This is a genomic window from Kosakonia sp. SMBL-WEM22 (assembly GCF_014490785.1).
In the GTDB taxonomy this organism is placed as follows: Bacteria; Pseudomonadota; Gammaproteobacteria; order Enterobacterales; family Enterobacteriaceae; genus Kosakonia.
This window is the reverse complement of the sequence record NZ_CP051488.1, coordinates 922,597-980,267: the sequence shown is the minus strand read 5'-3', so window position 1 is coordinate 980,267 and position 57,671 is coordinate 922,597. Positions and strand designations below refer to the sequence as shown.

Below are 57,671 nucleotides of genomic sequence, written 5' to 3'. Positions count from 1 at the left end.
CCGCCGCGTGCAGGTAGTTCTCTTCGTCCTGGCGACCGGTGCGGATCAGCTCCAGATAGTAGCGATCCGGAAAATGGGTTTTATAAAAATCGAGGCACTGCTCCACCAGCGCGCTATTACCGCGCAGCAGGCTTTTCCCGACGTCGCCCATACGCGCGCCGGAGAGCAGGATCAGCCCTTCGTTAAGCTCGATTAGCCAGTCGCGATCAATATAGGGACCCGCCGCGCCATAGCCGCGCTGATAGGCGCGCGAAATCAGCAGCGTCAGGTTCTGATAGCCGGTATTGTTGGCGGCAAGGACGGTAAGCTGCGTCAGCTCGTCACCAATCAGATCGCACTGCACGTGGAAGTCAGCGCCGACGATGGGCTTGATCCCGGCGCCGTGCGCCGTTCCGTAGAACTTCACCAGACCGCAGAGGTTGGTAAAATCGGTGATCGCCAGCGCGGGCGAGCCGAGAGCGGCCGCCTTTTTCACCAGCGGCCCGGTTTTCGCCAGCCCGTCAATCATGGAGTAGTCGCTATGCACCCGCAGGTGTACGAAACGTGGTTCAGCCATTATTCAATTCCAGCCTGTAGTTTCACGTTCTTAAGAGTCAGGAGACGAGGCCCAACGCGCGCCTGACCGACGCGAAGCTGCGTCGGTGATGCTCGGTTGCGCCATGCTCCGTCAGCTTTTCCAGATGAAAAGCCGTGGGATAGCCTTTGTGTTGTGCAAAGCCATACTGCGGGAAAATCGCATCCAGCGCCGCCATTTCGGCATCGCGCGTGACTTTGGCGATAATTGACGCCGCGCTGATTTCAGCCACACGGCTGTCGCCTTTCACCACCGCCATGGAGGGCATGGCAAGCGCTGGGCAACGGTTGCCGTCAATCAGCACATACTCTGGCGTGATGGCAAGCCCGGCGACCGCGCGCTGCATCGCCAGCATCGTGGCGTGCAGAATATTAAGCTCATCGATCTCGTGCGGCTCTGCGCGCCCCAAGCTCCAGGCCAGCGCCTTCTCTTTAATCTCATCAAAGAGCGATAAACGACGTTTTTCGGAGAGCTTTTTTGAGTCGTTAAGACCGATAATCGGCCGTGCGGGATCGAGGATCACCGCCGCCGTGACGACCGCGCCCACCAGCGGACCGCGCCCTACTTCATCCACACCCGCAACAAGATGCGTGTGCGGATAAACAAACTCAATCATTTTGCTAACTCCAGTACCGCGTTCGCCGCCTGTTCATCGGCATTGCAGCGGATGCGCTGATGCAGCTCGCGAAAGAGGTCATGCATTTCATGGCGGGTTTCACTATTTGCCAGCAGCGGTTCCAGTGCGGCGGCCAACGCCTGCGGCTGGCACTCCTCCTGCAACAGCTCTTTAACCACTTCGCGCCCGGCAAGCAGATTCGGCAGGGAAACATAGGGGGTTTTTACTAGCCGTTTCGCAAGCCAAAAGGTGAAGGGCTTCATACGGTAGCCTACCACCATCGGGCACTTTGCCAGCATGCACTCCAGCGCCGCGGTACCGGATGCCAGCAGCGCGGCATCGGATGCGATCATCGCTTCCCGCGCCTGGCCATCGAGCAGATGCACCGTCAAATCCGGCGCGGCTTCCGCTTTAATCTGCTCAAACTGCTCGCGACGTTTCGCATTGACCAGCGGAACCACCACTTCCAGTTCCGGGTAGCGCTCACGCAGCAGCTGCGCGGTACGCAAGAAGTCGGCGCTGAGCATCTCGACTTCTGCACCGCGGCTGCCGGGCAGCAGCGCCAGGCAGCGCGCCTGCGGGCTAATCCCCAAGTGCACGCGCGCCGCATTTTTATCGGGATCGAGCGGCATGGCATCGGCCATGGTGTGCCCGATAAAGCGGCAGGGAACATTAAACCTGTCGTAAAACGCTTTTTCGAAAGGGAGAAACGCCAGTACCAGATTGGTCGCTTTACCAATTTTGAAAACGCGCTTTTGACGCCACGCCCAGACTGACGGGCTGACGTAGTGAATCGTTTTGATGCCGCGTTTTTTTAAATTTCCCTCAAGGGTAATGTTAAAGTCCGGCGCATCAATCCCGACAAAAACATCGGGTTGCAGCTCGCTGAATCGACGGGTCAAATCAGCGCGGATATACAGCAGGCGACGCAGACGGCCAAGCACTTCGACGATGCCCATCACCGCCAGCTCCTCCATCTCATACCAGGCTTCACACCCTTCAGCCTGCATACGCGGGCCGGCAACGCCGACAAAACGGGCGTTGGGCACGCGTGCTCTCAGTGCGCGGATAAGACCGGCACCAAGAATATCGCCGGAGGTTTCTCCGGCGACGAGGGCTATCGTAAGCGGACGCTTGTCGACCATTAACGGATCAGGCCACGCGTCGAGCGCTCAAAGAACTGCATAAACGCATCAACTTCCGGGTGCTTCGCGGCAAGCTCAGCGATCTCCGGTTTTGCTTCATCGAGCGTTTTACCACTGCGATAGAGCAATTTGTACGCGTTACGGATAGCCACAAGCGCTTCGCGGCTAAAGCCACGGCGTTTCAGGCCTTCGATATTCACGCCATACGGCGTTGCATGGTTGCCCTGAGCAATAACATAAGGCGGTACATCCTGCGCCACGCCGGAGCAGCCGCCAACCATCACGTGCTCGCCAATAATGCAGAACTGGTGAACCGCCGTCATACCACCGATGATCGCATAATCACCAATTGTGACGTGGCCGCCCAGCGTTGCATTATTCGCGAGGATGCAGCGGTTACCGATAATGCAGTCATGCGCAACGTGCGAGTTGATCATCAGTAAGTTATCGCTGCCCACCTTCGTCAGTCCAGCGTCCTGTACTGTGCCACGATGGATGGTGACGCTTTCGCGAATGCGGTTGCGATCGCCAATTTCCACACGGGTCGGCTCACCAGCATATTTCAGATCCTGGTTCACTTCACCGATGGAGGCGAACTGATAAATCTCGTTATCACGACCAATTTTGGTGTGGCCGTTAACAACAACGTGAGATTTCAGTACGGTCCCTTCGCCGATTTCGACGTGAGGTCCCACAATACAAAACGGGCCAATATGAACGTTGGCGCCAATGACGGCACCCTCTTCAACAATGGCAGTAGGATGAATAAAGGCGGTTTTATCAATCACGTATCAGGCCTCCCGGCTACGTGCACACATCATAGTAGCTTCACAAACAACTTTACCGTCAACCATAGCAACCCCTTTAAAGCGGGTCACGCCACGGCGCGTTTTCTCGAAAGTGACTTCCATGATCATTTGATCGCCAGGCACAACCGGGCGCTTAAAGCGCGCTTCGTCGATGCCGGCGAAGTAGTACAACTCACCCGGTTCCAGTTTACCAACGCTTTTAAACGCCAGAATACCGGTTGCCTGCGCCATTGCTTCGAGGATCAGCACGCCCGGGAAAATCGGTTTGCCAGGGAAGTGGCCCTGGAAAAACGGTTCGTTTACCGTAACATTTTTGACTGCGCGCAGAAAACGACCCTCTTCAAAATCCAGCACACGATCTACCAGTAAAAATGGGTAGCGGTGCGGCAGAAGCTCCAGGATCTCTTCAATGTGCAGAGTATGAGTGTCAGTAGTCAAAATACTCTTCCTGTCTAAATATACAAAAAAGCAATAATAACACGGCCCGCGGCATTCATGAGAATGCCAACAGGCCGGGGAGTATATACACTTTATGCGTCGAGTTGCAGAGGCGTTTTGTCGCTTTTTCTGTTAACCCAACCGCTTTCGTGTACAAGCGTCAGGTAAATGAATCACTCGTCTTGTTGAGTCAACTTGCGCTCGACGGCTTTCAAACGCTTACTCATCTCGTCGATATTCATTACCAGGGCTGCGGTTTTTCGCCACGTTTTATTGGGTTGTAACGGAATGCCGGAAGAGTAAATGCCTGGCTCAGTGATAGGACGCATCACCATACCCATCCCCGTTACCGTAACCTTGTCGCAAATTTCCATATGCCCGTTGATTACGCTGGCTCCGCCAATCATGCAGTAGCGGCCAATTTTCAGGCTGCCTGCCATGATGACGCCACCGGCAACGGCGGTATTGTCGCCAATCACAACGTTATGTGCAATCTGACACTGGTTATCGATAATCACGCCATTTCCGATACGGGTGTCATCAAGCGCGCCGCGGTCGATGGTGGTACATGCGCCAATCTCGACGTTATTGCCGATAATTACGCGACCAAGTTGTGGGATTTTCACCCAGTTTCCGCGATCGTTAGCATAACCAAAGCCGTCAGAACCTATTACCGTCCCCGATTGAACCAGGCAGTTTTCACCGATCTCAATCTCATGGTAAATAGATACGTTGGCCCAGAGACGCGATCCTGCGCCAATTTTCGTATTTTTCCCCACGAAGCAGCCGGGGCCGATCACCACGTTGTCGCCGAGGGTCACGCCAGATTCAATCACCGCGTTTGCGCCGATGGAGACATTGCTGCCCAGCGTCGCGGTCGGATCGATAACGGCTCCCGGCGCGATGTTCTGTGCAGGCTGCGGCGTGGTATCAAGAATTTGTGCCATACGCGCGTAGGTCAGATAGGGATTCTTCACGACCAGTGCGGCGCTGTGGGCAAAAGGAAGATCGTCCTGCGTCATTACAACGGCAGAGGCCTGGCATGCGGCCAGGTGTTCACGGTATTTAGGATTTACCATGAAAGTGATGTGACCTGCTTCGGCAGATTGCATGGACGCAACGCCGGTGATGACGATATCGCCATCACCGTGTAACTCTGCATCCAACTGCTGAGCTAAATCAGCCAGTCGAATTGAAGGCATTACTTATTTAACCTGTTTCAGTACATCAGCGGTGATGTCTTTCACATCGTTGCTGTTGTAAATAACGGCATTGGCAGGGATAACCAGATCCACACCCTGATCGGCAGCAACTTTCTTCACTGCGGACTGAATGCGGGTGACCAGCTTGCCGCGCTCTTCGTTAGAACGGCGAGCCTGATCCTGCTCAAAAGCCTGCGCTTTCTGAGCGAATGCCTGGCGACCGGAAGCGATATCTTTTTCCAGCTTGTTGCGCTCGCTCGCTTTCATGGTAGAACCGTCACGCTGCAAACGCTGTGCTTTTGCTTGCAGGTCGGATTCCATGCTCTGCAGTTCGTTGGCACGGCCGCCGAATTCGTTTTTCATGGTCTGAGAAACGCCGGAAGTCTGTGCGACCTGCTGTAACAGGTTACCCATATCAACAATCGCAATTTTGTCAGCGGCCTGAGCTGACGCAGCCATTGCCAGACTTAAACCTGCAGCTAATAACAACTTTTTCACAATTAACTCCTTACCATCCCGTTTGTACCCGGAGGTACAGCTCTTTGCGAGGCTGGGCTTCTTACCGAAGCCGCAGCCATCACTACACTGCTTGCGCATTCCGTTGCAGTGCGGCGTTACCAGGTTTTACCGATGTTAAACTGGAACTGCTCCGCTTTGTCTCCATCGTACTTTTTAAACGGCTGGGCGTAGGAGAAGACCAACGGCCCCAATGGGGACATCCATTGTAGTGCGATACCGGCAGACATGCGGATATTGCTCGGATCGCTATAATCCGGAATACCCAGCGCTTTCATCTCCGCGGTATTTTGCCAGTTCGTATCCCATACGCTGCCCGCATCCCAGAAGAAGGAGGTACGTACAGAGTTTGCGTACTTCTCGCTGATAAACGGCGTCGGGGTGATCAGCTCGGCGCTGACAACGCCCATTGCGTTACCGCCCACCGCATCATCAGACTTACAGAATTTCGACGTGGTAGTGTTACAGTTTTCCAGGCCGCTGCCGCCATAGTAGACCGCTTTCGGACCAATGTTATTGGACTGGAAGCCACGAACGGTGCTGGAACCACCTGCATAGAAGTTCTCATAGAACGGCATTTCTTTGCTACCGATACCGTCGCCATAGCCCCAACGTGTACGACCCAGCATCACCCATTTGTGATCTTCGTCAATCGGGAAGTAGGACGCGGTGTCGACAGTGACTTTATAGAACTCGTTATCCGAGCCCGGAATCGTCACTTTACCATTCAGGTTGACGCGAGAACCTTTCGTCGGGAAGTAACCGCGGTCAAGGTTGTTATACGTCCAGCCATAGTTGAAGGTGAAATCATCCGCCGAGTAACCGTTGCTGTCATCCCGGGTGCTGGCATTCTGCCCCACGGAGTCGAGATAACGCCACATGGCGATCTGCGGCTGCATCTTCGACAGGCTGTTGTGCACATAGCCTAAGCCGGTGCGCAGCGTGTTGTATTCGTTAATCGGGAACCCGAGCGTGCCATCCAGACCATAACTTTTGTTGGTATAAGATGAGAGATCCGCGTCGTCCGCTTTAAAGTCGTTGTAGAACAGACGACCGCCGAGGCTCACGCCATCAACCGTGAAGTACGGGTTGGTGACCGAGAGTTCCGAGTAGGTCTGGTAGTCGTTTTTGGTGCCGCTGATGCCGACAGAGTAACCGGTACCTAACCAGTTATCCTGCTGCACGCCGACCTGGAAGCTGACACCGCTCTCAGTGCCGTAACCGACACCAAAGTTGAAGCTACCGGTGTTACGCTCTTTGACTTTGTAGACCACATCAACCTGATCCGGGCTGCCCGGAACACGCTGCGTTTCGCTATCAACGGTTTCAAAGTAGCCGAGACGGTTCAGACGCTCTTTACCCTGATCGACCAGATCGCTGCCCAGCCATGCCCCTTCCATCTGGCGCATTTCGCGACGCAGAACGGTATCTTTCGAGGTGTCATTGCCTTCAAAGCGGATCTTACGCACGTAAAAACGGTTACCCGCATCGACGTTGATATGCAGTTTAACGGTCTTATCGGCGTCGTTAATCTCAGGCTGAGACTGTACGCGCGGATAGGCATAACCATAGCGACCCAGAAGCTTTTTAATATCGTCTTCCATTTTGGTCACTTTGGTGCCGTTGTAGAGCTCGCCTGGCTGAATTTTGGTCAGGCCTTCAATTTCCGCTGAGTGGCCCGCCAGATTGCCGGCGACCTGCACGCCAGAAAGCTTGTACTGATCGCCTTCGGTGACGTTAACGGTAATGTAGATGCCCTTTTTGTCCGGCGTCAGGCTAACCTGCGTCGAATCAATGTTGAAACGGGCATAACCGCGATCCAGATAGTAGCTGCGCAGGGTTTCGAGATCGCCCGCCAGCTTCTGCTTCTGATATTTACGATCGCCGACCACGTTCCACCATGGCACTTCGTCGCGCAGCTGGAAGTTAGAGATCAGCTGTTCGGTCGAGAACGCGTGGTTACCGACGATGTTGATCTGCTGGATCTGCGCGGAGACGCCCTCCTGGAAGACCAGCTTCAGATCGACGCGGTTACGCGGCAGCGGCGTGACGACAGCTTTTACGCTGGCGCTGTATTTACCGACGCTGTAGTAGAAATCTTCCAGCCCTTTTTCAATATCGGAGAGGGTGGTGCGATCCAGTGATTCGCCAACACGCACGCCAGAAGCCTCAAGGTTCTGTTTCAGCATGTCATCTTTAACCGACTTGTTGCCGGAGAAGGTGATGCTGGCGATTGTGGGGCGTTCTTTCACCTGAACGAGAAGGGTATCGCCATCACGCAGGACACGAACATCCTCAAAGTTGCCAGTGGCAAACAGTGCGCGAATGGTGTTACTGATGTCTTCATCATTCACCGTATCGCCTGGACGTACTGGCATACTGAGGAGGGCCGCACCAACGGCGACACGCTGTAGGCCTTCGAAATGAATATCCTTCACTACGAACCCCTCAGCACCGTATACGGTGGCGCTGCTAAACAGCAGCGACGCTATGAGCAACTTTTTCATCGCCATCGTTATTATGCGTTCTTCCTAACAAACTCTCTTACAAGCGAGAGAAATCATTGAAAAGTGCAAGCCCCATTAACAACACCAGCAAAATAGAGCCAATGCGATAACTAAAGTCTTGAACTCGCTCGGATACCGGTCCGCCTTTCAGCTTCTCAATCGCCAAAAACAGCAGATGTCCGCCGTCTAAAACGGGGAGCGGGAACAGGTTGATAATGCCTAAGTTCACACTTATCAAAGCGAGGAACATCAGGTAGTAAATCAACCCGAACTCTGCTGACATCCCAGCCCCCTGGGCGATAGAGATCGGCCCACTGAGGTTGTTCAGTTTTACATCACCGGTGATCAATTTCCCCAACATACTGACCGTCAGCTTCATCAACTGCCAGGTTTTACCCGTGGCTTCGGCGATGGCGCTGAAAGGCCCGTACTGGCGTACTGTCTCATATTCATCCGGCAGCGGGATAATCTTGGGCACGACGCCCGCAAAACCTTCTGCCTTGTTACCGGGTTTCGTATCCGGTGTCAGTGTTAAAGACAAGGAAGCCCCTTGCCTTTCCACCTCTAATGCTAACGCCTTACCGGGGTTGTCCCGCACCAGCGTGACAAAGGTCGACCACTGCGTTAACTGCTGACCCTCGACTTTAACGATCCTGTCGCCTGCTTGCAAACCCGCTTTGCTGGCGGCGGAACCGCTTTGCACTTCAGCGAGCACCGGTTCCAGCTGCGCAGTACGCGGTCGCATTCCCAGCGACATCATCGGGTCGTCCTTGTCAGGTGCAAACGCCCAGTGGCGCAAATCCAGCACTTTATCCTGTCGATTGTTACTGCCGAAAGGTGCCACGCTGACGGTCGTCTGACTGTCACCGATTTTAGACACCAGCTGTAAGCGCACTGCATCCCAATCAGGCGTTTCGATACCGTCGATGGCTTTAAGTTCCGTGCCGGGTGCAATTTGCGCGCTTGCAGCGATAGAGTTGGGCGTTATTTCACCAATTACCGGGCGAACGCCGGGGACGCCGATGATAAACACCAGCCAGTAGGCGAAGATGGCGAAGATAAAGTTGGCGATGGGACCCGCCGCGATCACCGCGGCGCGCTGGCCGACAGTTTTATTGTTAAACGCAAAGTGGCGCATCTCCGGAGCGACCGGTTCGACGCGCTCATCGAGCATTTTGACGTAGCCGCCCAGAGGGATAAGGGCGATAACAAATTCGGTGCCCTGCTTATCGAAGCGGCGCCAGAGCGCTTTACCAAAACCAATGGAGAAGCGCTCGACGCGGACGCCACAGCGGCGAGCAACCCAGAAATGGCCAAATTCATGCACCGTGATTAAAACACCAAGCGCAATAATGAACGCCGCCAGATTCCAGAGAATGCTCAGCATAAAACCTTCCGTCAAATCGTCCTGAAAACCAGCAGTAACAGACAGGCAAATACGGGAACCGCTGCCGTCAGGCTGTCAATGCGATCCAGTATACCGCCGTGGCCTGGAATAAGATGACCACTATCTTTAATGCCGGCTTCGCGCTTAAACATGCTCTCGGTTAAATCGCCCAGCACCGAGGCCAGCGCGGCCACCACAGAGCAGATCAGCAGCGTCGAGTGTGCCACTTCAAGATTCGCCCATGCGCCGTAGCCCCAGGAGATGATGCCTGCGGTCAGCAATCCGCCGAGGAAACCTTGCCAGGTTTTACCCGGCGACACCTTTGGCGCCAGCTTATGTTTGCCAAATAGTTTGCCAAACATATATGCGCCAGAGTCTGCTCCCCAGACAAGGATCATGACGTAGAGCAACCAGATTGCCCCGCTATAGGGGTTGGCCTCGTAGTGCCAAACCCGCAGCGCCAACATTCCCCAGAAGAAAGGAATGATGGTGAGAACGCCAAACAGCAGGCGCAGCGCTTTAGAGTTGCGCCACAGCGCCGCAGAGGCAGGGTAACCCAGCACCAGCCCCAATGCCGCCAGCCACCACACCAGAGAGGCCCAGAGCGAGCCCTCAATAAGCGGTTGATGGACGTTGTGATGATACTCCGGCAGCGTAAACAGCATCAGCGCTAGTAGCAGCCCACAGAGCACCGCCAGCCAGACGCGCTGCGTGCGCGAGGTTAAACCACTCAGTTGACCCCATTCCCATGCGGCAAGCATGCAAACGGCGAGAGTGATAATCGCAAAGCCCACCGGTGGCAGCAAAAAAAGTGCTGCAATAACAATGGGTATCAATACTAACGCAGAAATCAGGCGATACTTCAGCAAAAGCAACCCCCATCAGGCTTTGTCGCCACCAGGCTCGGTACCACCGAAACGACGCTCTCGATTAGCAAAGGCATTCAGCGCACCTTCAAAGTCTTGTTCATCAAAATCAGGCCAAAGAACATCAGTAAAGTAAAGTTCGGCATAGGCAATTTGCCAAAGTAAAAAATTACTTATGCGATGTTCGCCGCCCGTCCTAATCACTAAATCAACGGGAGCCAGCTCATGCATGCAGACTTGCTTGTTCAGCGTCTCTTCATCTATTTCGTCCGGGCGCAACAGCCCTTCCTGCACTTGCTCAGCTAAATGCCGAACTCCCTGAACGATATCCCAACGCCCACCATAGTTGGCGGCAATATTTAACGTTAGCCCGCTGTTCTGGGCGGTTAACGCTTCCGCTTTGCGGATTCGCTCCTGCAAACGCGCATTAAACCGGCTGGTATCGCCAATAATGCGTAAACGAACATTATGGCGGTGCAGGCTTTTCACTTCGCTATCCAGCGCCCACACAAACAGTTCCATCAGCGCACTCACTTCCTGCGCCGGACGGTTCCAGTTTTCGCTACTAAAAGCATACAGCGTCAGCGCGTCGATACCATTATTGGCGGCAAAAGAGACTGCGCGGCGAACGGATTTCGCTCCCGCTCGGTGTCCAAAGGCACGGAGTTTCCCCTGCCTTTTTGCCCAGCGACCATTGCCATCCATAATTATCGCTACATGGCGGCAGCCATGCGTTGGCAAATTTTCGCTTATCGGTTGGTTAGCAGACAACATAACGCGTTTTAGTCCCTGAAAAGGATTTAGCGGTACTCAGGAATACAAAAGCCTTCACACAAAAAAGCCGCGCAAACCACGGCTTACACAATTCGCCATAATAAAAAGCGGCAATTTTGTGGCGCAGACTATATCACTGAAGCCCTACGCTAACAAATAGCACCGTCACTCCGGACAGCATTATCACTAGCTTGCGAAGCGCATCACTTGTTTTTGCGCAATCTCTCGTGCCAGTACATCGACGGCCAGAACGTCATCAATACTCTGCGGTTCGCGTAAATCCATCTGTTCAAGCACAGAGAGATTGAGAGCGGCGATATCAGTGAAACGGATAGCTGATGCCAGGAAAGCCGAAACGGCCACCTCATTAGCTGCGTTTAGCGCGGTTGTCGCCGCCTGGCCTTCGCTGGAGGCATCAATTGCCAGCTTCAGACAGGGATAACGATCGTAATCGGGGGCGGCAAAACTTAATGCGCTCAGCTTGCAGAAATCAAGGGCGTTGACACCTGACGACACACGCTCAGGCCAGGCCATTGTGTGTGCGATGGGTGTTCGCATATCCGGCTCACCCAACTGCGCCAACACACTGCCATCCTGATAACGCACCATGGAGTGGATCACCGATTGCGGATGTATCAACACTTCCATCTGCTGGGCAGCGGCATTAAACAACCAGCGTGCTTCAATGTATTCCAGACCTTTATTCATCATGGTGGCGGAATCAACGGAGATTTTACGCCCCATCGACCAATTCGGATGGCGACAAGCCTGATCCGGCGTCATCAGCGCCAGATCCGCCACCGGCGTCTCCCGGAATGGGCCACCAGACCCGGTAAGCAGAATCGACGATACGCCATTCTGTTCGAGATCAGCGTACCCGAGGTTATGCTGGATTGGTTCCGGCAAACTCTGAAAAATCGCATTATGTTCGCTATCGACCGGCAGCAGCTGTGCCCTACTCTCTTTCACCGCCTCCATAAACAGGCGGCCGCAGGTGACAAGCGACTCTTTATTAGCAAGCAGTACACTTTTACCGGCACGAATAGCGGCAAGCGTAGGCAATAATCCCGCCGCGCCGACGATAGCAGCCATGACTTGATCGACCTCATCAAGCGCAGCCATCTCACAGGCGGCCTGCTGGCCACTCAGCACTTCCGTGCGGCTGCCATGCTCGCTTAGGGTGCGCTGTAACTGCTGCGCGCTGGCAGCGTCATCCATCACCGCATAGCGTGGAGAGAACTCGAGGCACTGCTCAACCATGCGCGCGACATTTTTTCCCGCGACTAGCGCGGTGACGGTAAAACGATCGGGATTATGACGAACCACAGCAAGCGTGCTGCAACCTATGGAACCCGTTGAGCCCAGAAGAGTTAAATGCTTCATGAAACGCTCGCAACGTTGCAAGGAGGGAAAGCAAAAACGCCGTCAGCAAGCCGCTTGCACGGCTCTCTGGACGGCGTTTTAGTCGTTTAGTATCGAATCAGAACTGCATCAGTTCCGCTTCTTTATCCGCCAGCGCCGCGTCAACTTTCTTGATCGCAGCGTCGGTCAGCTTCTGCACGTCATCCTGAGAACGGCGATCGTCATCTTCGCTGATCTCTTTGTCTTTCAGCAGCGCTTTCACTTTGTCGTTAGCGTCACGGCGCACGTTACGCACGGCAACACGGGCCTGCTCAGCTTCGCCACGCACCACCTTGATCAGGTCTTTACGACGCTCTTCGGTCAGGGCCGGCAGCGGAACGCGAATATCGCTGCCCGCAGAGCTTGGGTTCAGACCCAGATCGGAGGTGAGGATCGCTTTTTCAACGGCCGGGCTCATCGAGCGATCGAAGACGTTGATTTTCAGTGTGCGAGAGTCTTCTACCGTTACGCTGGCCAACTGACGCAGCGGCGTCGGCGTACCGTAATATTCCACAACGATGCCGTCCAGCAGGCTCGGAGAAGCACGGCCAGTACGCACTTTGCTGATTTGGGTTTTGAACGCTTCAACGCATTTGTCCATGCGCACTTCAGCATCTTTTCTGATATCGCTAATCACGTTACGGATCCTTGAAATCTTGTCGCAGACAGGCCATACGGCGGTTGTGCTAAGTATAGCCTTGTTCCCATGATGGCATCGTAAAGATACCGGAACGCTCTGCTGGATAAATTAAAGCGGAATCTTACCTTTATTTATTGCTTACGGGAATTATTCCGTAATCAATGTGCCCTCTTTTTCGCCCATTACCACGCGGCGCAGCGCGCCTGGTTTGTTCATATTGAACACACGAATCGGTAATTTATGGTCGCGGGCCAGGGTAAAGGCGGCCAGATCCATCACTTTCAGCTCTTTCTCAAGTACTTCAGTATAGGAGAGGCGCTCGCAGAGGGTGGCGGTCGGATCCAGCACCGGATCGGCGGTGAATACGCCGTCAACTTTGGTCGCTTTCAGCACCACATCGGCTTCGATCTCGATACCGCGCAGGCAGGCTGCGGAGTCGGTGGTAAAGAACGGGTTACCGGTACCGGCGCTGAAAATCACTACGCGGTTATTACGCAGCAGGCTAATTGCTTCAGCCCAGCTGTAGTTGTCACACACGCCGTTTAACGGGAATGCGGACATCAGGCGCGCGTTCACATAGGCACGATGCAGAGCATCACGCATTGCCAGGCCGTTCATTACTGTTGCCAGCATACCCATGTGATCGCCCACAACACGGTTCATGCCCGCTTTCGCCAGGCCCGCACCACGGAACAGGTTACCCCCGCCAATGACCACGCCAACCTGAATACCCAGTTCAACCAGCTCTTTAATTTCCTGCGCCATACGGTCAAGAATGCTTGCGTCGATACCGAAACCTTCAGAGCCCTGAAGCGCTTCGCCACTCAGCTTAAGCAGAATGCGTTTGTAGATGGGTTTTGCATTGGTAGCCATGTTTCTTTCCTGAGACTGTGAACAATTAGACGGGTTTAATCTGGCGCTATGATACGTCGCCTGTCAGCGCTAGCACTAGAGTGCCGGCTGTTTTTCAGATGAAGGACATAAAAAGAAGCCGCCCTCAGGCGGCTCCTTTTATTGATTAAGACTGCTTGGACATGGCAGCAACTTCTGCTGCGAAGTCAGTCTCAACTTTCTCAATGCCTTCGCCCACTTCGAAGCGGATGAAGCCAGTCACGTCAGCGTTGTGCTCTTTCAGCAGCTGACCAACGGTTTTGCTCGGGTCCATAACAAAAGGCTGGCCGGTCAGAGAAACTTCGCCGGTGAATTTCTTCATGCGGCCTTCAACCATTTTCTCTGCGATCTCTTTCGGCTTGCCAGACTGCATGGCGATATCCAGCTGAACCTGGTACTCTTTCTCAACCACTTCAGCAGACACGTCTTCCGGCTTAACGAATTCCGGCTTGCTTGCAGCAACGTGCATAGCCAGCTGCTTAACCAGCTCCTGATCTGCGCCTTTCGCCGCAACCAGAACACCGATACGCGCGCCGTGCTGGTAAGAGCCCAGTACTTCGCCTTCCAGGGAGGAGACGCGACGGATGTTGATGTTCTCACCGATTTTAGCAACCAGTGCAACGCGCTCTTCTTCGAACTGCGTTTTCAGAACTTCAACGTCGGTGATTTTGCCAGCAACAGCAGCGTCCAGAACTTTGTTAGCAAATGCCTGGAAACCAGCATCTTTAGCAACGAAGTCAGTCTGGCAGTTAACTTCCAGAATGATGCCGTAGGTGCCGTCGATTTTGGTGATGATCACGCCGTCAGCAGCAACGTTGCCCGCTTTTTTCGCCGCTTTGATTGCACCGGACTTACGCATGTTCTCGATTGCCAGCTCGATGTCGCCGCTTGCTTCGGTCAGCGCTTTTTTACAGTCCATCATGCCTGCGCCAGTACGTTCACGCAGCTCTTTTACCAGGGATGCGGTAATTTCAGCCATTCTTTAATCCTCGGGAGAGATATGACCTGCCCGGTTCCAGGAACCAAACAGGCTTGAAAGTGAAAAAGGGGGCCATAAACAGGCCCCCTAACCAAACTCGGTACTACCTGCTCAATAAGGGGCTCAGCGAGCGTGCCTTATTACTCAGCTTCTACGAAGCTTTCTTCCGCCTGAGTAGCCAGATCAGAAGAACGGCCTTCACGAACGGTAGCAGCAACGGCATTCAGGTACAGGCTAACAGCACGGATTGCATCGTCGTTACCCGGGATAACGAAGTCAACGCCGTCCGGATCGGAGTTGGTATCAACGATAGCAAATACCGGGATACCCAGGTTGTTTGCTTCTTTGATTGCGATGTGCTCGTGGTCAGCGTCGATAACAAACAGTGCGTCCGGCAGGCCGCCCATGTCTTTGATACCGCCCAGGCTGTTTTCCAGCTTGTCCAGCTCACGAGTGCGCATCAGCGCTTCTTTCTTGGTCAGCTTGTCGAAGGTGCCGTCCTGAGACTGAGTTTCCAGGTCTTTCAGACGTTTGATGGACTGACGAACGGTTTTCCAGTTAGTCAGCATGCCGCCCAGCCAGCGATGGTTCACGAAGAACTGATCGCAATTCTGAGCTGCTTCTTTCACCGCTTCGCTTGCAGCGCGTTTAGTACCAACGATCAGGATCTTGCCTTTACGAGCAGAGATCTTGTTCAGCTCAGCCAGGGCTTCGTTGAACATCGGTACAGTTTTCTCAAGGTTGATGATGTGAACTTTGTTACGCGCGCCGAAGATGAAAGGCTTCATTTTCGGGTTCCAGTAACGGGTCTGGTGACCAAAGTGAACACCAGCCTTGAGCATGTCGCGCATGGAAACAGTTGCCATGATTAAAACCTCTATATAAAAGTTGGGGTTATGCCTCCACGTATCCCATATTACCGACCCCGAAGGGCACCCCGGAATATGTGCCGATACGTGTGTGTTATTACACAAAGTGAGATTTGTGGCTCCCATCCCGAAACAGGAACGGAAGTCCGGCGCGCTTTATATCACAAAAGCGAACAGGACACCAATAGTTGTTGCCGCAGCGTGCTGTTAACGATTCTCAATTTGGCACAACGCTTGCCCGACTGTTACCATTGACAGCACTACTCCTGGTATAGTCGAAAAAATCGACACTGATGGACACTTCTCATGGCTATCTCTATTAAAACACCCGAAGAAATTGAAAAAATGCGCGTTGCCGGCCGCCTCGCTGCCGAAGTGCTCGAAATGATCGAAGCGCACATTAAACCGGGCGTCAGCACCGGTGAACTGGACCGCATCTGTAACGATTACATCGTTAATGAGCAACACGCTGTGTCAGCTTGCCTGGGCTACCACGGCTTCCCGAAATCGGTCTGTATCTCGATTAATGAAGTGGTTTGCCACGGTATTCCGGATGACGAAAAACTGCTGAAAGATGGCGATGTGGTTAACATCGACGTCACCGTCATCAAAGATGAGTATCACGGCGACACCTCGAAGATGTTTATCGTCGGTAAACCGACCATTCTGGGCGAGCGCCTCTGCCGCGTTACCCAGGATAGCCTCTATCTGGCGCTGCGCATGGTAAAACCGGGTATTCGTCTGCGTACCCTCGGAGCGGCTATTCAGAAATATGTTGAAGGCGAAGGCTTCTCCGTGGTGCGCGAATATTGCGGTCACGGCATTGGTCGCGGCTTCCACGAAGAGCCGCAAGTCCTGCATTACGACGCCGATGACGGCGGCGTGGTGCTGAAAGCGGGTATGACTTTCACCATCGAGCCGATGGTCAATGCCGGTGATTACCGCATTCGCACCATGAAAGATGGCTGGACGGTGAAAACCAAAGATCGCAGCCTCTCCGCGCAGTATGAGCATACGATTGTCGTTACCGAAACCGGGTGTGAGATCCTTACGCTGCGTAAAGATGACACCATCGAGGCTGTACTGACCGCTGCCTGATAGTGCCAGATTGCCTGACATAACGGTCCGCTTCGCGGGCCGTTTTTTTTGCCCCCTTCCCGGCCGGGTCATACATATAAACGACTTTTCATTTCCATCCATCTCTTTTACTTTGTTTTGCAGTGGATCCGCACGCCAACTGGGTGGCTAATCATGAGCAATATCTCTTCCGAACAATTTGTCAGCAACGTTCAGCCCACCCTTCCCGGCCAGCCTGAACACCCCGGCGTGTGGCCCGCAGAGGAGCTGCACTGCGCCACCATCAAGGCGCGTATCGATACTTTTCAACAGTGGCTGGGGCAGGTGTTTGACGCCGGGATCTCGGCCGAGCAGTTAATTGAGGCGCGCACCGAATTTATCGATCAGCTTTTGCAGCGCTTGTGGCTGCAATATGGCTTTGGCGATGCGGGCGATACCGCGCTGGTGGCCGTTGGCGGCTATGGTCGCGGTGAGCTGCATCCGTTGTCCGATATCGATCTGCTGATCCTCAGCCGCAATAAGCTGCCGGACGAGCAGGCGCAAAAAATTGGCGAGCTGCTGACGCTGCTATGGGATGTAAAGCTGGAAGTGGGTCACAGCGTGCGCACGCTGGATGAGTGTCTGCATGAGGGGTTATCGGATCTTACTGTCGCCACCAACCTTATCGAATCACGCCTGCTGGTCGGCGATGTCGCGCTGTTCCTGGAACTGCAAAAACATATCTTCAGCGATAACTTCTGGCCATCAGAGACCTTCTTCCCGGCGAAAGTGGTGGAGCAGAACGAACGCCATCAGCGCTATCACGGCACCAGTTATAACCTTGAGCCCGATATTAAAAGCAGCCCCGGCGGTCTGCGCGATATTCATACCCTGCAGTGGGTCGCGCGCCGCCATTTTGGTGCTACCTCGCTTAATGAGATGGTTGGCTTCGGCTTTCTGACCGAAGCGGAACGCAATGAACTGAATGAGTGCCTGCATCTGCTGTGGCGCATTCGCTTCGCCCTGCATCTGGAAGTGACGCGCTACGATAACCGCCTGCTGTTTGATCGCCAGCTCAGCGTCGCGCAGCGCCTTAACTATGTTGGCGATGGCAATCAGCCTGTTGAGCATATGATGAAGGACTTCTTCCGCGTTACGCGCCGCGTGTCGGAGCTCAACCATATGCTGCTGCAACTCTTCGACGAGGCGATTCTGGCCCTGACGCCCGACGAAAAGCCGCGCGCGATCGATGATGAGTTCCAGCTGCGCGGCACGCTTATCGATCTGCGGGATGAGACGCTGTTTATCCGCGAGCCGCAGGCGATTTTACGCATGTTCTCAATTATGGTGCGTAACAGCGCTATTACCGGCATCTACTCCACTACCCTGCGCCACTTGCGCCATGCGCGCCGCCATTTAACCCAGCCCCTCTGCTACATTCCGGAAGCGCGCACCATCTTCCTCAGTATGCTGCGCCATCCGGGCGCGGTGAGCCGTGGATTGTTGCCGATGCATCGCCACAGCGTGCTGTGGGCCTATATGCCGCAGTGGTCGCACATTGTCGGCCAGATGCAGTTCGACCTCTTTCATGCTTATACCGTCGATGAGCACACCATTCGCGTGTTGCTGAAGCTGGAGAGTTTTGCCAAAGAGGAGACGCGCAGCAAGCACCCGCTCTGCGTGGAGCTCTGGCCGCGCCTCACGCACCCGGAGCTGATTCTGATTGCGGCGCTGTTTCACGATATCGCCAAAGGGCGCGGCGGCGACCACTCGGTGCTGGGGGCGCAGGATGTGCTGAAGTTTGCTGAACTTCACGGCCTGAACTCGCGGGAAACGCAACTGGTCGCCTGGTTGGTGCGCCACCATCTGCTGATGTCGGTCACCGCGCAGCGCCGTGATATTCAGGACCCGGAGGTGATCAAGCAGTTTGCCGAAGAGGTGCAGACGGAGAACCGCCTGCGCTTTTTGGTCTGCCTGACAGTTGCGGATATCTGCGCCACCAACGAAACGTTATGGAATAGCTGGAAGCAGAGCCTGTTGCGCGAACTCTACTTCGCCACTGAAAAACAGCTGCGCCGCGGAATGCAAAACACACCGGATATGCGCGAGCGCGTGCGTCACCACCAGCTGCAAGCGCTGGCGCTGCTGCGCATGGACAATATTAATGAGGAGCGGCTGCACCAGATTTGGGCGCGCTGTCGTGCTAACTACTTTGTCCGCCACAGCCCAAATCAGCTCGCCTGGCACGCGCGCCATCTGCTGCAACACGATCTGACCAAGCCGCTGATCCTGTTAAGCCCGCAGGCGACGCGCGGCGGAACCGAGATCTTTATCTGGAGCCCGGATCGACCCTATCTCTTTGCCGCCGTCTGCGCCGAGCTGGATCGCCGCAATCTCAGTGTCCATGACGCGCAGGTCTTTACCACCCGCGATGGCATGGCGATGGATACCTTTATTGTGCTGGAGCCGGACGGCAGCCCGCTCTCTGCCGATCGCCACGAGGCGATCTGCTTCGGGCTGAAGCAGGCGATTACCCAGCACACCTGGCAGCCGCCGCAGCCGCGTCGTCAACCGGCCAAACTGCGCCACTTTACCGTCGATACCGAAGTGAATTTCCTGCCGACCCATACGGACAGAAAATCGTTCCTCGAGTTGATTGCGCTTGACCAGCCTGGGCTGCTGGCGCGGGTCGGGCAGATTTTTGCCGACCTTGGAATTTCGCTGCACGGGGCAAGAATTACAACCATTGGCGAGCGAGTAGAAGATTTATTCATAATTGCTACCGCCGACCGGCGTGGCCTTAATAATGCGCTGCAAAAGGAGGTGCAACAACGGTTGACAGAGGCCCTCAATCCAAACGATAAAGGGTGATTATTTTTTTACACAAGATGGAAAGAGTTTAACAATGCAGCAGTTACAGAACGTTATTGAAGCCGCTTTCGAGCGCCGCGCAGAAATCACCCCGGCCAATGTCGATACCGTGACCCGTGAAGCGGTCAACCAGGTTATCGCCCTGCTTGACTCCGGCGCGCTGCGTGTCGCAGAAAAAATCGACGGTCAGTGGGTCACCCGCCAGTGGCTGAAAAAAGCGGTTCTGCTCTCTTTCCGCACCGTCGATAACCAGGTTATCGACGGTGCGGAGAGCCGCTACTTCGATAAAGTCCCGATGAAGTTCGCTGATTACGACGAAGCGCGTTTCCAGAAAGAGGGTTTCCGCGTAGTGCCGCCAGCGGCAGTGCGTCAGGGCGCGTATATCGCCCGTAACACGGTGTTGATGCCTTCCTATGTCAACATCGGCGCTTATGTCGATGAAGGCTCAATGGTCGACACGTGGGCAACCGTCGGCTCCTGCGCGCAGATCGGTAAAAACGTTCACCTCTCCGGCGGCGTGGGTATCGGCGGCGTACTGGAACCACTGCAGGCAAATCCGACTATTATTGAAGATAACTGTTTCATCGGCGCGCGCTCCGAAGTGGTTGAAGGCGTGATCGTTGAAGAGGGTTCGGTGATCTCGATGGGTGTCTATATTGGTCAAAGCACCCGTATTTACGACCGCGAAACGGGCGAAGTGCATTATGGCCGCGTACCGGCAGGCTCAGTGGTGGTGTCGGGCAACCTGCCGTCGAAAGATGGTAAATACAGCCTCTACTGTGCGGTTATCGTGAAAAAAGTGGATGCGAAAACCCGCGGCAAAGTTGGCATTAACGAACTGCTGCGCACCATCGACTAAGCCTTTTCCCTCTCCCCGTGCGGGAGAGGGTGATATAGCCCGCCTTTTTTGCATACGTCAGTGGCGAAAATAGATTTTTTCGTTAATTATTCATAGGTTATGTTGAGCTTAAGGGTCCGCTATGTACGACAATCTTAAAAGTTTAGGCATTACCAATCCCGATGAAATCGATCGTTATAGTCTCCGCCAGGAAGCGAATAACGACATCCTGAAAATCTATTTTCATAAAGATCGCGGCGAGTTCTTCGCCAAGAGCGTCAAGTTCAAATATCCGCGTCAGCGCAAAACCGTGGTCGCCGATGGCGTCGGCCAGGGTTACAAAGAGGTGCAGGAGATCAGCCCTAACCTGCGTTACGTGATTGATGAGCTGGATCAGATCTGCCAGCGCGATCGCACTGAAGTGGATTTGAAGCGTAAGATCCTTGACGATCTGCGCCATCTTGAAAGCGTTGTTACCAATAAGATCAGTGAAATCGAATCGGATCTTGAGAAACTGACGCGCGGGAAATAAGTTTTATCACCGCCATCTGGCCTGTTAAGCCTGATGGCGGCTTTGCCCCGTTACTGAGCCATCCCAAACCGGCACGATCATGTAGGCCGGATAAGCGCAGCGCCATCCGGCAAAAAGCAGCGCGTAGGCCAGATAAGCACCTCATCCCTATCAAACCGGCACGATCGCGTAGGCCAGATAAGCACCTCACCCCTATCAAACCGACACGATCGCGTAGGCCGGATAAGCGCAGCGCCATCCGGCAAAAAGCAGCGCATAGGCCAGATAAGCACCTCACCCCTATCAAACCGGCACGATCGCGTAGGCCGGATAAGCGCAGCGCCATCCGGCAAAAAAACAAACCTCAATGTTGCTCATCCAGCTGTAACGCCACATAGAGCAGCAGCCTGTCGTCAAAATTCCCCAGATCCAGCCCGGTCAGCTCCGAGATACGGTTCAGGCGATACTCCAGCGTATTACGGTGGATAAACAGCGCCTTCGAGGTCGCCAGCGGCTGCACATTGTGGCGGAACCACGCCGTCAGCGTGCGCCGCAGCAAGCCATTATTATCCATCGCTTTCAGACGCGTTAACGGGCGCGCCAGCTCGTTGGCCTGCCAGCCGCCGCGCAGGCTGTCGAGCAGCACCGGCAGCATCAAATCCTGATAGAAGTAGCTGCGGTTCTCCGGCATCCGCTGTTTACCGACCATCATGGTAGTACGCGCCGTGCGGTAGGAGCGCGCAATACTGCCGGGGCCGGTAAAATAGTTGCCCAGCGCGACGCGAAATCGCAGCTGACCATTCTCTTTCATCCGCGTAATCAGCTGTTCGACACGCTTGCGGTGATCTTCTGCATCCCAGCGGCCAAACGGATTTAGCGCCGGTTTCAGCACCACCATTTCCGTCAGGGAGACGATGGCGATAAGGTTATTGCGCTCCGGCGTCGTCAGAGCGTTTTGTAGCTGCTGAAGTTCCGCCATTGCGCTATCGACGCCCAACTGGCCGCTATCAACCTCCACCACCGCCACCACGCGCGGCTGGTTAAGATCGATACCTAACCGCTGCGCCCACTCGGTCAGCGCTGGCGTGTGCTCCTCCGCCTGAATCAGGTTCATTACCAGCTCTTCGCGCAGGCGGCTATCCTGCGCCAGCAGATGCATCAGCCGGGACTGCTCCAGCATCATCTCCGCCGTCATACAGACCAGCTCGCCATATTTACGCAACGTTTCCGGTTCGCCGGTCAGGCCGATGACGCCAACAATCTCCCCTTCGAGGCGCAGTGGCAGGTTGATCCCTTGGCGCACGCCGTGCAGATGGCGCGCCACCGCATCATCGATATCGACCACCCGCCCCTGGGATAGCACCAGTAGCGCGCCTTCGTGCAATTCACCAATGCGCTCGCGATCGCCGCTGCCAATAATCCGCCCGCGCGCATCCATCACGTTGATGTTTGTATCGATGATACGCATGGTACGCGCCACGATATCCTGTGCCATTTTGGTATCAAGATGCCAGCCAGCCATGTAACCCTCCCCGGTGCAGAGGCCAAGCATATGGCAGAAAATTGACCCGCGCATTGTGCGGATGCACAAAGCGGCAGTGAGAAGTGTGGAGTTGTGGAAGGGTTCACAAAAAGGGCGAGAAGCCCCTCCTCCCCGCAACGGGGAAGAGGGTTGTACAGAGGATTACTGCATCAGCAGGTAGATTGAGGTGTCGCCACGCTGGATGTTCAGCGCCAGCACCGACGGTTTGCTGTCGAGAATTTTGCGCAGTTCAGCGATGTTTTTCACCGGCTGCTGGTTCGCGCCGAGGATCACATCACCTTTTTTCAGGCCGATTTGCGCCGCCGGGCTATTCGGTTTCACCGCATTCACCACTACGCCGCCATCTTTGCCCTTGTTGCTCATCTCAGCCCCTTCGATACCGCTGAAGATGGTGCTGGACTCAACCTGGTTCTGGCTGCTCTGTTGTAGCTCAAGGGTTACGTTGACCGGTTTGCCGTCGCGCAGCATACCCAGCGTAACTTTGCTGCCAATCGGCATTGAACCGACTTCCGCGCGAAGCGCCGCAAAGCTGCTGATCGGTTTGCCGTTGAGCGTGGTAATCACGTCACCCGCCTTGACGCCCGCTTTTGCGGCGGCAGAGTTTGGCATCACCTGGCTGACAAACGCCCCGCGCTGGGCATCGACCTTCATCGCTTTCGCCAGCTCAGAGTTCAGCTCGGTGCCCATAATCCCCAGCTCACCTCGGCGCACCTGACCATACTGCACCATCTGGCTGGTGAGGTTTTTCACCATATTGCTCGGGATAGCAAAGCCGATCCCGATGTTGCCACCGTCCGGCGCGAGGATAGCGGTGTTAATCCCAATCAGCTCGCCGTTGAGGTTAACCAGCGCGCCACCGGAGTTACCGCGGTTAATGGCGGCATCGGTCTGAATAAAGTTTTCATAGTTTTCCGCATTCAGGCCGCTACGACCGAGCGCCGAGACAATCCCGGAGGTGACGGTTTCGCCAAGGCCAAACGGGTTACCAATCGCCACCGTGTAATCGCCGACGCGCAGCGCATCGGAGTCGGCAAGCTTAATGGCAGTGAGGTTTTTTGGATCCTGAATCTGGATCAGCGCGATATCGGAGCGCGGATCTTTGCCCACGACTTTAGCGTCAAATTTACGCCCGTCGCTGAGCTGTACTTTGATGGTGCTGGCGTTATCGACCACGTGGTTGTTGGTAACAACGTAGCCTTTCGCCGCGTCAATGATGACGCCGGAACCCAGCGCCATAAATTTCTGCTGCTGGCCGCCGCCCTGCCCATCCGGGCCGGCGCCACCCTGGCAGAAGGGGGAGCTCTGGAACGGTGAACCATCCTGGCAGAAGGGTGAGTTATCACCGAAGAATTGCTGGAAGTTACGCGGCATGCGCGGCGTGTTCACCGTGGTGCTGCCTTCAACGTTAATACTCACGACTGACGGCATCACCTTTTCCAGCATCGGTGCGAGGCTTGGCATCTGCTGCGATGTTGCGGTGGTTGACGAGGCTGTTTCTGCTGCCGTCGCAGACAGAGGAGACAGCGCAAAACTTAAACTTAAAGCCAGTGCACTCATTGCTAACGTTGTTTTTTTCATCTCTCTCAATCTCTTTTCTGATTAACGCGAACTGCTGTGTATGTGTCACTCAGAGTCGATTTATAGCGTGAAGTTCAGGCCTTAAGCTTCTGGAAAAAGTAAAAAAATATTGTCGCTCTTTACAATTCAGCGGGATTATTCAACCGCCATTAAACGACGATATTCATCCCATGAATATAGATCCGTCATTCCGCTAATATAGTCCTGAATTAATCGACAACGGTGATAATACTCCAGCACCGAATAGGCTTCGTCGTCGGGCGATAATTTGCTGACCGCTTCGACGTAGGCTAACCGGTGGCGCGTCGACAGTTTCTGATAGAGGCGCGATTCAATCGGGAAACGGCGCAGACGCTCTTTTTCCACCAGCTCGGTAAAGTCCGCCAGCGATAATTGCAATAGGGGTCGATAAATTTCCAGCAGCCCACTGATAACGCGGTAGCCCTGTAATTCCAGCTGCTCCACGTCGGGGTGGCTGAATACCTGTTTAATGGCGACGTTTTTATATAATTCAAGCAGCTGGCTGAAACTACTGTCATCTTCCAGCAGCGCGTGGTTGAATTCGCCGCTGAAGATTTGCGGCAGGTTGTCAATAAAGCGCTGGGCGGCATAGGGCACCAGCTTATTAAGCGTGTTGACGCGTAAATACATAAAGAATTGATCTTCAGCGCTGCGGCTCATGGAATTCGCGCGCGATTTATCCCACGCATTTTCGACAACCTGAGCAAACAGCGATCCCTTTTCATGCTCGCCCCACGCCTCGTAAAGATGCTGATAGAGCTGCTCGGCGGAAAATATGCGCTTCTCAACTGCATCTTCGAGGTCAGCCACGCAATAGGAGATGTCATCCGCGGCTTCCATTATCCAGGTCAATGGAAAACGGCTAAAAGTGTCGAGGTTTAACTCTTTACGCAGCCGCTCAACGTAGGCCTCTTCTGAGAAATAGTAGCCTGGCTTTTTCATTAAATAGCTGTGGGAGGCGGGCGGATCACCAACCCACCACGCCGGACGGGTATATTTTAAAATACAGCCGACCTGCGCCCAGGTGAGATTCATGCGCATCAGGGTATGCACCATGCGAATACCCTGCGCGTTGCCTTCGAAGTGGCTTAAGTCATGACGCACTTTACTGCGCAGCGCGTTAAGCTCTCCCTCCCCTTCACGCAGGCGCAGAGCCACCACTTCGCAGCGATCTTCAGCCAAAGGCTCGCCGAGGGCATCATCGGGTGCCAGCCGCTGGCGGAACCAATCATTAATCGCCGCTTCACCAAAGTGCCCGAACGGCGGATTGCCGATATCGTGCATCAGGCAGGCCATCTCGACGATACTCTCAAACGGCCCGGTTAACTCATCCAGCCCATACTTCTCCAGCAGGCGCTGCTCTTTCAGCCGGCTTAAAATCTCTTTGGCGATATAGCGCCCGACCTGCTGAACTTCCATAGAGTGCGTTAAACGGGTGCGAACCGCCGCGTTACGCTCAAGAGGAAAGACCTGGGTTTTCTGCTGTAAACGCCGGATGGCGGCGGAGTTGATGATACGCCCGCGATCGCTTTCAAAGATGCGCAGGATCTCATGTTCGGTTTTCACGCCCTGCGGCGAGCGATACCGGCGATGCCAGTTGATCTTGTTGCGAAAATCGATGTCGTCCATTTCCTCTCCTCTACGCAGGCGCACGGGGTGTCATGCAATTGTGTATGCCATGATAGACTATGCCCTGTAAACCTATTCCTGCCTTATCACATTAGCGAGTATCTCCATGAAAATTGGCATCATTGGTGCAATGGAAGAAGAAGTTACGCTGTTGCGTGACAAAATCGAAAACCGTCAGACGCTGAATATTGGCGGAAGCGAAATTTACACCGGTACGCTGAATGGCACTGACGTGGCCCTGCTCAAGTCCGGTATTGGTAAAGTTGCCGCCGCGATGGGCGCAACTCTGCTGCTGGAGCACTGCAAGCCGGATGTGATTATCAATACCGGCTCCGCAGGCGGCCTGGCCCCGACGCTGAAAGTGGGCGATATCGTGGTCTCTGATGAAGCGCGTTATCACGATGCGGACGTTACCGCCTTTGGCTATGAGTATGGTCAACTGCCGGGCTGCCCGGCGGGCTTTAAAGCCGATGAGAAGCTGGTGCTGGCGGCAGAAGCCTGCATCGGCGAGCTGAACCTGAACGCGGTGCGCGGGCTGATTGTCAGCGGCGATGCGTTCATCAACGGTTCTGTTGGCCTGGCGAAAATCCGCCACAACTTCCCGCAGGCGGTTGCCGTAGAGATGGAAGCGACCGCTATCGCTCACGTTTGCCACAACTTTGCCGTGCCGTTTGTGGTGGTTCGCGCCATCTCCGACGTGGCGGACCAGCAGTCTCACCTGAGCTTTGATGAGTTCCTGGTAGTGGCGGCAAAACAGTCCAGCCTGATGGTTGAAACCCTGGTGCAGAAACTGGCACGTGGGTGATCCTCTTTTCAGGGCGCTCGCCGCCCTGCTTCTGTTTCTGCCGGCGTGGCTCTTCGCTGCGCCGCGCGTTATTTCGCTCTCTCCGGCCAATACCGAACTGGCTTTTGCTGCCGGTATCACGCCCATTGCCGTCAGCAGTTACTCCGACTATCCCCCCGCCGCCGCGCAGATTGAGCAGGTAGCCAGCTGGCAAGGGGTTAATCTCGAACGCATTATCGCCCTGAAGCCCGACTTGGTTTTGGCCTGGCGCGGAGGCAACGCGGAGCGTCAGGTCGATCAGCTGAAAAAGTTTGGCATCCACGTGATGTGGATTGATGCCACCTCCATTGAAGAGGTCGCCCAGACGCTACGCCAGCTCGCTCCGTACAGCCCGCAGCCCGCGCAGGCGGAACAGGCCGCGCAGCAGCTGACGAGCGCCTATGAAACCTTAAAGTCTCGCTACGCGACGCAGCCGAAAAAACGTGTCTTTATGCAGTTCGGCATTCAGCCGCTCTTCACCAGCGGGAAAGGATCGATTCAACATCAGGTGGTGGCGCTGTGCGGCGGGGAGAATATCTTTACCGAAAGCCGTGTACCGTGGCCGCAGGTGAGCCGTGAACAGGTGCTGGCGCGCCATCCGCAGGCAATTATCATCGCGGGTGAAGAGAAGGCGCAAACGCGCGTAAAAGCGTTCTGGGGCGACCAGCTGAATGTGCCAATTATTTCTCTGCACGATGACTGGTTTGAACGGGCGAGCCCGCGTATTATCCTCGCCGCTCAACAACTCTGTTCTGCCCTTGCGCAGGTGAAATAATCGGGGAATGAACCATGCTGGTCTACTGGCTGGATATTATCGGCACCGCCGTTTTCGCCATCTCAGGCGTTCTGCTAGCCGGAAAGTTGCGGATGGATCCCTTCGGTGTGCTGGTGCTGGGCGTGGTCACCGCGGTCGGCGGCGGCACCATACGCGATATGGCGCTGGCGCATGGGCCGGTCTTCTGGGTGAAAGATCCCACCGACCTGGTGGTGGCGATGGTCACCTGCATGCTAACCATTATTTTAGTGCGCCAGCCGCGCCGCTTGCCAAAGTGGGTATTGCCTGTGCTGGATGCGGTTGGTCTGGCGGTGTTTGTCGGTATTGGCGTCAATAAAGCATTTCTCGCTGGTACCGGCCCGCTGGTGGCGATCTGTATGGGCGTGTTGACCGGCGTTGGCGGCGGCATTATCCGTGATGTTCTGGCACGCGAAATACCGATGATCCTGCGCACCGAAATTTACGCCACGGCCTGTATTGCAGGGGGGATCGTCCACGCTACAGCGTTCTACGCTTTTGCCGTGCCGCTGGAGTCAGCGAGTATGGTAGGAATGGGGGTCACGCTGGTAATTCGCCTGGCGGCGATCCGCTGGCACCTGAAGCTGCCAACCTTTGCGCTGGATGAAGCGGGCCGTTAAAAGCGGAGTAAATGCCGGTATTACCCGGCATTTTACGTAATCAGATGCTGAACGACGAACCGCAGCCGCAGGTGCTGGTCGCGTTCGGGTTAGTCACCACGAAGCGGGACCCCTCCAGACCTTCGGTGTAATCCACCGAACCGCCCACCAGATATTGCAGGCTCATTGGGTCAACCACCAGGCCAACGCCCTGCTTCTCAATGGTCATATCGCCGTCGTTAACCTGATCGTCAAAGGTAAAACCGTACTGGAAGCCGCTGCAACCACCACCGGTGATGTAGACACGCAGTTTCAGATTAGGGTTCTCTTCGTCCGCGATCAGGCTTTTTACTTTATTGGCTGCTGCGTCGGTAAACTGCAGCGGCAGCGCTACGTCATCACTCATGTCTTGCTCCCGTTAATACGTCGACCTGGGCAAATATTGACCCGATCATGGCGGCTATTATCCATTAGGGTAGTAAATCCTTCAAGTACTCTCCCGCGGCAGCGCACGCTCAGCGGCGGCCTCCTGCCTGGCAAGCGTACGTGCCAGGATGGCGGAATAGAGCGGTTTACCGCCCAAAAACTGGGCTAACAGTGTCGCACCAAGGCAGGTAATGATCATTGGCAAAATAAGCTGATAATTGTCAGTCATTTCCAAAACTAGCACGATCCCGGTCAACGGCGCGCGCAGCGAAGCGGCGAGTAACGCCCCCATTCCGGCGACGGCAAAGGTCGCTGCATCGAGCTGGTAATGGGGAAAAATCGCCATGCTCGCCGCGCCGAAGGCCATGCCGAGCACGGTGCCTAACGACAGCATCGGCGCAAAAATACCGCCCGGCGCGCCGGAGCTAAAGCAGAGCAGCGTCATCGCCACGCGGATAAGAAAGATAAACAGCAGCGCGCTGAGGCCATAATTCCCGGCAGACGCGATAGGGATCAGCGCAAAACCGCCGCCGGAGAGCGCGGGAGCCATCAGGCCGAGCACGCCGCAGGTTCCGCCAATCAGACCGCCTATCAGCACCCACTTTCCAGTCTTACCGCCGTGCAGGCGCTGAAACAGATCCTGGGTACGCAGCACCAGCGTGTTAAACAGCGGGCCGACACAGCCAAACACCATTCCCAGCAGCAGATAGAGCCACAGGGTATTTACCGGCGCATTACTCAATTTACCGACATCAATGACCGCCGCTTCACCGTTAAACAGGCGAAAGACGATGCTCGACATAATGACGCCGGTAAAGACAGCCTTGATGGAGATAAGGTTGTAGTGAAACTGCGAGCGCATCTCCTCAATGATAAAGAGAATGCCCGCCAGCGGCGCGTTAAAAGCCGCAGAGAGCCCCGCCGCCGCGCCGGTTGCCAGCAGAGTGTGGCGCGCTTCACCGCTGCGCAGACGAAAGAGATCGCACACCATTCGCCCGACGTTGCCGCCAATCTGCACCGTTGGCCCTTCGCGCCCCAGCACCATGCCCGCGCCCAGCGTGCCCATGCCGCCGAAAAACTTCACCGGCAACACGCGCCACCAGCGCACCGGGCGCAGATCCTCCAGCGCGCCTTCGATCTCCGGAATACCGGAGCCGCCCGCTTCCGGCGCGAAGCGGCGTACCAGAAAGTAGCCAATCATCGCCAGCAGCGCCGAGGCGATAAAGGCCAGCGGCCAGACAACCGCGCTGTTGGCCACCTGCGCCAGCGCGCCAATGCGCAGGTTGATCACCGCGTTAACCGCCTTTTCGAAGGCGACGCCCACCAGCCCGGTAAGCGTTCCCGCTACGGCTGCCACCACGAGGATCGCCAGCGGCGTTTTATCACGTTGCAGCATTCGGCGCAGAATATCTCTGCGTCGGCGTCGTTCAACCTGCTGCTGTTCAAATGAGGGAGTGTTTTCTGACATCGGCTCTGATACGTCATACAAAAGGAGTATTGTAGCCACCCGTTGCCGCCGCGTCGCGGGCAAAATCCCTGCAAAATATGTCCTTCTTCCCGGCAAAACTTTCATCCGCTTCCGGTAATCACATAGAATGAGCGGCAACGATTTTTTCCAGCAACCAGGAATGAAAGCATGAGTAAGTCTGAAAACCTCTTTAATACAGCGCGACAGCTTATCCCTGGCGGGGTCAATTCACCGGTACGCGCCTTCACCGGCGTTGGCGGTACGCCGCTGTTTATCGAGCGCGCTGACGGGGCTTATCTGTACGATGCCGACGGCAAAGCCTATATCGACTACGTTGGCTCCTGGGGACCGATGGTGCTGGGCCACAACCACCCGGCGATCCGCAATGCGGTGATTGAAGCGGCCAGCCGCGGGCTGAGCTTCGGCGCGCCGACCGAGATGGAAGTGAAAATGGCGGAGCTGGTGACCGAACTGGTGCCAACGATGGATATGGTGCGTATGGTCAACTCCGGCACCGAAGCGACGATGAGCGCTATCCGTCTCGCGCGCGGTTTTACCCATCGCGACAAAATCATCAAATTCGAGGGCTGCTACCACGGCCACGCTGACTGCCTGCTGGTGAAAGCGGGTTCCGGCGCGTTAACCCTCGGTCAGCCGAACTCACCCGGCGTACCGGCGGATTTCGCCAAACACACTCTCACCTGCACCTATAACGATCTCGACTCGGTACGCGCAGCGTTCGAGCAGTATCCGCAGGAGATCGCCTGTATCATCGTTGAGCCGGTCGCAGGCAACATGAACTGCGTCCCGCCGCTGCCGGAGTTCCTGCCGGGCCTGCGTGCGCTGTGCGACGAGTTTGGCGCGCTGCTGATTATCGATGAGGTGATGACCGGTTTCCGCGTCGCGCTGGCAGGTGCCCAGGCTTACTACGATGTGGTGCCGGATCTGACCTGCCTTGGCAAAATCATCGGCGGCGGCATGCCGGTAGGTGCCTTCGGCGGTCGCCGCGACGTGATGGAAGCACTGGCACCGACCGGGCCGGTCTACCAGGCGGGCACGCTTTCCGGTAACCCGATTGCGATGGCAGCGGGCTTCGCCTGTCTGAACGAAGTGGCGCAGCCGGGCATTCACTCTACCCTGACCGATCTGACAACTCGCCTGGCGGAAGGTTTGCTGAACGCCGCGCAGGAAGCAGGCATCGGGCTGGTGGTGAACCATGTCGGCGGGATGTTTGGTCTCTTCTTTACCGACGCGCAGAGCGTGACGAGCTATCAGGATGTGGTGAAGTGTGATGTTGAGCGTTTTAAACGCTTCTTCCATCTGATGCTGGAGGAAGGGGTTTACCTGGCACCGTCCGCGTTTGAAGCGGGCTTTATGTCCGTAGCCCACAGCGTTGAAGATATCGATAACACCATCGACGCCGCGAAGCGCGCATTCGCGAAGCTGTAATGCCCTGCTGATATCGGGGAATTGCCGGATGGCGCTGCGCTTATCCGGCCTACAAAATCATCGTGCTGATATCGGGGAATTGCCGGATGGCGCTAACGCTTATCCGGCCTACAAAATCGTGTTCTCTGCCTTCGTAGGCCCGGTAAGCGCTAGCGCCACCGGGCACTTTTTTAGCGGCTCTGCTTTCTCAGCAGATAGATAAAGTATGGCGCGCCGATAAAGGTCGAGAGCAGCCCCGCCGGGATCTGGAACGGAAACAGCACCATCCGCCCACACCAGTCGGCAAATACCAGCAACACGCCCCCCACCAGCGCGGAGATGACCATATGCGGCATCGTACGCCGAAAGCCCATCATGCGCGCGATGTGCGGTGCCATTAGCCCAACAAAACTGAGCGGCCCAATAGTCATCGTCGCTACTGCCGTCAGCGCGGCTGCCAGCAGCAGCAGCACAATACGCGACGAAGTCAGCGCCATCCCTACCGAGCGCGCACTCTCCCCGCCGAGCGGCAGAATCATCAGCCAGCGGCGGCAGAGCGGGGTTAACGCCAGCAGCACCACCATCACCACCGCGCTGCGCACCACCAGCTCACCGGAAGCGTTATAGGTGCTACCGGAGATCCAGGTCAGGATCGTCGCCATACGCGGATCGCCGCTCGCCTGCAACATCATCAACAGCATGGTAAAGGCGGTACTGAGTGCCATCCCGGCCAGCAGCATGCGGTGCGGTGAAAAGCCGCCGCGTCCGGCGGCGAGCATAATGATCAATAGCGTTGCCGCCGCGCCCAAACTCCCGGCAGGCAGCAGCCAGCCAAAAGCGTTGCCCGGCACAAAGAAGAGCATTAACACCACGCCAAACGCCGCGCCGGAGCTGATGCCCAGCACTTCCGGGCTGGCCATCGGGTTACCGGTCAGACGCTGGATAATGCACCCCGCCACCGCCAGCATCATCCCAGCCGTCAGCGCGGCGATAATGCGCGGCCAGCGCCAGGGCAGCAGTTCATCCAGCAGCGCGCCGCTGGCCCACTGCCAGCCATGCGCGTCGCGGCCAAAACTGAGCGCCGCCCACATCGCCAGCAGCAGTAACAGCAGGCCACCCAGCGCAAACCACAATACATGCCCGCGCTCGGGGCGGATCTTATCCCCGCCATCCATCGCCGGGGCGCTCATACTGCGCAGACGCGGCAGCAGCCAGAGCAGCAACGGTGCGCCAATCAACGCCGTCATCGACCCGGTGGAGACCTCCATCCAGACGCGCGTCAGCCAGAGGATCACCTGATCGGAGAGCCAGAGGATCAGCGCGCCAATCAGCGGGGCCAGCATCAGGCGCGTCAGCAGACGCCGTGCGCCAAGCATCTTTGCCAGCAGCGGCGCGAAGAGGCCGATAAACCCGATAATGCCGACCGCGTTAACCAGCAGCGCACTCAGGGCAATGGCCAGCGTTAACGCCGCCAGCCGCGCCAGCGACAGCGCCAGCCCAAGGTTGCGCGCTACGCCATCATCCAGCCCCATTAAGGTGAGCGGACGCAGCAGCAGCAGCGTTAATACCGTGCCGCCCAGCAGCTGCGGCCAGAGACGCTGCACCACGCTCCAGTCAGTCTGCGTCAGCGTACCGGTGCTCCACAAAAACATGCTTTGCAGCTGGTCGTGGTGAAACAGCGCCAGCAGCTGGTTGATCGCCCCGCAATAGAGGCTGACGACCAGGCCCGCAAGAATTAAGGTCACCGGGGAGAGCCGTTTTCCCCACGCCACGCCAAACACCAGCGCGCCGACGCCGCAGGCACCGACCAGCGCCGCAAACTGCGCGGCCATTACGCCCGGGATCGCCCACAGCGTAGTGATGGTGATGCCGAGCTGGGCACCGGTCGCCACGCCAAGCGTGGTCGGCTCCGCCAGCGGGTTACGCAATACTTGCTGGAACAGCACGCCCACCAGCCCAAGCCCGGCGCCGACCAGCAGTGAGATCGCCAGGCGCGGCAGCAGGCTGTAGTGAAACAGCATCTGATCGATACGATCGATATTGGGCGTAAAGAGCGCTTGAGACCACTGAGCGCGCGGCAGCGCAAGGGTCAGGTTGTACCAGGTTAGCCCGGCTGCCAGGGTAAACAGTACCGCCAGCAGCAGCGCCGATGAGAGGGAGAAGCGACGGATCATGCCCGGCCTCCCAGCGCGTTATCCAGCACGCGGGTAAAATGCATGGCGGAGAGCGTCGCGCCGTAGAACCAGACCGCCGGCACGCGCTGAAAACGCCCCTGGCGCACAAACGGCATCGCCTGCCAGAGCGGTGTCGCCATCACTTTTTGCATATCCTGTTCATTGTTGTGATCAAAGCAGATCACATCCGCGTCTTTATAGGCGGCAAGCCGATCGATGCCGACTGCCACGCTACCCCAGAAGGTCTGCTCGCCCAGCCAGGCATTACGAATGCCGAAGTCATCGAGTACTTCCTGAAACAGGCAGTTGGCACCGAATACCAGCACATGGCGCGGATCGAGCAGGGTAATCATCAACAGCGGGCGGTCGCCGCGCCGGGCAAAGCGCGGCTTGGTGGCGCTCATCAGCGCATCGAACTGCGCGAGATGCTGTTTCGCCTGCGTCTCTTTGTTGAGCAACTGCGCCATCTCGTTCAGCGAGCGTCGGGCCATCGCCAGCGGCTTTTTGCCGTCGCTAAAGGTAAACCCGCGCCCCGGGGCAATGGTCGCCAGCTTCGCTTCGGAGGGGCCATAGCCCGCCGACCAGACCAGCAGCGATGGCTTCATCTGCGTCAGCAGTTCGAGGTTCGGTTCGGTACGCAGGCCAACATCTATCACCGACGCCGGCAGGGACGGTTCGTTGACCCAGGTATTGTAATTTTGCACATCGGCGACGCCGTAGGGCATCACGCCCAGCGCCAGCAGCAGCTCAACCGGCAGCCACTCAAGAGCGACTACGCGCTGCGGATCGACGCTCGCGGCCTTCGCACCGCGCATCTGCCAGAGCAGCGGCGACAGCGCCATGGCCGTCAGTAAACGTCGACGGCTGATTTCAGGAGTAGCGGCCATCAGTAGACAAAGCTCACGGGCGCGGCACCGGCCGGATGTGGCAGGATCCCCATCGGGATACCATAAATTTGCTCCAGCGTCTCGGCGCGCATTAAGGCCTCCGGCGCGCCTTCAGCGATCATCTCGCCGCCGCGCAGGGCCACCAGGTAGTCACAGTAGCGCGCCGCCATATTGATATCGTGCAGCACGGCAATCACCGTCAGCCCGCGCTGCTGGCTTAAGCGGTGCACCAGCGCCAGCACATCGACCTGATGGGCGATATCAAGCGCGGAGGTCGGCTCATCAAGCAGCAGGCAGCGGCTGTCCTGCGCCACCAGCATGGCAATCCACGCACGCTGGCGTTCGCCACCGGAGAGGCTATCCACCAGCCGGTGCGCCAGCGGTTTTAAACCGACCAGCGCAATCGCCTCCTCCACTTTCTCCCGATCAGCCACGCCAAAACGCCCCAGCGCTCCGTGCCACGGATACCGCCCAATCGCCACCAGTTCGCGCACGGTCATCCCTTCCGCCTGCGGCAGCTGCTGCGGCAGATAGGCGACTTTGCGGGCGAAAGCTTTACTGCTCCAGCTCTCCAGCGGCTGCCCGTCGAGCAGAATCTCGCCCTCAGAGGGTGCCTGATGGCGGCCAAGCATCTTCAGCAGCGTCGATTTACCCGAGCCGTTATGACCAATCAGGCCGGTCACTTTCCCGCTCGGGAAGGTCAACGACAGCGGATGCAGCAGCGTGCGTCCCGGCACGCGAAAGGTGACATCGTTCAGTTGAAAGGTGGTATCGGGAAGCGTTTTGTTTTCCTGCATGGTTGCCAACTTGTCAGAGGGCACGGCGAACCGTGCCCGAAGAGAAAGATTAGAAGCGGAAGGTTGCGGTTGCCGTCACCTGACGTTCAGCGCCCCAGAAGCAGCCGTAGCTGTTAAAGCAGCTGGCGACATATTCGCGATCGAACAGGTTATTAACGTGTAAGGCGACATTGGAGCCCGCCATACCGAAGCGCGCCAGATCGTAACGCACCAGCGCATCCACGACGGTGGCGCTACCGACTTTAAAGGAGTTCGCCGGATCGCCGAAGCTTGAACCGGTGAAGCGTGCGCCGGTGCCAAGCGTCAGGCCGGAGAGCGCGCCATCATAGAAGGTGTAATCTCCCCATAGCGAAGCCATATGTTTTGGCACCTGCGGCGGAGTGTTACCTTTCAACGTGGTGTCGGTGGTGTATTCCGCTTGCGTATAGGTATAAGAGCCGACCACGTTCAGGTTGGCGGAGAGCGCCGCTTTGGCCTCAAGCTCCACGCCGCGTGAACGCACTTTGCCCCCTTCGACTGACCAGACCGATCCCGCAGGGTCGGCCATCAGATTGTTGCTCTTGGTCAGCTGATAGAGCGCGCCGGTCAGCACAATCGGCCGATCGCTCGGGCTATATTTCACCCCGGCTTCGTACTGCTTCCCTTTGGATGGCGCGAAGAGCGCACCGCTCTCGCCAGCGGTAGATGATGGTTCGAACGATTCGCTGTAGCTGAAGTATGGCGTCACGCCATTATCAAACAGGTAGTTAACGCCGCCACGCCAGCTGAACTGGTTGTCGTCACGCGTTTTTGTGATGCCACTATCGCGGTCGAATGCGCTCTGCTTCGCCCAGTCGTAACGACCGCCGAGCGTAACCAGCACCTTCTCCCACTGCGCCTGATCCTGCGCATAGAGGCCGGTCTGTTTCTGGCGGTTAAGAATGCGGTAAGCGCCAGACGGACCAGAGTGAGCAGCGAAATCGAAATCGCCGCGATCGAGGTTATAGATATCCGATGGCGCGACCGATCCCGCATAGCCAAACCACGAGTCGATGTCGTTACGCATCCGCATAAAGTCGACGCCGGTCAGCAGCGTATGGTCGACAGCGCCAGTGGCGAAGGTGCTCTGCAACTGCGTATCGACCGAGAAGTTCTGCAACTTCTCGTTATCAACCACATACTGGCGCGTCAGGTAGTGGTTCCACTGCGACGGCGCGATGCTGGCACAAGGGCTGTTTGCAGGTTTGGCGGTGTAGAGCGGATCAGAACACATGCCGTAGCCGTAGACGCTGTTTTGCGAGGTTTTGTTCTCGGCATAACGCAGGTTCTGGCGCACGGTAAAGGTGTCGTCGAAGGCGTGCTCGAAGCTGTAACCGACCATCTTCTGGTTACGGGAGTAAGTGTTGTTCTTTGCGCCTTCGTTGAAACTGGTCGGCAGCCGTTTGCCGTTCGGCAGCGGCTCAACGGTTCCCTCTTTCGGCAACCAGCCGTAATAGCCGGTGTCAGGCTCATTCTGGAAATAGGAGAGGAAGGTGAAGTTGGTTTTATCATCCGGCCGCCAGCTAAAAGAGGGGGCGATGGTATAACGCTGCTCTTTTTTCCCGTCCTGCTGCGCATTGGCAGAGCGCGCCAGGCCGGTCAGGCGATAAGAGTAAACACCGTCATCATCCAGCGCGTCGCTGAAATCAAACCCGGTCTGAAACAGGCTGTTGCTGCCCGCTTTAAACTGAATTTCATGCAGCGGCGTGGTGGTCGGACGCTTGCTGACCATATTCATCAGGCCGCCCGGGCTGCTTTTTCCGTAGAGCACGGAGGTTGGCCCACGCAGTAACTCAACGCGTTCCAGCATATAGGGATCGATCACCGCGTCGTTATAGAAGTTACCCTGCAACTTCAGGCCGTCGAGGTAGTTATTCTGGCTTTGGTTATCAGCGGCAAAACCGCGGATGATCAGCTGATCGTAAGTATTTGAAGCACCGCGCGTGCCCACGCTAACGCCCGGCGTATAGCTCAGGGCCTCTTTCGCCGATTTCGGCTGATGCAGCGCGATCTCTTCGGCGGTGACGACAGAAATGGACTGCGGCGTTTTTTCCAGCGGCATATCCGTTTTTGTCGCGGTCGCGGTATGTTTCGCCGCGATGGTCGCCGCCGGCCCCCACGCATTCTCTTGCGGCGCGGCGGTGGTGACGGTGATGGTTTCTTCTTTGGGGGTGGTAGCAGCCTGTGCATAAACAGACATGCCGCTAACCGCTGTGGCTACTACGACTGCGACGGTACGCAGCGTAAAAGTGACTGGCTGAGCAGTTGTTGGACGCGCCATGAGTGGATCTCTGATTCAATAAGTGAACGTTAACGTAAACGAGAATTATTATTATGACCGCAGAATAACATGCGAAGCGCTCCGTGCATAGCAAGCGCAAAGCCGCCCGGCGGGGCTTAAGAGGCAAGAATTAAGGGATGAGAAAGCAGGATGTTAATTGCATGAAGAAATGAATTTAACGCGGCGTTATTTGAATGTATCAGAAAGGACAAAATAAAAACCCCGGTCTGCTGAACCGGGGTTTTTTATCACTAGTTACTGCCGAACATATCTTTAATCCAGCCCGCTACGCCATCGCTCTTCTGCTCCTGCTGCGGCTGTTGTTGCTGCGGCTGTTGCTGCTGTTGCGGCTGCGTCGACTGATCGAACGGATTGCCCGTTTGCGGCTGCATCATCTGGCTCTGCTGGCAAAGCGCATCTGGATTGGTGGTCCAGACCGGCAGCTGGCGAACGCCGCCGCCGCCGCAGATAAAGTTACCCATATCATCCACGCCGAGGTTAGTGATGTCCTCCGGCGGCGTCAGATCCAGCGGGATCGGCGACTGGTTTTGCAGATAACGCTGATAAATCGCCATTGCGCCGCTGGCACCATACAGCTTGGTCGGCTGGTTATTATCGCGGCCAACCCAGGTGATAGTCACTTCACGCCCGTCAATGCCAGCAAACCAGGTATCAACATTGTTGTTGGTGGTACCGGTTTTCCCCGCCAGGTGCAGACCCGGATACTTCGCGCCAAGCTGGCGACCCGTTCCGCGCTGAACCACCTGCTGCATGGTCCACAGCGTCATGTACGCCGCCTGAGCAGGCACCACGCGTTCCGCCTGCGGATAGCTCTGGTAGAGCACCGTGCCATCTTCAGCAATCACCGAACGCAGCGCGGAGAGTTGCGCGCGGTTACCGCCGCTGGCGATGGTCTGGAAGGCCTGCGCCACTTCAATCGGCGTCAGGTTGAGCGCCCCCAGCAGCATTGACGGCATACCGTTCAGCTGATTTTTCGGCGCACCGAGTTTCTCCCAGGTGTCCGTCACCGCCGGTAAGCCTACCGCCATACCGAGGTTAACGGTCGGGACGTTCATCGAGCGCGTCAGCGCATCCACCAGCATCACCTGACCGCTGAAGCGGCGATCATCGTTCTGCGGCGACCACACCTGGCCGTTGGAGAGGCGCAGGGAAATCGGCGCATCCGCAATCCAGGTGTTCAGGCGATAGGTGTTCGGCTGGCTCAGCGCCGTCAGGTAGGTCGCCGGTTTTGCCAGCGAGCCGATAGAGCGGCGCGCCTGCATGGCACGGTTGTAACCGGCAAACTGCGGTGTCGCACCGCCCACCATCGCGCGCACTTCGCCGGTGTAGCGATCGACCACCACCATCGCGGTTTCCAGATCCGACAGCTTGCGCTGTTTGATCAGCAGCGGAATACCCTCTACCGCCGCTTTTTCGGCAGCATCCTGCGCTACCGAGTCAAAGGTGGTGAAGATCTTCACGCCGGAGAGATCTTTGACTTTATCGCCGAGTTTGCTCTGCAACTCCTGGCGCACCATCTGCATAAATGCTGGCTGAGGCGAGATCACCCCGCCGCGCGGCTGCACGCCGAGCGGACGGGCACTGAGCATGTCATACAGCTCCTGGTCAATCACGCTCTGCTGTTGCAGCAGGCGCAGCACCAGATTACGGCGCTCAAGGGCCAGTTTCGGGTTACGCCACGGGTTGTAAATCGAGGCCCCTTTTACCATGCCCACCAGCAGCGCTTGCTGATCGAGGCTCAGCTCTTCAACCGGACGACCAAAGTAGTAGAGGCTCGCCAGCGGGAAGCCGCGGATTTCGTTATCACCGCTCTGGCCGAGGTAGACCTCGTTCATATAGAGCTCAAGGATGCGATCCTTGCTGTAGCGGGCATCCATGATCAGCGCCATATAGGCTTCATTGGCTTTACGCCAGTAGGAGCGCTCGCTGCTCAGGAAGAGGTTTTTCACCAGCTGCTGGGTCAGCGTACTCGCCCCCTGCACTGTGCGGCCAGCAGTGAGGTTCGCCAGCACCGCACGGCCAATGGAGTAGAAGCTGATACCGTCATGCTCGTAGAAGTGGCGGTCTTCCGTTGCCAGCAGCGTGTCGACCAGCAGATCCGGGAAGCCGTTCCGCGCAACGAACAGGCGCTGCTCGCCGTTCGGCGAAGAGAGCATGGTGATAAGGCGCGGATCGAGACGGAAGAAACCGAACTGGCGGTTGCTGTCCATATTCTCAATCGTTTCCAGGCGATCGCCGTCAAAGGTCAGACGCGCGCGCACCTGGCCCTCTTTGCTGTCCGGGAAATCAAACGGACGGCGGATCATCTCGATGCTTTTCGCCTGCACGGTGAACTCACCGGGACGCGTCATCTTCGTCACTTCGCGATACTGCGTCGCCTCCAGCAGCTTGACCATCTCATTTTTGCTGATGGCCATATCCGGCTCGAGGTTGACCATACGGCCATAGACGGCGGCGGGCAGCTGCCACACTTTACCGTCGATACGCGCGCGGATCTTCTGATCCAGATAGACGCCATAAATGGCAAACAGCACTGCGCAAACAATGAAAATTTTCAGCAGCAGCCAGAACCAGCCGCGTTTACCGCGGGGCTTTTTGCCTCTGCCTCTTCCCTTTTTCGGCACTGCGTTTTCCTCTTCATCATCGTATTCGTCATACTCTTCATCACGAACGCGACGACGACTGATTTTCTCTTTTGCCGGACGCGCAGGTTTCCCCTTGCGTCCAATTGGCTCGCGGTCATTCCCCGCCATGCTTTACTCTCCGCAACGTTCAGGCGCAAGGGCCCGATTCTCAGCTCTTCGGCCTACTGGCAGAAGAAGAACTCTCTCAATTTATACCACTGCTGAATGACGCTCTACGTATCAGCACTATGAATACTTTTTCGTTCGCCGCGTCGGCGCGGTGTTTGCCGGATCGTCCGGCCAGACATGTTTGGGGTAGCGCCCCTTCATCTCTTTTTGCACCTCGCGGTAGGTTCCGGCCCAGAACGCGCCTAAATCACGCGTAATTTGCAGCGGCCGCTGGGCAGGCGAAAGCAGCTCCAGCACCAGCGCCACGCGCCCCTGCGCAATCGTCGGGGTGGTGGCTTCACCGAACATCTCCTGCATCCGCACCGCCAGTGCAGGCGGATTATCTTCATGATATCGGATGGCTATCCGGCTTCCGGTCGGCACAGTGTAATGCCCAGGCAGCTCACTATCCAGCCGTTGACGCAACGACCACGGCAGCGCCTGCTGCAACGCCTGCCCCACGTCGAGAGACTGCAAATCGCGCAGGGAACGAATGCCGCCCATTTGCGGCAGCAGCCACGCCTCAAGCGTATCAAGGAGCGAGGCGTCATCAACGGCGGGCCAGTCGAACTCCGGCAGCCACTTCGCGGCGCAGAGTAAGCGTAAACGATACTGCGCCGCTTCGCTTGTCCAGTTCAGCACCCGCAATCCTTTTTCACGAATGCCATTTAACATCGCCCCGTGCAGCTCCTCCTCGGAGGGCTTCGCCAGCGGCTGGGCGCTCAGCGTCAGTTGACCAATCTGCCTGCGGCGAAATGCTTTCAGCGTACCGAGCGTTTCATCCCACTCGACGCTGTCGGACTGGGTAATCAGTTGTGGACACTGGGCAACAAGCGCATCAATATCCAGCGGCAGCGCCAGCAATATACGCGCATCCGGCGACTGGCTCCCCTGCAACAGCAGCGGTGCGAGCAGCCATTCGTGACGGTTTAGCGCGTCATCAGCATCCAGCGTTGCACCTAAGCCGTTCGCCAGCTGATAGCGCCCCTGCTGCCCGCGTCGGCGCGCGATACGATCGGTAAACGCACAGGCGAGAAGCGGGGCCAGCGCGCTGATATCCGGCTCGCCGCCGCTGCTCTTCAGCCTGCGTGCCAGTTGGCGCGCGCGCTGCTGCCAGTTCCCCTGCTGACGCGAAAAGGCGGCGCTCAAATCGCTATTACCGCCGCGCGGCGGCTCTTCGAGGATCGCCGCAAGCTTCGCCGCGGTAGCAATCTCATCCTCGCCCTGCGCGCTCGAAAGCATCGCCGCCAGGCGCGGATCGTTGCCAAGCGCCGCCATTTTCATGCCAAAGGGGGTTAAACGCCCCTCTTCCAGCGCGCGCAGTTGCGTCAGCAGCCTGCGCGCCGCCGCCAGGTTAGCCTCAGGCGGCAGATCCAGCCAATGAAGCTGCGCGGCATCCTGGCAGCCCCACTGCAGTAACTCCATTAACAGGCCGGAGAGATCGCTACTGACGATCTCCGGGTTGCTCTGCGCCGCCGCGCGCTCCGCCTGCTCTTTGGCAATCAGATGCAGGCAGATGCCCGGCTCCAGACGCCCGGCGCGTCCGGCGCGCTGGGTCATCGACGCCACGCTGATGCGCTGGGTAATCAGGCGCGTTAAGCCGCTGCGGGCATCAAAACGGGCGACGCGCTCCTGGGCGCTGTCTACCACTAGCCGAATCCCTTCAATGGTCAGGCTGGTTTCAGCAATATTGGTCGCCAACACCACTTTTCGCTTACCGGCCGGGGCAGGCAGAATCGCTTTACGCTGTTCACTTAACGGCAGCGCGCCGTACAGAGGGCAGAGCAGCACGTCGCTGCCGACGCGCGAGGCGAGCTGCTCTTGCACGCGCTGGATCTCGCCGACGCCCGGCAAAAAGAGCAGCAGCGAACCGGGTTCATGGCGCAGCAGTTCAACTGTCGCCTGCGCCACTCCCTCATCAAAGCGTTGATGAGCGGGCAGCGACTGGTAGCGCTGTTCAACCGGGAATGCGCGCCCTGCAGAGACAATGACCGGCGCATCGGGCAACAACGCGTGTAGACGCTCATTATCCAGCGTCGCGGACATAATCAGGAGTTTCAGATCGTCACGCAGACCCTGTTGCACATCGAGCAGCAGCGCCAGCGCAAGATCGGCTTGTAAACTACGCTCATGAAACTCATCGAGGATCACAAGCCCAACGCCGTTTAGCTCCGGGTCATTTTGCACCAGCCGAGTAAGGATCCCTTCGGTAACCACTTCAAGACGGGTATTCGGGCCGACGCAGGTGTCGGCGCGCATGCGGTAACCCACGGTGTCGCCGGGTTGCTCATTAAGCAGTTCCGCCAGCCGTTGGGCTACGTTGCGCGCCGCCAGTCGTCGTGGCTCGAGCAGCAAAATTTTCCCTTCGACGGCGCCCTGTTGCAGCAGTTGCAGCGGCAGCCAGGTCGACTTCCCGGCACCGGTCGGGGCGCTTAGCAGCACCTGTGGCGCATTTTTCAGCGCAGAGAGAAGATCGGGCAGAACGGCGGCAACGGGCAGTGAGGACACAAACGCTCCAGGGGTTAACAGAAGAGGAGCAGCAGTATACCATCCCCACATATTCTTGACCTCGAGCACACTATGCCCGCATCAAAAAGGCTCTTTTTTGCCATTGAACTGCCCGCCGATATCCAGCAGCAACTGGTGCAGTGGCGCGCGCAACACTTCGCGCCGGAAGCGGGAAGGCCAATCGCCGCCGCCAATTTGCATCTGACGCTGGCCTTTCTGGGCGATATCAGCGCTGAGAAGCAAAAGGCGCTGGAGACGCTGGCCGGGCGCATTCGCCAGCCGGGCTTTACGCTGACGCTGGATGATGCCGGCCAGTGGCTGCGCTCGCGCGTGGTGTGGCTCGGTTCGCGCCAGCCGCCGCGCGGTTTATTACAACTTGCGGATATGCTGCGCGCGCAGGCAGCACGTAGCGGCTGCTATCAAAGCCCGCAGCCTTTTCATCCGCACATTACGCTGCTGCGCGACGCCAGCCACGCGGTTTCGCTCCCGCCGCCGGGTTTTCGCTGGTCCTTTCCGGTCACGGAGTTTGCGCTCTATGAGTCGCAGTTTATTAATGGACGTACCCGTTACACCGCCCTGACGCGCTGGTCCCTTAGCGGTGAGTAAACATTTCGGCGCGTATTGAGCCACGAACATATTAAGGAAGAGTTATGGAGTTCACCCCGCCGTTACAATCCGCCACGCTGGTGATGCGCTATAAGCGCTTTCTGGCGGACGTGGTGACGCCTGAAGGCGAAACCCTGACGCTGCACTGCCCCAATACCGGCGCGATGACTGGCTGCGCCACGCCGGGCGATCGGGTCTGGTATTCCACTTCAACCAATCTGAAGCGCAAATATGCCCACACCTGGGAATTAACTGAAACGCAGCAGGGCGCGTTTATTTGCGTCAATACCCAGCGGGCAAATATGTTGACGAAAGAGGCGATTATCGCTGACCGCCTGCCGGAGTTAACGGGATATAGCGCGCTGAAAAGCGAAGTGAAATATGGTGCGGAGCGCAGCAGAATTGATTTTCTGTTGCAGGCGGAGGATCGCCGCAACTGCTATATTGAAGTGAAATCGGTTACGCTCGCCGAGCAGCAGTCAGGCTATTTCCCGGATGCGGTCACACTGCGCGGGCAGAAGCATTTACGGGAACTTATGAGCGTTGCGGCCAACGGTGACCGTGCGGTGATCTTGTTTGCCATTCTGCACTCCGCCGTTGAACATTTCGCACCCGCGCGCCATATTGATGGGGAATACGCACGATTATTGAGTGAAGCGCAACAAAATGGGGTGGAAGTTATTGCTTATAAAGCGGAACTTTCTGCCGATAATATGAGTCTTAGCTTGCCGCTACCGTTCTCGCTTTAAGGCAAGCACCTGACGAATAAGTGATTTGGTCGCGTGCGCAAATACGCTTTTCTTCACAGGGTTGTCAAGTGTTACGTATGGATATTTGCCATCCGTAAAAGCATCTGCTATTTATAGCGGCCTGATTTTTCCCCCGAACGGGGATCGATAGTGCGTGTTAAGGAGAAGCAACATGCAAGAAGGGCAAAACCGTAAAACATCGTCCCTGAGTATTCTCGCCATCGCTGGGGTGGAGCCGTATCAAGAGAAGCCGGGCGAAGAGTATATGAACGAAGCCCAGCTGGCGCACTTCAAGCGGATTCTTGAAGCATGGCGCAATCAACTTAGGGATGAAGTCGATCGCACCGTTACGCACATGCAGGACGAAGCGGCTAACTTCCCGGACCCGGTTGACCGTGCTGCTCAGGAAGAGGAGTTCAGCCTCGAACTGCGTAACCGCGATCGCGAGCGCAAGCTGATTAAGAAGATCGAAAAAACGCTGAAAAAAGTAGAAGACGAAGATTTCGGTTTCTGCGAATCCTGCGGCGTTGAAATTGGTATCCGTCGTCTGGAAGCGCGTCCGACTGCCGATCTGTGCATCGACTGCAAAACCCTGGCGGAAATCCGCGAAAAACAGATGGCGGGCTAACCCCCGGCATTCCCCAAGACGCCCCGCTACTGCGGGGCGTCTCTTATGCGGCGGCTCTCACGCCCGCCCTATATTTTTTGCCTGTCGATATGCCTGAATCACACTATATCGGGCGCTTTGCGCCATCCCCATCCGGTGAACTGCATTTTGGTTCGTTAATTGCCGCCCTCGGTAGCTATCTGCAAGCCCGTGCGCAGCAGGGTATCTGGCGGGTGCGGATTGAAGATATCGATCCTCCCCGCGAAGTGCCCGGTGCGGCAGAGACTATTTTGCGCCAGCTGGAACACTACGGCCTGTACTGGGGCGGTGAGGTGCTGTGGCAATCCCGGCGGCATGACGCCTACCGTGACGTGCTGGAACGACTACACCGCGAAGGGCTGAGCTACTTCTGCACCTGCACGCGCGCGCGCATTCAAAGCGTTGGCGGTTTCTATGATGGCCACTGCCGCACCCTGAAGCATGGCCCCGAAAATGCCGCGGTCCGTCTGCTGCAACGCCAGCCGGTGCTGGAGTTTACCGACCGCCTGCGCGGACGCATCGTTGCTGAAGAGAAACTGGCGCGCGAGGATTTTATTATTCACCGCCGCGATGGATTATTTGCTTATAACCTGGCGGTGGTGGTCGATGACCATTTTCAGGGTGTGACGGAGATCGTACGCGGCGCGGATCTCATTGCGCCGACGGTGCGCCATATCTCCCTTTATCAGCAATTAGGCTGGCCGGCACCTGAGTATGTCCATCTACCATTAGCCCTTAATGAACAAGGGGATAAGCTCTCCAAGCAGAACCATGCGCCCGCGCTGCCGGAGGGCGATCCGCGTCCCGTGTTGATCCGTGCTTTACAATTTCTGAACCAGGATGTAACAAAAGAGTGGCAGGATCTCTCCCTTGAAGATCTGCTGGAAAAGGCGGTGGCGAACTGGTCGCTTTCACGCGTACCTGTAACAGGCGATGCGAATACAGCATTCTCAAATGCTTCGCGCTGAGCTATGATTAGCCGCTATTTTTTTGTCCCAATGACGTCTGACACTACCGAGGTGTACTATTTTTACCCGAGTCGCTAATTTTTGCCGCAAGGTGCTAAGCCGCGAAGAGAGCATGGCCGTTGAGGCAATGGCCAAACCGCAAATGACGGTTATTCCGCGTGAGCAGCACGCTATTTCCCGCAAAGATATCAGCGAAAATGCGCTCAAAGTGCTCTATCGTCTGAATAAAGCGGGCTATGAAGCATACCTGGTAGGCGGCGGGGTGCGCGACTTGTTGCTGGGCAAAAAACCAAAAGATTTTGATGTCACTACCAACGCCACGCCGGATCAGGTGCGCAAGCTGTTCCGCAACTGCCGCCTGGTGGGTCGCCGTTTCCGCCTCGCGCACGTAATGTTCGGGCCGGAGATTATCGAAGTGGCGACCTTCCGTGGTCATCATGACGATCAGCAAACCGATCGCACCATCTCCCAGCGCGGCCAGAACGGCATGCTGCTGCGCGACAACATCTTTGGCTCGATTGAAGAAGATGCCCAGCGTCGTGACTTTACCATCAACAGCCTCTACTACAGCGTTGCCGACTTTACCGTGCGTGACTACGTCGGCGGCATGCGCGATCTGCAAGAGGGCACCATCCGCCTGATCGGCAACCCGGAAACCCGCTACCGCGAAGATCCGGTGCGCATGCTGCGCGCGGTGCGATTCGCCGCAAAACTGGGCATGCAGATTAGCGAAGAGACCGCCGAGCCGATCCCACGTCTGGCAACCTTAATTAACGACGTGCCGCCGGCGCGTCTGTTTGAAGAGTCCCTCAAGCTGTTGCAGGCCGGTTACGGTTACGAAACCTACCAGCTGCTGCGCGAATATGGCCTCTTCCAGCCGCTCTTCCCGATCATCACCCGCTGCTTTACCGAGCGCGGCGACAGCCCGATGGAGCGCATTATTGCCCAGGTGCTGAAGAACACCGATAACCGCATTCACAACGATATGCGCGTTAACCCGGCGTTCCTCTTTGCCGCCATGTTCTGGTATCCGTTGCTGGAGAACGCGCAGCGTATCACCCAGGAGGGCGGGCTGGCCTATTACGACGCCTTCGCGCTGGCAATGAACGACGTGCTCGACGAAGCGTGCCGCTCGCTGGCGATCCCGAAACGCATCACCACGCTGGTGCGCGATATCTGGCAGCTGCAGCTGCGCATGTCCCGTCGCCAGGGCAAACGTGCCTGGAAACTGATGGAGCATCCGAAATTCCGCGCCTCTTACGATCTGCTGGCACTGCGCGCCGAGGCGGAGAACAACGCGGAACTGCAGCGCCTGACAAAATGGTGGGGCGAGTTCCAGGTCTCTGCACCGCCAGCGCAAAAACATATGCTTGATGATTTAGGTGACGAGCCCGCCGAGCGCCGTCGTCATCGCCGTCCGCGCAAGCGCGCGCCGCGCCGTGAGGGCGGTGCATGACGCTTGCTTTTATCGCGCTGGGCAGCAACCTCGCCTCGCCGCTCGAGCAAGTTAACGCCGCGATAGCCGCGCTGGGAGAGATACCCGGCAGCCGCATCGTGGCGTGCTCCTCGCTTTATCGCACTCCCCCGCTCGGCCCGCCGGATCAGCCAGACTATCTCAACGCCGCCGTGGCGCTGGAAACAACGCTCGCGCCGGAAGCCCTTCTCGACCATACGCAGCGCATTGAGCTGCAGCAGGGGCGCGTGCGTAAAGCTGAACGCTGGGGGCCGCGCACCCTCGACCTCGACATTATGCTGTTTGGTGAGCTAACGCTGCAGACCGCGCGCTTGACCATTCCTCACTACGACATGAAAAACCGCGGCTTTATGCTGTGGCCACTGTTTGAGATCGCCCCTGACCTGCGCTTCCCCGATGGCGAAGCGTTGCAGGCGGTGCTGACGCGGCTGAACGCGCCAAAACCGGAAGCCTGGTAACCCCGCCTGAAAAGGTGACCTCCCTCAATGGGTTGCCTAAAACCGTTGCCCCCCTGAATGTTGCTGCTTAGAATGCGCCAGATTCGCCTTCGACTATCAGGAAATGCTATGAAACCGACTACCCTCTCGTGGCTGCTGAAATGTAAGCAGGAGAAGCGCCGCTTCGCCACCATCACCGCCTATGACTACAGCTTCGCCAAACTCTTTGCCGAAGAGGGGATCAACGTGATGCTAGTCGGCGATTCGTTAGGTATGACGGTACAAGGGCACGACTCCACGCTGCCGGTAACGGTGGCCGATATCGCTTATCACACCCAGGCCGTGCGCCGCGGCGCCCCCGCCTGCCTGCTGCTCGCCGATCTGCCCTTTATGGCCTACGCCACGCCCGAACAGGCCTTTGAGAATGCGGCAGCGGTGATGCGCGCGGGTGCCAATATGGTGAAAATCGAAGGCGGCCGCTGGCTGGCACCGACGGTGAAAATGCTCACCGAACGCGCGGTGCCAGTGTGCGGTCACCTCGGGTTAACCCCACAATCGGTCAACATTTTCGGTGGCTATAAAGTGCAGGGGCGTGGCGATGCGGCGCAGGGTCTGTATGAGGATGCGCTGGCGCTGGAAGTGGCAGGCGCGCAGCTGCTGGTGCTGGAGTGCGTGCCGGTCGAGCTGGCACAACGTATTACCGAAGCGTTAACCATTCCGGTGATTGGTATCGGTGCAGGCAATGTGACCGACGGACAGATTCTGGTGATGCATGACGCCTTCGGCATTACCGGTGGACATATTCCAAAATTTGCTAAAAATTTCCTCAATGAAGCAGGCGACATGCGTGCCGCGGTCAGGCAGTATGTGGCTGAAGTCGAGTCCGGAGCCTATCCGGGCGAAGAACACAGTTTCCATTAAGGAGCCTTGTTGTGTTGATTATTGAAACCCTGCCGCTGCTGCGCCAGCATATTCGCCGCCTGCGTCAGGAAGGAAAACGCATTGCGCTGGTGCCGACCATGGGCAACCTACACGATGGTCATATGAAGCTGGTCGATGAAGCGAAACTGCGCGCCGATGTAGTGGTGGTAAGCATCTTTGTTAATCCGATGCAGTTTGACCGCCAGGATGACCTGGTGCGCTACCCGCGCACCTTGCAGGAAGATTGTGAAAAGCTGAACAAACGCAAAGTCGATTTCGTCTTTGCCCCTGCGCCTGCCGATATCTACCCGCAGGGTACGGAAGGCCAGACCTATGTTGACGTTCCAGGCATCTCAACGATGCTGGAAGGTGCCAGCCGTCCTGGTCATTTCCGCGGCGTCTCCACCATCGTCAGCAAACTGTTTAACCTGGTCCAGCCCGATATCGCCTGCTTCGGCGAGAAGGATTATCAGCAGTTGCAGCTAATCCGCAAAATGGTGGCGGATATGGGTTACGACATTGAGATCGTCGGCGTGCCGACCGTGCGGGCGAAAGATGGCCTGGCGCTCAGTTCGCGTAACGGCTATCTCACCGCTGACCAGCGTAAAATTGCGCCGGGAATGAGCAAAGTGATGAACGCCATCGCCGATAAACTACAGGCGGGCGAGCGCGATGTCGAAGAGCTGGTGGCGCTGGCGGAGCAGCAGGTTAACGAAGCCGGTTTCCGCGCCGATGATATTCAGATCCGCGATGCGGACACGCTGCTTGAACTCACTGAAAGCAGCCAGCGCGCGGTGATTCTGATGGCGGCATGGCTCGGCCAGGCGCGGCTTATCGACAATAGAGTGGTTGAATTGACCCAGAAATAATCTGGCAGACGCCGCGCCGGTTAAGGCGCGGCAACAACAGACGGGGTTAAGCAGGGAGCCGTCTCCCCCCGTTTCGGCTTTACTCTCAGTAACGAAGGTTCAACTTATGATTCGCACTATGCTGCAAGGCAAGCTCCACCGCGTGAAAGTGACGCAGGCCGACCTGCATTACGAAGGCTCCTGCGCCATCGACCAGGATTTTCTGGAAGCGGCCGGTATCCTTGAATATGAAGCCATTGATATCTACAACGTCACCAACGGTAAGCGCTTCTCTACCTATGCGATTGCCGGTGAGCGCGGCTCGCGCATTATCTCCGTTAACGGCGCGGCGGCGCACTGTGCGGATGTCGGCGATATCCTGATTATCGCCAGCTACGTCACCATGCCCGATGAATCGGCGCGCAGCTGGCAGCCGAAAGTGGCCTACTTTGACGGCGACAACGAGATGAAACGCACCGCGAAAGCCGTGCCGGTTCAGGTTGCCTGATGCCCTACCCCTGCGGCTGATTGCTGATCAGCCGCGACATCGTTTCCAGCGAATCCGTTCGTAAGACATAGAGCCGTTTTAACAGGAACGGATTATCCCCCGGCTTCACCTTCCCGCGCACCGTGGTTACCGCCATATGGAAACCGGCATCATTAGCCGCTTTCACCGCTTTATCGTCATAACCGCCAAAGGGATAGGAGAGATAGAGCACATGGGGGTTGAACTGCGCCAGCGCGCGGCGCGAGCGTTTAAAATCAAACAGAATGTTGTGATAGCTGCGGCTAAAGAGGATCGGATGGCGCGCGTCGTCGACCCGGTGCAGGAAGTGGGTGTGCGACTGCACATCAAACACGTCACGGATGCCGTTAAGCTCCGACACGCTCATAAACTGCAGCGATTTTGGGTCCCACTTCTGCGGCTTCAGCTTGATGCGCGACGAGATAATAAACGCTGTCGCTTTAAACCCATACTGGCGCAGGATCGGGTAGGCGTAGCGGCTGACGGATTTCAGCCCGTCATCAAAGGTGATGACCACCGCGCGCGCGGGCAGATTCATGCGGTTACGCACATACCCTTCTAACTGATACATCGACAGCGTGGCGTAACCCTGGTCGCGCAGCCAGGTCATCTGATTGGTAAAGGCGCGTACCGAGGTGGTGGTGGAAGTATGACGAAAGCGGGTGTTCTCTTCATCATGCAAAATGTGATGGTAGGTCAGCACCGGCAGGCCGTTATCCTCCTGCGCATCAAGGCTGCTGACCCACGCCAGCCGGTTGCCGATGCGGATCTGAAACCAGGTCTGATTCAGGCGGTCTTTGAGCTTATCAATAATCGGGTAGCGCAGGTTTTGCGCCAGTGTGCCGAACTGCGGGCTGGTTTTATCCGGCGCGTTGTAGAGCGGCGTATCCTGCCAGGTGATGAGATTCTGGTTGCTGAGCGGCTTATTAAGATCGCCGAGGCTATCCTGCACACGCTTGTTGCCCGTTACCGGGCCGAGATGGCCTTTATCAATAAATCCCGAGCCAAAGCCGAAGCGGAAGCCGTAGTAATCCTCCTCGCCCGGCACCACGCCGATGATCTGCCCGGCGCGAATATTGCCGACGGTAATGACGTTATCGCCTACCTGCGCCCAGATGTCGGCATCTTCATTAGTTTGCAGATAGCGTGCAGGTACAGCTTGTTCGCTGATGATCGCGGCAGAGGCGCTGCCGGCCACCAACAGAAAGAGAAAGGCAATCAAACGAGACATGAGACGAACCGCGTTAGGAAAGTGGCGTGATTGTAACAAAACCTGAGGATTTTAATGGCTTTGTTTAGGTTAAAAAGTGGGCTAACTCGGCGGATTGCTTCCCTGAACAGGTGACGTCTGGCGTGGAATGCTCATCATCTGTTCAAATTTTTCTTTTCATTTCCCGGGTGTATTTTAATTGTGCAATTGCACCTTAATAATGGACTAAGGAAACATCATGAACATGGATAAAGCAACTATTCTCGCTCTGCTTTTAGGTTTCTCTTCCGTTTCAGGCGCGGCTTTTGCGGCTCAATGCCCGGCAAAAGGGAGCATAACGTCAACGGGCGTGGAAACGGACAGCGATGGGATTTCAAGCATGGTGTATTGCTCGCCATCCGCCACTAACTGTAAATGGAAAGGATTCGACCCGATGGCCATCATAGGCAGCAAAGTGAAAGAGCTCTTAAATGCGATGAATCAGCCCACACGAAACAATGGACTCACTTATTGCGATTACCGATTAGAAACGGGCGATCAAATAAGAATGTCTTTAAAACACGATTAATTGCTGGTCATGCATAACAATAAGATCGCCAGAGCGATCTTATTGTTTTTTAAGGCAATGCTAAAAATTGCCGGATACCGTTAGCGCCGTTAGCTACGCAGCCCGCGCCCACGCTGAATCAAATACCAGCAGGTCAGATAGAAGCCGAGGATAAAGACCACCAGCACACCGACCGTGGTGACCAGCGGGACATCGCTAATCCCGAGGAAGCCGAAGCGGAAGCCGCTGATCATATAGACGATCGGGTTCAGGTGCGACAGCGCCTGCCAGAACGGCGGCAGCAGCGTCAGGGAGTAGAAGACGCCGCCCAGATAGGTCAGCGGGGTCAACACAAAGGTCGGGATCAGGCTGATATCGTCAAAGGTTTTGGCAAACACCGCATTCAGCAGGCCGGCCAGCGAGAAGAGCACCGCGGTGAGCAGCAGCGTCAGCCCGACAAACAGCCATGAGTGGACCTGGAAAGGCACGAAGAAGAGCGATACCGCCGTGACCAGCACGCCAACGCAGAGCCCACGCGCCACGCCGCCGCCGACATAGCCGACAATGATCACATGCGTCGGTACCGGTGCCACCAGCAGCTCCTCAATGTTGCGCTGGAACTTGGCGCTAAAAAAGGAGGAGGCGACGTTGGCATAGCCGTTGGTGATCACCGCCATCATGATCAGCCCCGGGACGATAAACTGCATATAGGTGAAGCCGTGCATTTCACCGATACGCGAGCCGATCAGGTTGCCGAAAATAATAAAGTAGAGGGTCATGGTGATCACCGGCGGCACCAGTGTCTGCACCCAGATACGCATAAAACGCTGGATCTCTTTGTACCAGATACTCTTCAGCGCCACCCAATAAAGCTGCATCATGCGCCCTCTCCTTTCCTGTCATGCACCAACGTAACGAACAGCTCTTCGAGGCGGTTGGCTTTGTTACGCATACTTAATACCTGGATCCCCTGCGCGCTTAGCTGGCTAAAGACGCTGTTGATCCCCTGCTCGCGCAACACTTCGACTTCAAGCGTTGATGTATCCACCAGGCGATATTGATACCCTTCCAGCTTCGGCAGCGCGCTTTTCGCCGCCAAATCGAGGATAAAGGTCTCCGATTTGAGCTTGGAGAGCAGCGACTTCATCGAGGTGTTCTCCACCAGTTCGCCATGTTGGATGATGCCGATATTGCGGCACAGCATCTCAGCCTCTTCCAGATAGTGAGTGGTGAGAATAATGGTGGTGCCTTTGTCGTTGAGATCCTTCAAAAAGCCCCACATTGAGCGGCGCAGTTCAATGTCGACGCCCGCCGTTGGCTCATCGAGGATCAGCAGTTTTGGCTCATGCATTAGCGCGCGGGCGATCATCAGACGGCGCTTCATCCCACCGGATAACATGCGCGCACGCTCATTGCGTTTTCCCCACAAATCGAGTTGATTAAGGTACTTTTCGCTGCGCACTAAAGCATCTTTGCGATCAACACCGTAGTAGCCCGCCTGGTTAACGACAATCTGCTGTACGGTCTCAAATGGGTTGAAGTTGAACTCCTGTGGCACCAGCCCTAGCTGGCGTTTGGCGTTCACCACATCTTTTTCCAGGTCATAGCCAAAGACGCTGACCCGGCCAGAGGTTTTATTCACCAGCGAGCTGATAATGCCGATGGTGGTCGATTTGCCTGCGCCGTTCGGCCCAAGCAGGGCGTAGAAGTCTCCCGCCTCGACTTGCAGATCGATTCCGCGCAGCGCCTGGACGCCGCCGGGATAGGTTTTTTTAAGCTGCTCAAGCTCCAGTGCAATGGTCATGAATTATCACTTACCTATTTTCTTACACTCGATGTGTGGTTTTAAAAGAGAAAGAGTTGACCTATATTAGGCCTCGCACTCATTTTGCTTACAGGTCGCAAAGCGCTATGAAAGACATAGATACACTCATCAGCAACAACGCACTATGGTCAAAAATGCTGGTCGAGGAAGATCCAGGATTTTTTGAAACGCTGGCGCAGGCACAAAAGCCGCGCTTTCTGTGGATTGGCTGTTCAGACTCACGCGTTCCGGCTGAGCGCCTGACCGGCCTTGAACCCGGCGAGCTGTTTGTTCACCGTAACGTGGCCAACCTGGTCATCCATACCGACTTAAACTGCCTCTCCGTTGTGCAATACGCCGTTGATGTGCTGGAAGTTGAACACATCATCATCTGCGGCCACTACGGCTGCGGCGGCGTTCAGGCAGCGGTTGAAAACCCGGAACTGGGTCTTATCAACAACTGGCTGCTGCACATTCGCGACATCTGGTTTAAACATAGCTCGCTGCTCGGCGAAATGCCGCCAGAACGTCGTCTCGATACGCTGTGTGAACTGAACGTGATGGAGCAGGTTTATAACCTTGGCCACTCAACGATTATGCAATCCGCCTGGAAACGCGGCCAGAACGTGACAATTCACGGCTGGGCTTACGGCATCCATGACGGCCTGCTGCGCGATCTGGAGGTGACTGCCACCAACCGCGAAACGCTGGAACAGCGTTACCGCACAGGTGTGCAGAACATCAGCCAGAAGCACATTAATCACAAATAACAATCGGGGCCGTCGGCCCCGATTTTTTTATTCGTCCAGCATTACCACTTTGCCGACATAGGGCAGATGGCGATAGCGCTGAGCGTAGTCAATTCCGTAGCCCACCACAAACTCATCCGGAATCGAGAACCCCACATACTCGACGGTCACGTCCACTTCGCGTCGGGAGGGTTTATCCAGCAAGGTGCAGATCGCCAGCGACTTCGGTTCGCGCAGGCGCAGGATCTCGCGCACTTTCGACAGCGTGTTGCCAGAATCGATAATGTCTTCAACAATCAGTACATCTTTGCCGCGAATATCTTCATCCAGATCTTTGAGGATTTTTACATCGCGGGTCGATGACATGCCGCTGCCGTAGCTTGAGGCGGTCATAAAATCGACTTCATGGGAAACCTGCACTTCACGGCAGAGATCGGCCATAAACATAAATGAGCCGCGCAGCAGCCCCACCAGCACCATCTCGCTGCCGCTATCTTTGTAACGTTCAGTGATTTGACGACCCAGTTCGGCGACGCGTGCTTTGATCTCCGCTTCCGGGATCATCACTTCAACTTTATGTTTCATATTAACTAACCATATGATTTAGAAGCAAATAATTCAACACCAATCGCTAAAACCGGTGATTGAAACGCAAGCCGTGAAGTATACCAGCAAAACCAATTGAGGTGGTCATGCATCGAGAAAGCTCGATTTGTGATGACGATCACACTTGTTAACACCTATAATTAGTTGCTATCAAAAATTTAACAAACTGATGAGTATTCCTTTTATGGCAGAAACAAAATCGCAACGGTCGCGGCTATTGATTATGCTGACGACGATCTTTGCAGCCTTCTGCGGGCTGTATCTTTTAATCGGTGGTGTCTGGCTGGTCTCCATCGGCGGCTCCTGGTACTACCCCATCGCTGGTTTGGTGATGCTTGGCGTAACCTGGCTGCTATGGAAAGAGAAGCGTTCCGCGCTCTGGCTTTACGCGGCCCTGCTGCTGGCCACCATGCTGTGGGGCGTTTGGGAAGTCGGCTTCGACTTCTGGGCGCTGACACCGCGTAGCGATATCCTCGTCTTCTTCGGTATCTGGCTGATTCTGCCTTTCGTCTGGCGTCGCCTGATCGTTCCTGCCCGCGGCGCGGTTGCTGCACTGTTAGCGGTACTGCTGATCAGCGGCGGCATCCTGACCTGGGCCGGCTTTAATGACCCGCAGGAGATCAACGGCACCCTGAGCGCCGATGCTACGCCTGCTGCTCCGATCTCCAACGTTGCCGATAGCGACTGGCCGGCTTATGGCCGTAACCAGGAAGGCCAGCGTTACTCCCCGCTGAAGCAGATTAACGCGGATAACGTGAAAAACCTGAAGGAAGCCTGGGTATTCCGCACCGGTGACCTGAAGCTGCCGAACGATCCGGGTGAAATCACCAACGAAGTGACGCCGATTAAAGTGGGCGACACGCTGTTCCTCTGCACCGCGCACCAGCGTCTGTTCGCACTTGATGCGGCAAGCGGTAAAGAGAAGTGGCACTTCGATCCGCAGCTAAATGCGGACCCGTCCTTCCAGCACGTAACGTGCCGCGGTGTCTCTTACCACGAAGCGACGGCGGAAAATGCCAGCCCGGACGTGGTGGCTAACTGCCCGCGCCGCATTATTCTGCCGGTCAACGACGGTCGCCTGTTCGCGGTAAATGCTGACAACGGCAAGCTGTGTGACTCCTTTGCGAACAAAGGTATCCTCAACCTGCAGACCAACATGCCGGTCACCACGCCGGGGATGTATGAGCCGACTTCACCGCCGATTGTCACCGATAAAGTGATTATCATTGCCGGTGCGGTAACGGATAACTTCTCCACCCGTGAGCCGTCTGGTGTGATTCGTGGTTTCGATATCAATACCGGTAAGCTGCTGTGGGCCTTTGATCCGGGCGCGAAAGATCCGAATGCGATCCCGGCGGATGAACACCACTTCACCCTTAACTCGCCGAACTCCTGGGCACCTGCGGCCTATGACGCCAAGCTGGATATGGTCTACCTGCCGATGGGCGTGACCACGCCAGATATCTGGGGCGGTAACCGTACGCCGGAGCAGGAGCGTTACGCCAGTTCCATTGTTGCGCTGAACGCCACCACCGGTAAGCTGGTGTGGAGCTATCAGACCGTACACCACGATCTGTGGGATATGGATATGCCTTCCCAGCCAACGCTGGCGGATATCGATGTAAAAGGTAAGAAAGTGCCGGTGATTTATGCGCCGGCGAAAACCGGTAACATTTTCGTACTGGATCGTCGTAATGGCGAGCTGGTTGTGCCGGCACCGGAAAAACCGGTTCCGCAGGGCGCAGCGAAAGGCGATTACGTCACCAAAACCCAACCCTTCTCCGATCTGAGCTTCCGTCCGAAGAGAGATCTGAGCGGCGCGGATATGTGGGGCGCCACCATGTTCGACCAACTGGTGTGCCGCGTGATGTTCCACCAGATGCGTTATGAAGGCATTTTCACCCCGCCTTCTGAGCAGGGTACGCTGGTCTTCCCGGGTAACCTCGGCATGTTTGAGTGGGGCGGTATCTCCGTCGATCCAAACCGCCAGGTGGCGATTGCCAACCCGATGGCGCTGCCGTTTGTCTCGAAGCTGATCCCGCGTGGTCCAAACAACCCAATGGAGCCGCCGAAAGATGCGAAAGGTACCGGTTCAGAATCCGGTATTCAGCCGCAGTATGGCGTGCCGTTTGGCGTGACGCTGAACCCGTTCCTCTCGCCGTTTGGCCTGCCGTGCAAACAGCCAGCATGGGGTTATATCTCTGCGCTGGATCTGAAAACCAACCAGGTAGCATGGAAAAAACGTATCGGTACGCCGCAGGATAGCCTGCCGTTCCCGATGCCGATTAAAGTGCCGTTTACCCTTGGTATGCCGATGCTTGGCGGCCCGATCTCTACTGCCGGTAATGTGCTGTTTATCGCCGGTACAGCGGATAACTACCTGCGCGCGTACAACATGACCAACGGTGACAAACTGTGGGAAGGTCGTCTGCCAGCAGGTGGTCAGGCAACGCCGATGACCTATGAAGTGAATGGCAAGCAGTACGTTGTCATCTCCGCAGGCGGTCACGGTTCGTTCGGTACTAAGATGGGCGATTACATCGTGGCGTTTGCTCTGCCGGATGACGCGAAGTAATTAAGCACTCTGCTCTATTGCCGGATGGCGGCTAACGCCTTATCCGGCCTACAAAACAAAGCCCGGTATGCATAACGCAGCCGGGCTTTTTATTGTCAAATCGGAACGTATCGCCGGATGGCGGCTGACGCCTTATCCGGCCTACAAAACCCGGAAAACGACCACTGAACCGTAGGCCTGATAAGCGCAGCGCCATCAGGCATTTTTGCCACGCGCAGTTTACGCAACGGTAAAGCCGAGCATCATGCCGGTATCTTCATGCTCCAGAAGATGGCAGTGCGCCATATAGGCAGACTCTTTCGCTGCCGCATGATCAAAGCGCACCAGCA

52 protein-coding genes (2 of these 52 only partly in view) are annotated in these 57,671 nt (G+C 56.5%); 20 read left to right on the top strand and 32 right to left on the bottom strand.

The window, feature by feature from the left end:
- The 16 genes from dnaE to rpsB form a co-directional block, all read right to left on the bottom strand.
- On the bottom strand, positions 1–556 hold the beginning of the coding sequence (dnaE, locus tag HF650_RS04645; RefSeq protein WP_187801377.1) for a DNA polymerase III subunit alpha. Its footprint begins 2,927 nt before the window's first position; the window shows 556 of its 3,483 coding nt (coding positions 1–556); its start codon is at positions 554–556; its stop codon lies beyond the left edge, outside the window.
- Between the two features lie 37 nt (positions 557–593).
- Complete coding sequence (rnhB, locus tag HF650_RS04640) at positions 594–1,190, bottom strand: ribonuclease HII (protein ID WP_187801376.1); 597 nt, start codon at positions 1,188–1,190, stop codon at positions 594–596.
- Positions 1,187–2,335: a lipid-A-disaccharide synthase gene (gene lpxB, locus HF650_RS04635; RefSeq protein WP_187801375.1), complete on the bottom strand. Its 1,149-nt coding sequence runs from the start codon at positions 2,333–2,335 to the stop codon at positions 1,187–1,189. The genes rnhB and lpxB overlap by 4 nt, the downstream gene beginning before the upstream one ends.
- Positions 2,335–3,123, bottom strand: coding sequence for an acyl-ACP--UDP-N-acetylglucosamine O-acyltransferase (gene lpxA, locus HF650_RS04630; RefSeq protein ID WP_023480511.1), 789 nt, complete (start codon positions 3,121–3,123; stop codon positions 2,335–2,337). The genes lpxB and lpxA overlap by 1 nt, the downstream gene beginning before the upstream one ends.
- 3 nt (positions 3,124–3,126) lie before the next feature.
- Positions 3,127–3,582, bottom strand: coding sequence for a 3-hydroxyacyl-ACP dehydratase FabZ (gene fabZ, locus HF650_RS04625; RefSeq protein WP_023480493.1), 456 nt, complete (start codon positions 3,580–3,582; stop codon positions 3,127–3,129).
- Between the two features lie 173 nt (positions 3,583–3,755).
- Entirely contained in the window at positions 3,756–4,784 is a 1,029-nt protein-coding gene (gene lpxD, locus HF650_RS04620; RefSeq protein ID WP_187801374.1) for a UDP-3-O-(3-hydroxymyristoyl)glucosamine N-acyltransferase, read from the bottom strand.
- Between the two features lie 3 nt (positions 4,785–4,787).
- Complete coding sequence (gene skp / locus HF650_RS04615; RefSeq protein ID WP_187801373.1) at positions 4,788–5,282, bottom strand: molecular chaperone Skp; 495 nt, start codon at positions 5,280–5,282, stop codon at positions 4,788–4,790.
- Positions 5,283–5,398: 116 nt separating this feature from the next.
- On the bottom strand, positions 5,399–7,813 hold the full coding sequence (gene bamA / locus HF650_RS04610; RefSeq protein ID WP_076768870.1) for an outer membrane protein assembly factor BamA: 2,415 nt from the start codon (positions 7,811–7,813) through the stop codon (positions 5,399–5,401).
- 31 nt (positions 7,814–7,844) lie between these two features.
- On the bottom strand, positions 7,845–9,194 hold the full coding sequence (gene rseP / locus HF650_RS04605) for a sigma E protease regulator RseP (protein WP_187801372.1): 1,350 nt from the start codon (positions 9,192–9,194) through the stop codon (positions 7,845–7,847).
- A gap of 11 nt (positions 9,195–9,205) precedes the next feature.
- A complete protein-coding gene (gene cdsA / locus HF650_RS04600) occupies positions 9,206–10,063 on the bottom strand; it encodes a phosphatidate cytidylyltransferase (protein ID WP_187801371.1) in 858 nt (285 codons plus the stop codon).
- Between the two features lie 12 nt (positions 10,064–10,075).
- A complete protein-coding gene (ispU, locus tag HF650_RS04595) occupies positions 10,076–10,834 on the bottom strand; it encodes a (2E,6E)-farnesyl-diphosphate-specific ditrans,polycis-undecaprenyl-diphosphate synthase (protein WP_023480217.1) in 759 nt (252 codons plus the stop codon).
- 186 nt (positions 10,835–11,020) lie between these two features.
- A complete protein-coding gene (ispC, locus tag HF650_RS04590; protein ID WP_187801370.1) occupies positions 11,021–12,217 on the bottom strand; it encodes a 1-deoxy-D-xylulose-5-phosphate reductoisomerase in 1,197 nt (398 codons plus the stop codon).
- A 97-nt stretch (positions 12,218–12,314) separates the two neighbouring features.
- Entirely contained in the window at positions 12,315–12,872 is a 558-nt protein-coding gene (frr, locus tag HF650_RS04585) for a ribosome recycling factor (RefSeq protein WP_017457998.1), read from the bottom strand.
- A 150-nt stretch (positions 12,873–13,022) separates the two neighbouring features.
- Positions 13,023–13,748, bottom strand: coding sequence for a UMP kinase (gene pyrH, locus HF650_RS04580; protein ID WP_187801369.1), 726 nt, complete (start codon positions 13,746–13,748; stop codon positions 13,023–13,025).
- Positions 13,749–13,893: 145 nt separating this feature from the next.
- Positions 13,894–14,745, bottom strand: coding sequence for a translation elongation factor Ts (gene tsf, locus HF650_RS04575; protein WP_023480457.1), 852 nt, complete (start codon positions 14,743–14,745; stop codon positions 13,894–13,896).
- 140 nt (positions 14,746–14,885) lie between these two features.
- A complete protein-coding gene (gene rpsB / locus HF650_RS04570; RefSeq protein WP_023480483.1) occupies positions 14,886–15,611 on the bottom strand; it encodes a 30S ribosomal protein S2 in 726 nt (241 codons plus the stop codon).
- Between the two features lie 309 nt (positions 15,612–15,920).
- Between rpsB and map the strand changes: the two genes are divergently transcribed.
- The 4 genes from map to HF650_RS04550 all read left to right on the top strand — a co-directional run bounded on the left by map (position 15,921) and on the right by HF650_RS04550 (position 20,911).
- A complete protein-coding gene (map, locus tag HF650_RS04565; protein ID WP_187801368.1) occupies positions 15,921–16,712 on the top strand; it encodes a type I methionyl aminopeptidase in 792 nt (263 codons plus the stop codon).
- Between the two features lie 153 nt (positions 16,713–16,865).
- A complete protein-coding gene (glnD, locus tag HF650_RS04560; protein WP_187801367.1) occupies positions 16,866–19,541 on the top strand; it encodes a bifunctional uridylyltransferase/uridylyl-removing protein GlnD in 2,676 nt (891 codons plus the stop codon).
- Positions 19,542–19,575: 34 nt separating this feature from the next.
- A complete protein-coding gene (dapD, locus tag HF650_RS04555; RefSeq protein WP_187801366.1) occupies positions 19,576–20,400 on the top strand; it encodes a 2,3,4,5-tetrahydropyridine-2,6-dicarboxylate N-succinyltransferase in 825 nt (274 codons plus the stop codon).
- A 121-nt stretch (positions 20,401–20,521) separates the two neighbouring features.
- Positions 20,522–20,911, top strand: coding sequence for a DUF3461 family protein (locus tag HF650_RS04550; RefSeq protein ID WP_023480393.1), 390 nt, complete (start codon positions 20,522–20,524; stop codon positions 20,909–20,911).
- 343 nt (positions 20,912–21,254) lie between these two features.
- On the opposite strand, the gene cdaR is transcribed toward HF650_RS04550, so the two are convergent.
- From cdaR to dgt, 3 genes are all read right to left on the bottom strand, one after another.
- Positions 21,255–22,412, bottom strand: coding sequence for a DNA-binding transcriptional regulator CdaR (cdaR, locus tag HF650_RS04545; RefSeq protein ID WP_187801365.1), 1,158 nt, complete (start codon positions 22,410–22,412; stop codon positions 21,255–21,257).
- A gap of 162 nt (positions 22,413–22,574) precedes the next feature.
- A complete protein-coding gene (gene degP / locus HF650_RS04540) occupies positions 22,575–24,011 on the bottom strand; it encodes a serine endoprotease DegP (protein WP_187801364.1) in 1,437 nt (478 codons plus the stop codon).
- Positions 24,012–24,146: 135 nt separating this feature from the next.
- Positions 24,147–25,661: a dGTPase gene (dgt, locus tag HF650_RS04535; protein ID WP_187801363.1), complete on the bottom strand. Its 1,515-nt coding sequence runs from the start codon at positions 25,659–25,661 to the stop codon at positions 24,147–24,149.
- Positions 25,662–25,767: 106 nt separating this feature from the next.
- On the opposite strand from dgt, the gene mtnN reads away from it, so the two are divergent.
- The 3 genes from mtnN to HF650_RS04520 are packed head-to-tail and all read left to right on the top strand — an operon-like array spanning position 25,768 to position 27,897.
- Entirely contained in the window at positions 25,768–26,466 is a 699-nt protein-coding gene (gene mtnN, locus HF650_RS04530; protein ID WP_187801362.1) for a 5'-methylthioadenosine/S-adenosylhomocysteine nucleosidase, read from the top strand.
- Entirely contained in the window at positions 26,459–27,259 is an 801-nt protein-coding gene (gene btuF / locus HF650_RS04525) for a vitamin B12 ABC transporter substrate-binding protein BtuF (RefSeq protein ID WP_187801361.1), read from the top strand. Before mtnN ends, btuF begins: the two co-directional genes overlap by 8 nt.
- Before the next feature lie 14 nt (positions 27,260–27,273).
- Positions 27,274–27,897: a TRIC cation channel family protein gene (locus HF650_RS04520; RefSeq protein ID WP_187801360.1), complete on the top strand. Its 624-nt coding sequence runs from the start codon at positions 27,274–27,276 to the stop codon at positions 27,895–27,897.
- 40 nt (positions 27,898–27,937) lie between these two features.
- Here HF650_RS04520 and erpA read toward each other — a convergent pair whose 3' ends face one another.
- Positions 27,938–28,282: an iron-sulfur cluster insertion protein ErpA gene (gene erpA / locus HF650_RS04515; RefSeq protein WP_187801359.1), complete on the bottom strand. Its 345-nt coding sequence runs from the start codon at positions 28,280–28,282 to the stop codon at positions 27,938–27,940.
- Between the two features lie 81 nt (positions 28,283–28,363).
- Entirely contained in the window at positions 28,364–29,770 is a 1,407-nt protein-coding gene (clcA, locus tag HF650_RS04510; RefSeq protein ID WP_187802607.1) for a H(+)/Cl(-) exchange transporter ClcA, read from the bottom strand.
- Positions 29,771–29,938: 168 nt separating this feature from the next.
- Here clcA and hemL point away from each other — a divergent pair, with 168 nt between their 5' ends.
- Positions 29,939–31,219: a glutamate-1-semialdehyde 2,1-aminomutase gene (gene hemL, locus HF650_RS04505; RefSeq protein ID WP_187801358.1), complete on the top strand. Its 1,281-nt coding sequence runs from the start codon at positions 29,939–29,941 to the stop codon at positions 31,217–31,219.
- Between the two features lie 170 nt (positions 31,220–31,389).
- On the opposite strand, the gene fhuB is transcribed toward hemL, so the two are convergent.
- The 6 genes from fhuB to hrpB all read right to left on the bottom strand — a co-directional run bounded on the left by fhuB (position 31,390) and on the right by hrpB (position 42,676).
- Positions 31,390–33,372 (bottom strand): Fe(3+)-hydroxamate ABC transporter permease FhuB, encoded by a 1,983-nt coding sequence (gene fhuB, locus HF650_RS04500; protein ID WP_187801357.1) that lies wholly within the window; start codon positions 33,370–33,372, stop codon positions 31,390–31,392.
- On the bottom strand, positions 33,369–34,259 hold the full coding sequence (fhuD, locus tag HF650_RS04495; protein WP_187801356.1) for a Fe(3+)-hydroxamate ABC transporter substrate-binding protein FhuD: 891 nt from the start codon (positions 34,257–34,259) through the stop codon (positions 33,369–33,371). The genes fhuB and fhuD overlap by 4 nt, the downstream gene beginning before the upstream one ends.
- The gene (gene fhuC, locus HF650_RS04490; protein WP_187801355.1) at positions 34,259–35,056 is read right to left on the bottom strand and encodes a Fe3+-hydroxamate ABC transporter ATP-binding protein FhuC; all 798 of its coding nucleotides are present in this window, start codon (positions 35,054–35,056) and stop codon (positions 34,259–34,261) included. Before fhuC ends, fhuD begins: the two co-directional genes overlap by 1 nt.
- 49 nt (positions 35,057–35,105) lie before the next feature.
- Positions 35,106–37,355 (bottom strand): ferrichrome porin FhuA, encoded by a 2,250-nt coding sequence (gene fhuA / locus HF650_RS04485; RefSeq protein ID WP_187801354.1) that lies wholly within the window; start codon positions 37,353–37,355, stop codon positions 35,106–35,108.
- A gap of 251 nt (positions 37,356–37,606) precedes the next feature.
- The gene (gene mrcB / locus HF650_RS04480; RefSeq protein WP_187801353.1) at positions 37,607–40,129 is read right to left on the bottom strand and encodes a bifunctional glycosyl transferase/transpeptidase; all 2,523 of its coding nucleotides are present in this window, start codon (positions 40,127–40,129) and stop codon (positions 37,607–37,609) included.
- A gap of 117 nt (positions 40,130–40,246) precedes the next feature.
- Entirely contained in the window at positions 40,247–42,676 is a 2,430-nt protein-coding gene (gene hrpB, locus HF650_RS04475) for an ATP-dependent helicase HrpB (protein WP_187801352.1), read from the bottom strand.
- Between the two features lie 72 nt (positions 42,677–42,748).
- Here hrpB and thpR point away from each other — a divergent pair, with 72 nt between their 5' ends.
- The 9 genes from thpR (at position 42,749) to panD (ending at position 49,833) form a co-directional block, all read left to right on the top strand.
- Entirely contained in the window at positions 42,749–43,282 is a 534-nt protein-coding gene (gene thpR, locus HF650_RS04470) for an RNA 2',3'-cyclic phosphodiesterase (RefSeq protein WP_187801351.1), read from the top strand.
- Positions 43,283–43,326: 44 nt separating this feature from the next.
- Positions 43,327–44,031, top strand: a complete 705-nt coding sequence (sfsA, locus tag HF650_RS04465) for a DNA/RNA nuclease SfsA (protein WP_187801350.1) — start codon at positions 43,327–43,329, stop codon at positions 44,029–44,031.
- A gap of 172 nt (positions 44,032–44,203) precedes the next feature.
- A complete protein-coding gene (gene dksA, locus HF650_RS04460; RefSeq protein ID WP_007373199.1) occupies positions 44,204–44,659 on the top strand; it encodes an RNA polymerase-binding protein DksA in 456 nt (151 codons plus the stop codon).
- Between the two features lie 89 nt (positions 44,660–44,748).
- Positions 44,749–45,645 carry a tRNA glutamyl-Q(34) synthetase GluQRS gene (gluQRS, locus tag HF650_RS04455; RefSeq protein ID WP_187801349.1) on the top strand — a complete coding sequence of 299 codons (897 nt, stop codon included), beginning with the start codon at positions 44,749–44,751 and terminating at the stop codon, positions 45,643–45,645.
- Between the two features lie 58 nt (positions 45,646–45,703).
- Positions 45,704–47,101, top strand: coding sequence for a polynucleotide adenylyltransferase PcnB (pcnB, locus tag HF650_RS04450; protein WP_223284319.1), 1,398 nt, complete (start codon positions 45,704–45,706; stop codon positions 47,099–47,101).
- Positions 47,098–47,577, top strand: coding sequence for a 2-amino-4-hydroxy-6-hydroxymethyldihydropteridine diphosphokinase (gene folK, locus HF650_RS04445; protein ID WP_187801348.1), 480 nt, complete (start codon positions 47,098–47,100; stop codon positions 47,575–47,577). Before pcnB ends, folK begins: the two co-directional genes overlap by 4 nt.
- A 108-nt stretch (positions 47,578–47,685) precedes the next feature.
- Entirely contained in the window at positions 47,686–48,477 is a 792-nt protein-coding gene (gene panB / locus HF650_RS04440; RefSeq protein WP_187801347.1) for a 3-methyl-2-oxobutanoate hydroxymethyltransferase, read from the top strand.
- Positions 48,478–48,488: 11 nt separating this feature from the next.
- Positions 48,489–49,346 (top strand): pantoate--beta-alanine ligase, encoded by an 858-nt coding sequence (gene panC / locus HF650_RS04435; RefSeq protein WP_187801346.1) that lies wholly within the window; start codon positions 48,489–48,491, stop codon positions 49,344–49,346.
- A 106-nt stretch (positions 49,347–49,452) separates the two neighbouring features.
- Positions 49,453–49,833 carry an aspartate 1-decarboxylase gene (gene panD / locus HF650_RS04430; RefSeq protein WP_187801345.1) on the top strand — a complete coding sequence of 127 codons (381 nt, stop codon included), beginning with the start codon at positions 49,453–49,455 and terminating at the stop codon, positions 49,831–49,833.
- A 4-nt stretch (positions 49,834–49,837) separates the two neighbouring features.
- Here the strand turns inward: panD and HF650_RS04425 are convergent, their stop codons facing one another.
- Complete coding sequence (locus HF650_RS04425; protein WP_187801344.1) at positions 49,838–51,082, bottom strand: polysaccharide deacetylase family protein; 1,245 nt, start codon at positions 51,080–51,082, stop codon at positions 49,838–49,840.
- Positions 51,083–51,299: 217 nt separating this feature from the next.
- On the opposite strand from HF650_RS04425, the gene HF650_RS04420 reads away from it, so the two are divergent.
- On the top strand, positions 51,300–51,629 hold the full coding sequence (locus tag HF650_RS04420) for a hypothetical protein (RefSeq protein WP_187801343.1): 330 nt from the start codon (positions 51,300–51,302) through the stop codon (positions 51,627–51,629).
- A gap of 89 nt (positions 51,630–51,718) precedes the next feature.
- Here HF650_RS04420 and HF650_RS04415 read toward each other — a convergent pair whose 3' ends face one another.
- Together HF650_RS04415 and HF650_RS04410 are read right to left on the bottom strand one after the other, a co-directional pair.
- Positions 51,719–52,489 carry an ABC transporter permease gene (locus HF650_RS04415; protein WP_034813337.1) on the bottom strand — a complete coding sequence of 257 codons (771 nt, stop codon included), beginning with the start codon at positions 52,487–52,489 and terminating at the stop codon, positions 51,719–51,721.
- A complete protein-coding gene (locus HF650_RS04410; RefSeq protein WP_023480271.1) occupies positions 52,486–53,412 on the bottom strand; it encodes an ABC transporter ATP-binding protein in 927 nt (308 codons plus the stop codon). The genes HF650_RS04415 and HF650_RS04410 overlap by 4 nt, the downstream gene beginning before the upstream one ends.
- 107 nt (positions 53,413–53,519) lie before the next feature.
- Between HF650_RS04410 and can the strand changes: the two genes are divergently transcribed.
- Positions 53,520–54,182, top strand: a complete 663-nt coding sequence (gene can, locus HF650_RS04405; RefSeq protein WP_187801342.1) for a carbonate dehydratase — start codon at positions 53,520–53,522, stop codon at positions 54,180–54,182.
- A 27-nt stretch (positions 54,183–54,209) separates the two neighbouring features.
- On the opposite strand, the gene hpt is transcribed toward can, so the two are convergent.
- Positions 54,210–54,746 carry a hypoxanthine phosphoribosyltransferase gene (gene hpt, locus HF650_RS04400; RefSeq protein WP_187801341.1) on the bottom strand — a complete coding sequence of 179 codons (537 nt, stop codon included), beginning with the start codon at positions 54,744–54,746 and terminating at the stop codon, positions 54,210–54,212.
- Between the two features lie 205 nt (positions 54,747–54,951).
- Between hpt and HF650_RS04395 the strand changes: the two genes are divergently transcribed.
- Complete coding sequence (locus HF650_RS04395; RefSeq protein ID WP_187801340.1) at positions 54,952–57,342, top strand: glucose/quinate/shikimate family membrane-bound PQQ-dependent dehydrogenase; 2,391 nt, start codon at positions 54,952–54,954, stop codon at positions 57,340–57,342.
- A gap of 219 nt (positions 57,343–57,561) precedes the next feature.
- Here HF650_RS04395 and cueO read toward each other — a convergent pair whose 3' ends face one another.
- Positions 57,562–57,671: the 3' end of a multicopper oxidase CueO gene (gene cueO, locus HF650_RS04390; RefSeq protein WP_187801339.1), read on the bottom strand. 1,447 nt of this gene lie beyond the right edge of the window; the window shows 110 of its 1,557 coding nt (coding positions 1,448–1,557); its start codon lies off the right edge, out of view; the stop codon is at positions 57,562–57,564.

Bases quoted from the DNA above. Each gene is read 5' to 3' on its own strand.
- HF650_RS04550 (WP_023480393.1), top strand. From the start codon at position 20,522: ATGTACGACAATCTTAAAAGTTTAGGCATTACCAATCCCGATGAAATC.
- erpA (WP_187801359.1), bottom strand. From the start codon at position 28,282: ATGAGTGATGACGTAGCGCTGCCGCTGCAGTTTACCGACGCAGCAGCC.
- tsf (WP_023480457.1), bottom strand. From the start codon at position 14,745: ATGGCTGAAATTACCGCATCCCTGGTAAAAGAGCTGCGTGAACGTACT.
- rnhB (WP_187801376.1), bottom strand. From the start codon at position 1,190: ATGATTGAGTTTGTTTATCCGCACACGCATCTTGTTGCGGGTGTGGAT.
- panD (WP_187801345.1), top strand. From the start codon at position 49,453: ATGATTCGCACTATGCTGCAAGGCAAGCTCCACCGCGTGAAAGTGACG.
- ispU (WP_023480217.1), bottom strand. From the start codon at position 10,834: ATGTTGTCTGCTAACCAACCGATAAGCGAAAATTTGCCAACGCATGGC.
- cdaR (WP_187801365.1), bottom strand. From the start codon at position 22,412: ATGGCTGGCTGGCATCTTGATACCAAAATGGCACAGGATATCGTGGCG.
- bamA (WP_076768870.1), bottom strand. From the start codon at position 7,813: ATGGCGATGAAAAAGTTGCTCATAGCGTCGCTGCTGTTTAGCAGCGCC.
- degP (WP_187801364.1), bottom strand. From the start codon at position 24,011: ATGAAAAAAACAACGTTAGCAATGAGTGCACTGGCTTTAAGTTTAAGT.
- glnD (WP_187801367.1), top strand. From the start codon at position 16,866: ATGAGCAATATCTCTTCCGAACAATTTGTCAGCAACGTTCAGCCCACC.
- fhuA (WP_187801354.1), bottom strand. From the start codon at position 37,355: ATGGCGCGTCCAACAACTGCTCAGCCAGTCACTTTTACGCTGCGTACC.
- lpxD (WP_187801374.1), bottom strand. From the start codon at position 4,784: ATGCCTTCAATTCGACTGGCTGATTTAGCTCAGCAGTTGGATGCAGAG.
- HF650_RS04395 (WP_187801340.1), top strand. From the start codon at position 54,952: ATGGCAGAAACAAAATCGCAACGGTCGCGGCTATTGATTATGCTGACG.
- dgt (WP_187801363.1), bottom strand. From the start codon at position 25,661: ATGGACGACATCGATTTTCGCAACAAGATCAACTGGCATCGCCGGTAT.
- rpsB (WP_023480483.1), bottom strand. From the start codon at position 15,611: ATGGCAACTGTTTCCATGCGCGACATGCTCAAGGCTGGTGTTCACTTT.
- HF650_RS04425 (WP_187801344.1), bottom strand. From the start codon at position 51,082: ATGTCTCGTTTGATTGCCTTTCTCTTTCTGTTGGTGGCCGGCAGCGCC.
- dapD (WP_187801366.1), top strand. From the start codon at position 19,576: ATGCAGCAGTTACAGAACGTTATTGAAGCCGCTTTCGAGCGCCGCGCA.
- HF650_RS04410 (WP_023480271.1), bottom strand. From the start codon at position 53,412: ATGACCATTGCACTGGAGCTTGAGCAGCTTAAAAAAACCTATCCCGGC.
- rseP (WP_187801372.1), bottom strand. From the start codon at position 9,194: ATGCTGAGCATTCTCTGGAATCTGGCGGCGTTCATTATTGCGCTTGGT.
- gluQRS (WP_187801349.1), top strand. From the start codon at position 44,749: ATGCCTGAATCACACTATATCGGGCGCTTTGCGCCATCCCCATCCGGT.
- mrcB (WP_187801353.1), bottom strand. From the start codon at position 40,129: ATGGCGGGGAATGACCGCGAGCCAATTGGACGCAAGGGGAAACCTGCG.
- can (WP_187801342.1), top strand. From the start codon at position 53,520: ATGAAAGACATAGATACACTCATCAGCAACAACGCACTATGGTCAAAA.
- HF650_RS04415 (WP_034813337.1), bottom strand. From the start codon at position 52,489: ATGATGCAGCTTTATTGGGTGGCGCTGAAGAGTATCTGGTACAAAGAG.
- thpR (WP_187801351.1), top strand. From the start codon at position 42,749: ATGCCCGCATCAAAAAGGCTCTTTTTTGCCATTGAACTGCCCGCCGAT.
- hemL (WP_187801358.1), top strand. From the start codon at position 29,939: ATGAGTAAGTCTGAAAACCTCTTTAATACAGCGCGACAGCTTATCCCT.
- HF650_RS04520 (WP_187801360.1), top strand. From the start codon at position 27,274: ATGCTGGTCTACTGGCTGGATATTATCGGCACCGCCGTTTTCGCCATC.
- clcA (WP_187802607.1), bottom strand. From the start codon at position 29,770: ATGTCAGAAAACACTCCCTCATTTGAACAGCAGCAGGTTGAACGACGC.
- panB (WP_187801347.1), top strand. From the start codon at position 47,686: ATGAAACCGACTACCCTCTCGTGGCTGCTGAAATGTAAGCAGGAGAAG.
- hpt (WP_187801341.1), bottom strand. From the start codon at position 54,746: ATGAAACATAAAGTTGAAGTGATGATCCCGGAAGCGGAGATCAAAGCA.
- fhuD (WP_187801356.1), bottom strand. From the start codon at position 34,259: ATGGCCGCTACTCCTGAAATCAGCCGTCGACGTTTACTGACGGCCATG.
- HF650_RS04420 (WP_187801343.1), top strand. From the start codon at position 51,300: ATGAACATGGATAAAGCAACTATTCTCGCTCTGCTTTTAGGTTTCTCT.
- mtnN (WP_187801362.1), top strand. From the start codon at position 25,768: ATGAAAATTGGCATCATTGGTGCAATGGAAGAAGAAGTTACGCTGTTG.
- lpxB (WP_187801375.1), bottom strand. From the start codon at position 2,335: ATGGTCGACAAGCGTCCGCTTACGATAGCCCTCGTCGCCGGAGAAACC.
- map (WP_187801368.1), top strand. From the start codon at position 15,921: ATGGCTATCTCTATTAAAACACCCGAAGAAATTGAAAAAATGCGCGTT.
- fhuC (WP_187801355.1), bottom strand. From the start codon at position 35,056: ATGCAGGAAAACAAAACGCTTCCCGATACCACCTTTCAACTGAACGAT.
- ispC (WP_187801370.1), bottom strand. From the start codon at position 12,217: ATGAAGCATTTAACTCTTCTGGGCTCAACGGGTTCCATAGGTTGCAGC.
- sfsA (WP_187801350.1), top strand. From the start codon at position 43,327: ATGGAGTTCACCCCGCCGTTACAATCCGCCACGCTGGTGATGCGCTAT.
- fhuB (WP_187801357.1), bottom strand. From the start codon at position 33,372: ATGATCCGTCGCTTCTCCCTCTCATCGGCGCTGCTGCTGGCGGTACTG.
- pyrH (WP_187801369.1), bottom strand. From the start codon at position 13,748: ATGGCTACCAATGCAAAACCCATCTACAAACGCATTCTGCTTAAGCTG.
- folK (WP_187801348.1), top strand. From the start codon at position 47,098: ATGACGCTTGCTTTTATCGCGCTGGGCAGCAACCTCGCCTCGCCGCTC.
- dksA (WP_007373199.1), top strand. From the start codon at position 44,204: ATGCAAGAAGGGCAAAACCGTAAAACATCGTCCCTGAGTATTCTCGCC.